This window comes from Kitasatospora sp. NPDC048296, from assembly GCF_043201815.1.
Lineage (GTDB): Bacteria > Actinomycetota > Actinomycetes > Streptomycetales > Streptomycetaceae > Kitasatospora.
Window position 1 is genome coordinate 1 of record NZ_JBICZB010000032.1, and the last position, 57,671, is coordinate 57,671.

Annotated in this window: 47 protein-coding genes (1 of these 47 running past the window's edge); 31 read left to right on the forward strand and 16 right to left on the reverse strand. The window is 72.2% G+C overall.

The window, feature by feature from the left end:
- The 13 genes from ACGF12_RS20130 to ACGF12_RS20190 form a co-directional block, all read left to right on the forward strand.
- On the forward strand, positions 1–8,192 hold an 8,192-nt coding region (locus ACGF12_RS20130), incomplete at its 5' end, for a type I polyketide synthase (RefSeq protein ID WP_393031532.1).
- Between the two features lie 70 nt (positions 8,193–8,262).
- Positions 8,263–9,300 carry a ketoacyl-ACP synthase III family protein gene (locus ACGF12_RS20135; RefSeq protein ID WP_393031535.1) on the forward strand — a complete coding sequence of 346 codons (1,038 nt, stop codon included), beginning with the start codon at positions 8,263–8,265 and terminating at the stop codon, positions 9,298–9,300.
- Between the two features lie 323 nt (positions 9,301–9,623).
- Positions 9,624–10,058 carry a hypothetical protein gene (locus ACGF12_RS20140; RefSeq protein WP_393031538.1) on the forward strand — a complete coding sequence of 145 codons (435 nt, stop codon included), beginning with the start codon at positions 9,624–9,626 and terminating at the stop codon, positions 10,056–10,058.
- Positions 10,059–10,358: 300 nt separating this feature from the next.
- Positions 10,359–11,174: a F0F1 ATP synthase subunit A gene (gene atpB, locus ACGF12_RS20145; protein ID WP_393031541.1), complete on the forward strand. Its 816-nt coding sequence runs from the start codon at positions 10,359–10,361 to the stop codon at positions 11,172–11,174.
- A 108-nt stretch (positions 11,175–11,282) separates the two neighbouring features.
- Positions 11,283–11,513, forward strand: coding sequence for an ATP synthase F0 subunit C (gene atpE / locus ACGF12_RS20150; RefSeq protein ID WP_393031543.1), 231 nt, complete (start codon positions 11,283–11,285; stop codon positions 11,511–11,513).
- Positions 11,514–11,548: 35 nt separating this feature from the next.
- Entirely contained in the window at positions 11,549–12,106 is a 558-nt protein-coding gene (locus ACGF12_RS20155; RefSeq protein WP_393031546.1) for a F0F1 ATP synthase subunit B, read from the forward strand.
- The gene (locus ACGF12_RS20160; RefSeq protein WP_393031549.1) at positions 12,103–12,918 is read left to right on the forward strand and encodes a F0F1 ATP synthase subunit delta; all 816 of its coding nucleotides are present in this window, start codon (positions 12,103–12,105) and stop codon (positions 12,916–12,918) included. Before ACGF12_RS20155 ends, ACGF12_RS20160 begins: the two co-directional genes overlap by 4 nt.
- A gap of 156 nt (positions 12,919–13,074) precedes the next feature.
- On the forward strand, positions 13,075–14,649 hold the full coding sequence (gene atpA, locus ACGF12_RS20165; protein WP_393031552.1) for a F0F1 ATP synthase subunit alpha: 1,575 nt from the start codon (positions 13,075–13,077) through the stop codon (positions 14,647–14,649).
- A 32-nt stretch (positions 14,650–14,681) separates the two neighbouring features.
- Entirely contained in the window at positions 14,682–15,596 is a 915-nt protein-coding gene (locus tag ACGF12_RS20170; RefSeq protein WP_393031555.1) for a F0F1 ATP synthase subunit gamma, read from the forward strand.
- Positions 15,597–15,598: 2 nt separating this feature from the next.
- Positions 15,599–17,044, forward strand: coding sequence for a F0F1 ATP synthase subunit beta (gene atpD / locus ACGF12_RS20175; protein WP_393031558.1), 1,446 nt, complete (start codon positions 15,599–15,601; stop codon positions 17,042–17,044).
- 184 nt (positions 17,045–17,228) lie between these two features.
- Positions 17,229–17,612, forward strand: coding sequence for a F0F1 ATP synthase subunit epsilon (locus ACGF12_RS20180; RefSeq protein ID WP_393031561.1), 384 nt, complete (start codon positions 17,229–17,231; stop codon positions 17,610–17,612).
- Positions 17,613–17,760: 148 nt separating this feature from the next.
- A complete protein-coding gene (locus tag ACGF12_RS20185) occupies positions 17,761–18,261 on the forward strand; it encodes a DUF2550 domain-containing protein (protein WP_030057523.1) in 501 nt (166 codons plus the stop codon).
- 22 nt (positions 18,262–18,283) lie between these two features.
- Positions 18,284–18,856, forward strand: coding sequence for a cob(I)yrinic acid a,c-diamide adenosyltransferase (locus ACGF12_RS20190; RefSeq protein WP_393031564.1), 573 nt, complete (start codon positions 18,284–18,286; stop codon positions 18,854–18,856).
- Positions 18,857–18,859: 3 nt separating this feature from the next.
- Here ACGF12_RS20190 and ACGF12_RS20195 read toward each other — a convergent pair whose 3' ends face one another.
- Entirely contained in the window at positions 18,860–19,453 is a 594-nt protein-coding gene (locus tag ACGF12_RS20195; protein WP_393031567.1) for a hypothetical protein, read from the reverse strand.
- A gap of 157 nt (positions 19,454–19,610) precedes the next feature.
- Here ACGF12_RS20195 and ACGF12_RS20200 point away from each other — a divergent pair, with 157 nt between their 5' ends.
- The 5 genes from ACGF12_RS20200 to ACGF12_RS20220 all read left to right on the forward strand — a co-directional run bounded on the left by ACGF12_RS20200 (position 19,611) and on the right by ACGF12_RS20220 (position 25,749).
- Positions 19,611–20,813 (forward strand): sensor histidine kinase, encoded by a 1,203-nt coding sequence (locus tag ACGF12_RS20200; RefSeq protein ID WP_393031570.1) that lies wholly within the window; start codon positions 19,611–19,613, stop codon positions 20,811–20,813.
- Complete coding sequence (locus ACGF12_RS20205; RefSeq protein ID WP_387617174.1) at positions 20,810–21,460, forward strand: response regulator; 651 nt, start codon at positions 20,810–20,812, stop codon at positions 21,458–21,460. The genes ACGF12_RS20200 and ACGF12_RS20205 overlap by 4 nt, the downstream gene beginning before the upstream one ends.
- Positions 21,461–21,677: 217 nt before the next feature.
- A complete protein-coding gene (locus ACGF12_RS20210) occupies positions 21,678–22,547 on the forward strand; it encodes a 3-hydroxyacyl-CoA dehydrogenase family protein (RefSeq protein WP_387617172.1) in 870 nt (289 codons plus the stop codon).
- A 381-nt stretch (positions 22,548–22,928) separates the two neighbouring features.
- Complete coding sequence (locus ACGF12_RS20215; RefSeq protein WP_380611563.1) at positions 22,929–23,246, forward strand: STAS domain-containing protein; 318 nt, start codon at positions 22,929–22,931, stop codon at positions 23,244–23,246.
- Positions 23,247–23,409: 163 nt separating this feature from the next.
- Positions 23,410–25,749, forward strand: a complete 2,340-nt coding sequence (locus ACGF12_RS20220) for an ATP-binding protein (protein ID WP_393031576.1) — start codon at positions 23,410–23,412, stop codon at positions 25,747–25,749.
- Between the two features lie 4 nt (positions 25,750–25,753).
- Here ACGF12_RS20220 and nucS read toward each other — a convergent pair whose 3' ends face one another.
- Positions 25,754–26,413: an endonuclease NucS gene (gene nucS, locus ACGF12_RS20225; protein ID WP_393031579.1), complete on the reverse strand. Its 660-nt coding sequence runs from the start codon at positions 26,411–26,413 to the stop codon at positions 25,754–25,756.
- A 480-nt stretch (positions 26,414–26,893) separates the two neighbouring features.
- Between nucS and ACGF12_RS20230 the strand changes: the two genes are divergently transcribed.
- Positions 26,894–27,286, forward strand: coding sequence for an SCO5389 family protein (locus ACGF12_RS20230; protein WP_045694845.1), 393 nt, complete (start codon positions 26,894–26,896; stop codon positions 27,284–27,286).
- Between the two features lie 64 nt (positions 27,287–27,350).
- Here ACGF12_RS20230 and ACGF12_RS20235 read toward each other — a convergent pair whose 3' ends face one another.
- The gene (locus ACGF12_RS20235) at positions 27,351–28,661 is read right to left on the reverse strand and encodes an LLM class flavin-dependent oxidoreductase (protein WP_393031586.1); all 1,311 of its coding nucleotides are present in this window, start codon (positions 28,659–28,661) and stop codon (positions 27,351–27,353) included.
- Positions 28,662–28,934: 273 nt separating this feature from the next.
- On the opposite strand from ACGF12_RS20235, the gene ACGF12_RS20240 reads away from it, so the two are divergent.
- On the forward strand, positions 28,935–29,255 hold the full coding sequence (locus ACGF12_RS20240) for an ATP/GTP-binding protein (protein WP_393031589.1): 321 nt from the start codon (positions 28,935–28,937) through the stop codon (positions 29,253–29,255).
- A gap of 24 nt (positions 29,256–29,279) precedes the next feature.
- Here ACGF12_RS20240 and ACGF12_RS20245 read toward each other — a convergent pair whose 3' ends face one another.
- Positions 29,280–30,047: an ABC transporter permease subunit gene (locus tag ACGF12_RS20245; RefSeq protein WP_393031592.1), complete on the reverse strand. Its 768-nt coding sequence runs from the start codon at positions 30,045–30,047 to the stop codon at positions 29,280–29,282.
- 1 nt (position 30,048) lies between these two features.
- On the reverse strand, positions 30,049–31,053 hold the full coding sequence (locus ACGF12_RS20250) for an ATP-binding cassette domain-containing protein (protein ID WP_393031595.1): 1,005 nt from the start codon (positions 31,051–31,053) through the stop codon (positions 30,049–30,051).
- A gap of 144 nt (positions 31,054–31,197) precedes the next feature.
- On the opposite strand from ACGF12_RS20250, the gene ACGF12_RS20255 reads away from it, so the two are divergent.
- Positions 31,198–31,995 (forward strand): alpha/beta fold hydrolase, encoded by a 798-nt coding sequence (locus tag ACGF12_RS20255; protein ID WP_393031598.1) that lies wholly within the window; start codon positions 31,198–31,200, stop codon positions 31,993–31,995.
- Complete coding sequence (locus tag ACGF12_RS20260; protein WP_387617157.1) at positions 31,992–32,303, forward strand: hypothetical protein; 312 nt, start codon at positions 31,992–31,994, stop codon at positions 32,301–32,303. The genes ACGF12_RS20255 and ACGF12_RS20260 overlap by 4 nt, the downstream gene beginning before the upstream one ends.
- Positions 32,304–32,513: 210 nt before the next feature.
- On the opposite strand, the gene ACGF12_RS20265 is transcribed toward ACGF12_RS20260, so the two are convergent.
- The 3 genes from ACGF12_RS20265 to mce form a co-directional block, all read right to left on the reverse strand.
- Positions 32,514–33,443, reverse strand: coding sequence for a cellulose-binding protein (locus ACGF12_RS20265; RefSeq protein WP_387617155.1), 930 nt, complete (start codon positions 33,441–33,443; stop codon positions 32,514–32,516).
- Between the two features lie 117 nt (positions 33,444–33,560).
- Complete coding sequence (locus ACGF12_RS20270) at positions 33,561–38,255, reverse strand: hypothetical protein (RefSeq protein WP_393031602.1); 4,695 nt, start codon at positions 38,253–38,255, stop codon at positions 33,561–33,563.
- Positions 38,256–38,795: 540 nt separating this feature from the next.
- Positions 38,796–39,239 carry a methylmalonyl-CoA epimerase gene (gene mce / locus ACGF12_RS20275; RefSeq protein ID WP_387617270.1) on the reverse strand — a complete coding sequence of 148 codons (444 nt, stop codon included), beginning with the start codon at positions 39,237–39,239 and terminating at the stop codon, positions 38,796–38,798.
- Positions 39,240–39,485: 246 nt separating this feature from the next.
- On the opposite strand from mce, the gene ACGF12_RS20280 reads away from it, so the two are divergent.
- A complete protein-coding gene (locus ACGF12_RS20280; protein ID WP_393031605.1) occupies positions 39,486–40,679 on the forward strand; it encodes an acetyl-CoA C-acetyltransferase in 1,194 nt (397 codons plus the stop codon).
- Between the two features lie 95 nt (positions 40,680–40,774).
- A complete protein-coding gene (gene meaB, locus ACGF12_RS20285; protein ID WP_393031608.1) occupies positions 40,775–41,731 on the forward strand; it encodes a methylmalonyl Co-A mutase-associated GTPase MeaB in 957 nt (318 codons plus the stop codon).
- 189 nt (positions 41,732–41,920) lie between these two features.
- Here meaB and ACGF12_RS20290 read toward each other — a convergent pair whose 3' ends face one another.
- The 5 genes from ACGF12_RS20290 to ACGF12_RS20310 form a co-directional block, all read right to left on the reverse strand.
- Complete coding sequence (locus ACGF12_RS20290; protein WP_393031612.1) at positions 41,921–42,436, reverse strand: MarR family winged helix-turn-helix transcriptional regulator; 516 nt, start codon at positions 42,434–42,436, stop codon at positions 41,921–41,923.
- Positions 42,437–42,476: 40 nt separating this feature from the next.
- A complete protein-coding gene (locus tag ACGF12_RS20295) occupies positions 42,477–43,277 on the reverse strand; it encodes an AIM24 family protein (RefSeq protein ID WP_393031684.1) in 801 nt (266 codons plus the stop codon).
- 212 nt (positions 43,278–43,489) lie between these two features.
- Complete coding sequence (locus tag ACGF12_RS20300) at positions 43,490–44,140, reverse strand: AIM24 family protein (protein WP_393031615.1); 651 nt, start codon at positions 44,138–44,140, stop codon at positions 43,490–43,492.
- Complete coding sequence (locus ACGF12_RS20305) at positions 44,140–44,778, reverse strand: AIM24 family protein (protein WP_393031618.1); 639 nt, start codon at positions 44,776–44,778, stop codon at positions 44,140–44,142. The genes ACGF12_RS20300 and ACGF12_RS20305 overlap by 1 nt, the downstream gene beginning before the upstream one ends.
- A 130-nt stretch (positions 44,779–44,908) precedes the next feature.
- Complete coding sequence (locus tag ACGF12_RS20310) at positions 44,909–45,706, reverse strand: DUF2127 domain-containing protein (protein WP_393031621.1); 798 nt, start codon at positions 45,704–45,706, stop codon at positions 44,909–44,911.
- Between the two features lie 246 nt (positions 45,707–45,952).
- Here ACGF12_RS20310 and ACGF12_RS20315 point away from each other — a divergent pair, with 246 nt between their 5' ends.
- Positions 45,953–46,270 carry a DUF3817 domain-containing protein gene (locus tag ACGF12_RS20315; RefSeq protein ID WP_393031624.1) on the forward strand — a complete coding sequence of 106 codons (318 nt, stop codon included), beginning with the start codon at positions 45,953–45,955 and terminating at the stop codon, positions 46,268–46,270.
- A 114-nt stretch (positions 46,271–46,384) separates the two neighbouring features.
- Here the strand turns inward: ACGF12_RS20315 and ACGF12_RS20320 are convergent, their stop codons facing one another.
- Complete coding sequence (locus ACGF12_RS20320) at positions 46,385–48,016, reverse strand: M4 family metallopeptidase (RefSeq protein WP_393031627.1); 1,632 nt, start codon at positions 48,014–48,016, stop codon at positions 46,385–46,387.
- Between the two features lie 480 nt (positions 48,017–48,496).
- On the reverse strand, positions 48,497–50,125 hold the full coding sequence (locus ACGF12_RS20325) for a M4 family metallopeptidase (protein WP_393031630.1): 1,629 nt from the start codon (positions 50,123–50,125) through the stop codon (positions 48,497–48,499).
- 498 nt (positions 50,126–50,623) lie between these two features.
- Between ACGF12_RS20325 and ACGF12_RS20330 the strand changes: the two genes are divergently transcribed.
- From ACGF12_RS20330 to ACGF12_RS20340, 3 genes are all read left to right on the forward strand, one after another.
- Positions 50,624–51,160, forward strand: a complete 537-nt coding sequence (locus ACGF12_RS20330) for a MarR family winged helix-turn-helix transcriptional regulator (protein ID WP_393031633.1) — start codon at positions 50,624–50,626, stop codon at positions 51,158–51,160.
- A 76-nt stretch (positions 51,161–51,236) separates the two neighbouring features.
- On the forward strand, positions 51,237–51,578 hold the full coding sequence (locus ACGF12_RS20335) for a DUF3817 domain-containing protein (RefSeq protein ID WP_393031636.1): 342 nt from the start codon (positions 51,237–51,239) through the stop codon (positions 51,576–51,578).
- 181 nt (positions 51,579–51,759) lie between these two features.
- The gene (locus ACGF12_RS20340) at positions 51,760–53,445 is read left to right on the forward strand and encodes a methylmalonyl-CoA mutase (RefSeq protein ID WP_393031639.1); all 1,686 of its coding nucleotides are present in this window, start codon (positions 51,760–51,762) and stop codon (positions 53,443–53,445) included.
- Between the two features lie 254 nt (positions 53,446–53,699).
- Here the strand turns inward: ACGF12_RS20340 and ACGF12_RS20345 are convergent, their stop codons facing one another.
- Positions 53,700–54,251: a TetR/AcrR family transcriptional regulator gene (locus ACGF12_RS20345; RefSeq protein ID WP_393031687.1), complete on the reverse strand. Its 552-nt coding sequence runs from the start codon at positions 54,249–54,251 to the stop codon at positions 53,700–53,702.
- 501 nt (positions 54,252–54,752) lie between these two features.
- Here ACGF12_RS20345 and ACGF12_RS20350 point away from each other — a divergent pair.
- From ACGF12_RS20350 to ACGF12_RS20360, 3 genes are all read left to right on the forward strand, one after another.
- The gene (locus tag ACGF12_RS20350) at positions 54,753–55,748 is read left to right on the forward strand and encodes a tetratricopeptide repeat protein (RefSeq protein WP_393031642.1); all 996 of its coding nucleotides are present in this window, start codon (positions 54,753–54,755) and stop codon (positions 55,746–55,748) included.
- 735 nt (positions 55,749–56,483) lie between these two features.
- Positions 56,484–57,155 (forward strand): DUF6230 family protein, encoded by a 672-nt coding sequence (locus ACGF12_RS20355; RefSeq protein ID WP_393031644.1) that lies wholly within the window; start codon positions 56,484–56,486, stop codon positions 57,153–57,155.
- 135 nt (positions 57,156–57,290) lie between these two features.
- Positions 57,291–57,671, forward strand: partial view of a DUF6114 domain-containing protein gene (locus tag ACGF12_RS20360; protein ID WP_393031647.1) — the 5' portion only. Its footprint extends 294 nt past the window's final position; only the first 381 of its 675 coding nucleotides appear in the window; the start codon lies at positions 57,291–57,293; the stop codon falls past the right edge of the window.

Here is a 57,671-nt window from a genome sequence, read left to right on the forward strand (position 1 = left end):
ACACCCACGACGACACCACGACCTCCGTCGCCGTCGCCCTCCAGCGCGCCAACCGCCCCCAGACCACCACCGCCCTCACCACCCTCACCACCCTCCACACCCACGGCACCCCCACCACCCTCCTCGCGGCTGGCCGCCAGGTCACCCTGCCCACCTACGCCTTCCAGCACCAGCACTACTGGCTCGACAACGCGCCGTCCGGCTCGGGTTCCGTCGCCGCCCTGGGCCTCGCTTCGGCCGACCACCCGCTGCTCGGTGCCGCCGTCGGTCTCGCCGACTCCGACAGCCTGCTGCTCACGGGCCGGCTCTCCCTCGCCACCCACCCGTGGCTGGCCGACCACGCCGTCAGCGGCACCGTCGTCCTCCCCGGCACCGCCTACGTCGAACTCGCCCTCCACGCGGGCGACCAGGTGGGCTGCGGCCGGCTCGACGAGCTGACGCTGGAGGCGCCGCTCGCCCTGCACCCCGAGGGCGGCGTGCACCTGCAGCTCGTGCTGGGCGCGGCCGACGAGGACGACCGCCGAACGGTCGCGCTGTACTCACGGCCCGAGGGCGCCGCCGAGCACGAGCCGTGGACCCGGCACGCCTCCGGTGCCGTTGCGCCGGTCCGGCCGACGGAGTCTTTCGACCTCTCCAGCTGGCCGCCCGCCGACGCGACGGCGGTCGGGGTGGAGGACCTGTACGAGCGGCTCGCCGACCGGCACTACGGGTACGGTCCCGTGTTCCAGGGCGTCCGCGCGTTGTGGCAGCGGGGCTCCGAGGTCTTCGCCGAGGTGGCGCTGCCGTCCGAGCAGGACGGCGGGCGCTTCGGTCTGCACCCGGCCCTGCTGGATTCGGCGCTGCACGCGCTGGCGCTCGGCCTGCTGGTCGAGGGAGGGCCGGAGGGTTCGGTCCTGCTGCCGTTCAGCTGGAGCGGGGTCACCCTCTACACCGTGGGCGCCCCGGTCCTGCGGGTGCGCCTGTCGCGGACGGGTGACGACCGGGTGTCGCTGGCGGCTGCGGACGGCAGCGGTCGTCCGGTCGCCCTCGCGGACTCGCTGGTGCTGCGCCCGATCTCAGCCGAGCAGCTGCGCGCCGCAGCGGCCGGCACGCACGGCCAGGAGTCGGTGTACCGGGTGAACTGGGTCCCGGCCCCGGCGGCCGACAGCCCGTCCGCCGTCGACGGCTGGGCGGTGCTGGGGGACGACGAGCTGGGCCTGGCGGGTGCCTTCGAGATGGCCGGGCACAAGGTGACGTGCTACCCGGACCTCACGGCACTCGGTGACGCCCTGGCCTGGGGGACCCCGGCCCCGGCGGTGGTGATCGCCGCGTTCCCGCCGAGCGGCGGGACCGGGACCGCGGTCGACGAGCTCACCCTCCTGCCGGCGGACGTCCGGGAGGCCACGCACCGCGCGCTGGAGCTGCTGCAGGAGTGGCTCGCCGACGACCGGCTGGCGTCCTCCCGGCTGGTCCTGCTGACTGACGGGGCCGTTCCGACCGAGCCCACCGGGGACGTCCGGGACCTCGCCGGGGCAGCGGTCTGGGGCCTGGTGCGCTCCGCGCAGTCCGAGAACCCCGGCCGCTTCGTCCTGGCCGACCTGGACGGCGACATCTCCTCGTACGGCGCGCTGCCCAAGGCGCTGGCCGGCGGGGAGCCGCAGCTGGCGGTCCACGCCGGTCGGACGCTGGTGCCGCGGCTGGCCGCGCACGCGGTGGTCCCGGCGGCCGTGCCGCGGCCGGTCGACCCGCAGGGAACCGTGCTGCTCACCGGTGCGACCGGCACGCTCGGTGCCCTGCTCGCCCGGCACCTGGTGGCCGAGTACGGCGTCCGGCACCTGGTGCTCACCAGCCGGCGCGGTGCCGACGCCCCCGGCGCGTCCGCACTCGTGGCGGAGCTGGAGGAGTCGGGGGCGAGCGTGACGCTCGCCGCCTGTGACACGGCGGACCGCAAGGCGCTCGCCGCCCTGCTCGCCGCGGTCCCAGCCGAGCACCCCCTCACCGCGGTGGTCCACGTCGCCGGCATCGTCGACGACGGTGTCATCTCCTCCCTGACCGACGACCGCGTCGACGCGGTGCTGCGCCCGAAGGTGGACGCGGCCGTCAACCTCCACGAACTCACCGAGGGCCTCGACCTGGCGGCCTTCGTCCTGTTCTCCTCCGTCTCCGCCACGCTCGGCGGTGCCGGACAGGGCGGCTACGCAGCGGCGAACTCCTTCCTGGACGCGCTCGCCCAGCGCCGCCGCTCGCGGGGCCTCCCGGCCGCCGCGCTGGCCTGGGGCCTGTGGGCCGAGCGCAGCGCGCTGAGCGGTCACCTGGCGGAGGCGGACCTGCAGCGCATGGCGCGGACCGGTCTCCTGCCGATGGAGTCGGAGGAGGGCCTGTCCCTGTTCGACGTCGCGCTGGGCTTGGACGAGCCGGCGTTGGTGCTGGCCCGGCTGAACACCGAAGGGCTCGGCGGGCAGGCCGGTTCCGACGCACTGCCCGCGGTGCTCCGCGGCCTGGTGCGCGCCCCGGAGCGGCGTGCCGCCAGGGGCGGCGGTGCGGGTGGGCAGCAGGCCCCGGGGGGCTCGCCGCTGCGGTCGCAGCTGGCCGGCCTGCCGGGTGCGGAGCGGGACAAGGTGGTGCTGGACCTGGTCCGTGCCCAGATCGCCGCCGTTCTCGGGCACGCCTCGGTGGACGAGGTGGAGCCGGGCCTGGCGTTCAAGGAGCTCGGTTTCGACTCGCTCACCGCGATCGAGCTGCGCAACCAGCTGAACTCGGCGACCGGGCTCCGCCTGCCGTCGACGCTGCTCTTCGACTACCCGTCGCCCTCCGCGCTGGTCCGTTTCCTGTGCGACGAGGTGATGGCCGACCAGGACGACGCGACCGTCACCGCCGCCGCCACGGGCGGGGTGACGCAGCACGCGGGTCCGGGCGTCGTCGTGCCGGTGGCGATCGCGGACGACGAGCCGATCGCCATCGTCGCGATGAGCTGCCGCTTCCCGGGCGACGTGCGAACCCCGGCCGACCTGTGGCGACTGGTCTCCGACGGCACCGACGCCATCTCCGGCTTCCCCACCGACCGGGGCTGGGACCTCGACAACCTGTACGACCCGGACCCGGACCAGCAGGGCAAGTCGTACGTCCGCGAGGGCGGCTTCTTCCACGACGCGGCCGACTTCGACGCGGAGTTCTTCGGGATCTCGCCGCGTGAGGCACTGGCGATGGACCCGCAGCAGCGCCTGCTGCTGGAGACCTCCTGGGAGGCGTTCGAGGGCGCCGGGATCGAGCCGGCGTCGCTGCGCGGCAGCCGCACCGGTGTGTTCGCCGGCCTGATGTACCACGACTACGCGTCCCGGATGACGACCATCCCGGACGGTTTCGAGGGCTACCTGGGCAACGGCAGCGCGGGCAGCATCGCCTCCGGCCGCCTCTCGTACACCTTCGGCCTCGAGGGCCCGGCGGTGACGGTGGACACGGCGTGCTCGTCCTCGCTGGTGGCCCTGCACCTGGCGGTGCAGGCGCTGCGCAGCGGCGAGTGCGACCTGGCGCTGGCCGGCGGTGTGGCCGTGATGTCCACGGCGCTGCCGTTCGTGGAGTTCAGCCGCCAGCGCGCGCTCTCGCCGGACGCCCGCTGCAAGTCCTTCGCCGCCGCGGCGGACGGCACGAGCTGGTCCGAGGGCGTCGGCATGCTGCTCGTCGAGCGGCTGTCGGACGCCGAGCGCAACGGGCACCGGGTGCTCGCGGTCGTGCGGGGGAGTGCGGTCAACCAGGACGGTGCCAGCAACGGCCTGACCGCGCCCAACGGTCCGTCCCAGCAACGCGTGATCCGCCAGGCCCTGGCCAGTGCGGGTCTGACGGCCGGCCAGGTAGACGCGGTCGAGGCGCACGGCACGGGCACCAAGCTGGGTGACCCGATCGAGGCGCAGGCCCTGATCGCCACCTACGGGCGGGAGCGCCCGGCCGACCGGCCGCTGCTGCTGGGCTCGCTGAAGTCGAACATCGGCCACACCCAGGCCGCAGCCGGCGTCGGTGGTGTGATCAAGATGGTCATGGCGATGCACAACGGCGTGCTGCCCAAGACGCTGCACGTGGACGAGCCCACCCCGCAGGTGGACTGGTCGGCGGGCGCGGTCGAGCTGCTGACCGAGGCCACCGCCTGGCCCGAGACGGGCGAGCCGCGCCGTGCGGCGGTGTCCTCCTTCGGGATCAGCGGCACCAACGCGCACGTCATCATCGAGCAGGCCCCCACCCCGACGAGCGTTCCCGCGGCGGAGGCTGACGAGCCCTCGGCGGTGCTGCCGTGGTTCCTCTCCGGCCGGACCCCGGAGGCCCTGCAGGGTCAGGCCCGGAGCCTGCTGGAGCACGTCGAGGCGGATGCCGAGCTGCGTCCGGTGGATGTGGCGTTCTCGCTGGCGACGACGCGTTCGGTGTTCGAGCACCGGGCCGGTGTGGTCGCCTCCGACCGGGACGGGTTCCTGGACGGACTGCGCGCACTCGCCGAAGGCGTGCCCGCCGCCGGTGTCGTCCGCGGGACCGTCGCGGGTGAGCCGGGCCGCACGGTGTTCGTGTTCCCGGGTCAGGGTTCGCAGTGGGTCGGGATGGCGGTCGAACTCCTGGACAGCGAGCCGGTGTTCGCGCAGCGGATCGCGGAGTGCGAGGAGGCGCTGGCGCCGTTCGTGGACTGGTCGCTGACCGGTGTCCTGCGCCAGGTCGAGGGTGCGCCGACGCTGGAGCGCGTCGACGTCGTCCAGCCCGTCCTGTTCGCCGTCATGGTGTCGCTGGCCGCACTGTGGCAGGCCCACGGCGTGCGGCCCGATGCCGTCATCGGCCACTCCCAGGGCGAGATCGCCGCCGCCGTCGTCGCGGGCGGACTCTCCCTGGAGGACGGCGCCCGCATCGCCGCCCTCCGCAGCAAGGCCATCACCGCCCTCGCCGGACGCGGCGGCATGCTCTCCGTCCCCCTGTCCCGGCAGGAGGTGGAGGCCGAGCTCGCCACCCGCCCCGACGGCGGACTCGCCATCGCGGCCGTCAACGGTCCCGCCTCCATCGTCGTCTCCGGCGAGACCGCCGCCCTGGACGCCCTCCAGGCGCACTACGAGGCCGCCGAGATCCGCGCCCGCCGCATCCCCGTCGACTACGCCTCCCACTCCTCCCAGGTCGAGGAGCTGGAGACCGAACTCGCCACCCTCCTCGCCCCCGTCCAGCCGGGTGAGGGTGACATCGCGTTCCACTCCACCGTCACCACGCTGGAGACCGACACCAGCGCCCTCGACGCCGCCTACTGGTACCGGAACCTGCGGGAGACGGTCCGCTTCGAGGAGACCGTGCAGTCGCTGATCGAGCTCGGCCACACCACCTTCGTCGAGGTCAGCCCCCACCCCGTCCTCACCTACGGCATCGAGCAGACCGCCGAGGCGGTCGGGGCCGCGGAGACCGTCCTGAGCACCGGCACCCTGCGCCGCGAGGAAGGCGGCCTCCTCCGCTTCCTCACCTCGCTGGCGACCCTCCGCACCCACGGCCACACCACCGACCTCACCGCCCTGCTCAGGGGCGGTGAGAGGGTCACGCTGCCCGGCTACGCCTTCCAGCGGGAGCGCTACTGGCTGGACCCGACCCCCGTGGCCGGCGTCGCTGCGGATGTGAGTTCGGCGGGTCTGACGAGCACCGTCCACCCGCTGCTCGGCGCGGTCATCGAGCTGCCGGGTACGGACAGCCTGCTGCTCACCGGCCGGCTGTCCCTCGCCACCCACCCGTGGCTGGCCGACCACGCCGTCAACGGCACCGTCATCCTCCCCGGCACCGCCTTCGTCGAACTGGCGCTCCAGGCGGGGGAGCAGGTCGGCTACGAGCTGGTCGAGGAGCTCACGCTCCACGCCCCCCTCGTCCTGCCCGCACACGGGGCCGTCCGCCTCCAGATCGCCGTGAACGGCCCGGACGAGACCGCCCGGCGGGCCCTGACCATCCATTCCCGGCCGGACACGGACGTCGACGGTCAGGCCTGGACCACGCACGCCACCGCAACCCTGGGCGCCGACGCCCCGCCCGCAGCGGCCGCGGCCTCGGCGGTCTGGCCGCCCAGCGGCGCCACCCCGGTGGAGGTCTCCGACCTCTACTCCGTGCTGGAACGGGCGGGCTACGGCTACGGCCCTGCCTTCCAGGGACTGCGGGCCGCCTGGCGCCAGGGGGAGGACGTCTACGCCGAGATCGCCCTGCCCGAGCCCCTGCACGACCAGGCCGCCGGGTTCGGTCTCCACCCCGCCCTCCTCGACGCGGCACTGCACACCGTCTTCGTCCGCACCCCCGAGGCCAGGCCGCTGCCCTTCGCCTGGCACTCCGTCACCCTCCACGCCGTGGGCGCCACGACGCTGCGCGCCCACCTGGCGCCCACGACCGAGCCCGGCACCTACACCCTCGTCCTCGCCGACCACGACAACGAGCCCGTGGCCACCGTCGAGGCGCTGACCGTCCGCGAGCTGCCCCCGGGGCACACCTTCGCGGCCCCGGACGGCGCGCGGCAGTCGCTGTTCCGGCTGGAGTGGACGGAGGCCGGGGACGGGGCCGGCGCCCCGGCGGGCGGGCTGCGGCTGGCGCTGCTGGGTGAGGACGTCCTGCAAGTCAGGGCGGCCCTGATGGCAGCGGGGACGTACATCGAGGCCTACCCGGACCTCGCATCGCTCGGCAAGGCGCTCGACAACGGCCGCCCGGTGCCGGACGTGGTCCTGGCCGGCACGGTGTCCGCCGCCCAGGCGGGCGGCGGACAGTCGGCGGCCGCGGCCGCGCGCGCGCTGACCGCGGAGGCGCTGTCGACGGCGCACTCGTGGCTCGCCGACGACCGCCTCGCCGGCTCCCGGCTGGTCTTCCTCACCCGGGACGCGGCGGCGGCCGCGGGCGACGGCACCGCTCCGGCCTCGCCGGACCTGGCCGCCGCGCCGGTCTGGGGCCTGATCCGCTCCGCCCAGTCGGAGAACCCGGGCCAGTTCGGCCTGGTCGACGTGGACGGCGACCGCGCCTCCTGGAAGGCCCTGCCCGGTGTCCTGGCCGGGGCCGAGGAGCAGGCGGCGTTGCGCCGGGGTGCCGTGTTGGTGCCGCGGCTGACCCGGGCCGAGGCGGCCACGGCGCCGGCCGGCGCTCCGCTGGACCGGGAGGGGACGGTGCTGATCACGGGCGGCACCGGGACCCTCGGCGCCCTGGTGGCGCGGCACCTGGTCACCGCGCACGGGGTGCGGTACCTGCTGCTGGTCAGCCGGCGTGGCGCCGAGGCGCCCGGTGCCGCTGACCTGCGGGCCGAGCTGACCGGGCTCGGTGCGACCGTCACGCTCGCCGCCTGCGACACCTCGGACCGTGCCGCGCTGGCCGCCGTGCTGGCCGGGATCCCGGCGGAGCACCCGCTGAGGGCCGTGGTGCACGCCGCGGGCGTGATGGACGACGCGGTGCTCTCCGCGCTGACGCCGGACCGGCTCGACGCGGTGATGGTCCCGAAGGCCGACGCGGCCTGGAACCTGCACGAGCTCACCGCCGGCCTCGACCTGTCGGCGTTCGTCCTGTTCTCCTCACTGTCGGGCACGCTCGGCACGGCGGGCCAGGGCGGCTACGCGGCCGCAAACGCGTTCCTGGAGGCCCTGGCCGAGCACCGGCGCGCCCAGGGCGGGGCCGCGGTGGCGGTTGCCTGGGGCCTGTGGGCCGAGCGCAGCGGGATGACCGGACACCTGGAAGCGGCCGACCTGGGTCGGCTGGCCCGGGTGGGCGTGGCGCCGCTGGCGTCCGACGAGGGCGTGCACCTGTTCGATGCGGCGCTGCGGGACGGGGCGCCCACCGTGGTGGCGGCCCGGCTGGACTTCGCGGCGTTGCGGGCGGCGGCCCGGTCGCGGGAGCTGGCACCGCTGTTCCGAGGCCTGGTGCGGGTGACCACCCGCAGGGTCGTCGACGGTGCGGCGCCGGCCCCGGACACGGTGCGGCGGCGGCTGGCCGGCATGGCGCGGACCGAGCAGGAGGCCTTCCTGCTGGACCTGGTCCGGACGACGGTGGCGGCGGTGCTGGGCCACGCGTCGACCGACACGGTCCAGCCGGACCGGGGACTGAAGGAACTCGGCTTCGACTCCCTGTCGGCGGTGGAGGTGCGCAACCGTCTGAACGTCGCCACGAGCCTGCGGCTGCGGGCCACGGTGGTGTTCGACCACGCTTCGCCGGTCGCGCTGGCGCAGTTCCTGAGGGACGAGATTCTCGGGGGCTGACCCGTTCGTACCTGCCACGGCAGCGGTTGCCGGCGGCGATCAGCAGTTCGTATCAGAAATGAGGGAAGAAATGCGCGTTTCAGGCGTCTACATCGAGTCGGTCGGTGTTCACCTGCCGGAGTGGGTCAGTGCCGAGCAGGCCGTGGCCGACGGCGTTTACAACGCTGAGATCCAGGCGGGGAACGGCCTGACCGGGACGCACGCCGCGGGCGACGTGCCGGCCCTGGAAATGGCTGTGAGCGCCGCCAGGAGCGCGGTGGAGCGGTCGAAGTACGACACTGGCTCGATCGAGTCGCACATCCACAGTGGCGTGTTCTTCCAGGGCCCCGAGGGCTCCTACCCGCCCGGCTACCTGCTGCGCGAGCTGGGTGTGAGCGGCATCCCCAGCCTGGACCTGCGCCAGGGCTGCAACGGCATGCTGGCCGGTCTGGAGGTCGCGGTCGGCCAGGTCACCGGTGCCGCCGGGGCGAAGAGCGTGCTGCTCACCACGGGCGAGAACTGGACCACGCCGCTGCTGGACCGCTGGACGGGCTTCGGCCCGGCGTACATCCTCGCCGACGGCGCCTCCTCGATGGTCGTCAGCGGCGAGTACGGGTTCGCCGAGGTGCGCTCGGTGAATTCCGGAACGCTTTCCGAGCTCGAGCAGTGGCACCGCGGTGAGGATTCGCTGCTGGCCCCGCAGAACACCGACGGAAACCCGTACGACGTGAGCAGCCGCGCGACGTCCTTCAACGAGAAGACGATGACGCTGGCGGAGGTGCTGGAAAAGCTCACCGTCTTCGACCTGAACCTGATCTTCCGTTGTCTGGTGGATGCCGACCTGAACGCGTCGGACATCAAGAAGGTCATTTCGATCAACCTCGACGGCCGCATGATCGAGCAGGCGATGATGCAGCCGCTGGGACTGACGATGGACCACTCGGCCTGGGACTTCGGCAAGGCCATGGGGCACATGGGCGCCTCCGACGTGGTGGTGACCCTGGAGCACCTGGTGCGCACCGGGGAACTCGTCCCGGGTGACAACGTCCTGCTCACCTCCTCGGGCCCGGGCTGGACCTGTTCCGTGGCTGTTCTGACCATCACCGAGAGGCCGACCTGGGCGGTCTGAGGGCTTTCACCGTCGGGGCCGGGCGCGATCACGCGCCCGGCCCCGATCCATGTGGCGCAAGCGCTTCGCTCGTACGGGTGACACTGTTGGGCCACCGGTGTGGCGAGAAGCACACCGGCAGGGTAAAGACCACATCAAATAGCTTGTGATATCGTTCACGAGGAGCCCCGGGGCATGCTCGAGTAACCTCTCGAGCAACGAGGACTTGCCGTGTAGGTCGGCCTCCCGGTCCTTGATGTGAGTGCTTGTCAGGTATTCACCTTGTTCCACGCCCTTGAGCTGTTCCACGCCCTTTGACCCGACATGCCGCCGGAGTTGACGACATGCCGTCCCATGACGCCCGGATCATCCGCGGCGCCGCAATCCCTACTGCGTGCGCCGGAATCGCCGCTATGGCGATCTCGACTGCGGTCGTAGGAGTCAAGGGGTTGTACGGCGCGCTGTTCGCAGTCCTGCTGGTGATCGCCTTCTTCAGTGTCGGCCAAGCCGCCGTTGATCGCCTGAGCAGGGGAAATCCCCAGCTGCTGATGCCGGTGGCCATGTCGGTCTACATGGGGCAGATCCTGCTGGTGGGGATCGTGCTGGCGGTCTTCAAGGGGACGACCGCCTTCGACACCAAGGTCTTCGGACTCACCGTGCTGGGATGCACGCTGGTCTGGACGGTCGCGGTGGTTCGCATCGGGATGAAGGCCAAGATCTTCTACGTGGAGACCGACTCCTCCTCCGGCAAGGGGAAATCCGCGGAGCGTCAACCGTGACGCTGCTGCCTCCCCCCTCCGGGGAGGGGGCGGTGTCCGGTGCCCTGGCGGCGGACTGCTATCGTCCGGGGCAGCCACGGGGTGTGGCATGCGACTGGATCGTTCCGCTGATCGGACGGATGGCGCTCCAGACCCCACCCGTCTCCACACCGCCGGCCGCGCGGAGGCCGCGCTTCGGCGCCGGCCCCGCCCCCACCGGCTCGCGAGACAAGAATCCAGTCAAAGTGCCGCACCGTGGCCGAGGGCCGCGCCGACACACCGAGGTTGCCGTAACTATGTGTCACGACGAAGGAGTCCGTGGTGAGTGCTGACAGGCTCACGCAGCTTGCCTCTGAGGCCAACTGCCACCTGTTCTCCGGCTGCGGCTTCCCGGCGCCCGGCCTGAACGAGTTCCAGTTCAAGCCGATCTTCACGATCGGCAGCGTCGAGTTCAACAAGCCGATGCTGCTGTCGATGATCGTCGCACTGCTGGTGATCGGTTTCTTCTGGGCTGCTTTCGCCAAGCCGAAGCTCGTGCCGGGCAAGCTGCAGCTGGTCGCCGAGATCGGCTACGAGTTCGTCAAGCGCAGCATCGTGCTCGACTCCATCGGCAAGCGGGGACAGAAGTACGTCCCGATGATGGTGTCACTGTTCTTCTTCATCTGGGTTCTGAACGTGATGTCGATCATCCCGTTCGCCCAGTTCCCGGCTGCCGCCGCCATCGGATTCCCGGCCGCACTGACCGCCGTCATCTGGGTCACCTACATGGGCCTGACCTTCAAGACCCACGGCTTCGTCGGTGGTCTGAAGAACCTGTGCTGGCCGTCGGGTGTGCCCGGCTGGGTCATGTTCATCCTGGTGCCGATCGAGTTCGTCTCGAACATCTTCCTGCGGCCCTTCACTCTCGCGGTGCGACTCTTCGCGAACATGTTCGCCGGTCACCTGCTGATCGTGATGTTCTCGGTCGCCTCCTGGTACCTGCTCACTCCGAGCATCGGCGCGCTGTACGCCGGCGCCTCGTTCACCGTGACGCTGGCCCTGACCGCCTTCGAGCTGCTGATCCAGTTCCTTCAGGCGTACATCTTCGTTCTTCTCGCCAGCACGTACATCGGCGGAGCGCTCGAAGAAGCGCACTGACGTCGAACCGGCGCCGCACCGTCAGCGCCGGCCCGCGCGGGCAACTCCCGACCAAGACTCCCGGTGGCCAACCACCACCGGTCCCACCACGCATAAGGACAGATTGAGATGCAGAACCTCGCTGAGGTCTCCGGTTCCATCGCCTCCCTCGGTTACGGTCTTGCGGCCATCGGCCCCGGCATCGGCCTGGGCATCATCTTCGGTAACAGCGTCCAGGCCATGGCCCGTCAGCCCGAGGCCGCCGGTCTGGTCCGCACCAACATGTTCATCGGTCTGGCCGTGACCGAGGCGCTCGCGCTCGTCGGCATCGTTATGCCGTTCGTCTTCGGCACCAAGTGACCCTGCGCTAGTCGCTTCCGACGAAAGGTCCAGATATGTCGCTCGCGTTCATCGCGGCAGAGGGGGAGGAGATGAACCCCCTCATCCCCGCGTGGCCCGAGGTCATCATCGGCCTGCTCTGCTTCTTCATCGTCTTCGGCTTCCTCGGCATGAAGCTCCTCCCCACCATCGAGAAGGTGCTGGCGGAGCGTCGGGACGCGATCGAGGGCGGCATGGAGCGCGCCGAGACCGCTCAGGCGGAGGCCCAGGCCGTGCTTGAGCAGTACCGCGCCGAGCTGGCCGAGGCCCGTCACGAGGCTGCTCGCATCGTCGAGCAGGCTCGCGAGCAGGGCGCTGCCCAGCTCGCCGAGATGCGCGAGGAGGGCCAGCGTCAGCGCGAGGCCATCGTCGCCGCCGGTCACGCCCAGATCGAGGCCGACAAGAAGCAGGCGACTGCCGCCCTGCGCCAGGACGTGGGTTCGCTGGCCACCCAGCTGGCTTCCCGCATCGTCGGCGAGTCCCTTGAGGACAACGCCCGGCAGAGCGGCGTGATCGACCGCTTCCTGGACGAGCTGGAGGCCAAGGCCGCCGTTGCTCAGGGTGCGGCCAAGTGATCGGCGCCAGCCGCGAGGCTCTTGCCGCCGGTCGGCAGAACCTGGAGAGCCTGACCGACTCCACCTCGGTGGACGCGGCCAAGCTCGCCGAGGAGCTCACCGCCGTCACGGCCGTACTGGACCGCGAGGTCTCGCTGCGCCGCGTCCTGACCGACCCGTCCCGGTCGGGCCAGGACAAGGCTCAGCTGGTCACCTCGCTGCTGACCGGTCAGGTCTCCGGCGAGGCCGTCGACCTGGTCTCCGGTCTGGTCCGCTCCCGCTGGTCGGGCTCGCGTGACCTGGTGGACGCGACCGAGGAGCTCGCCGCGTACGCCGAGGTCATCGCCGCGGACAAGGTCGGCGTCCTGGACGACGTCGAGGACGAGCTGTTCCGCTTCGGCCGGGTGGTGAGCGGCTCGCACGAGCTGCGCGCCGCGCTGACCGAGCCGAAGGCCGGCGCCGTCGCCAAGGCCGAGCTGATCAAGAAGCTGCTCGGCGGCCGCGCCAACGCCAGCACCGTCCGGCTGGTCACCGCCCTCGTCAACATGCCGCGTGGCCGTAGCCTGGAGCAGGGCCTCGAGTCCTACTCGAAGGTCGCTGCCGCGCGCCGCGGCCGCGTGGTGGCCCTGGTCACCAGCGCGGTGCCGATGTCGGACACCCAGAAGGAGCGCCTGTCCGGTGCTCTGGGCCGGATGTACGGCCGTCAGATCCACCTGAACATCGACATCGACCCCGAGATCGTCGGCGGTGTCCGGGTGCAGATCGGCGACGAGATCGTCGACGGCACCGTGTCGAGCCGCCTCGAAGGCGCTCGCCAGTCGCTCGAAGGCTGAGCACCCAAGCAGCACATCCGACCCTCGGTCGGGAAACCGGTTCCCCAAGGAGCCGGCAAATCGTACGGCCGGTTCATACGACCCGGCCGAGAGTCGAGTACTTGCGGCCCTCAATGGCGGGCCGAGGATCGCAAACTAGGAGAGCAGGGAAGCCTGATGGCGGAGCTTACGATCCGTCCGGAGGAGATCCGGGACGCGCTGGCCGACTTTGTCCAGTCGTACCAGCCGGACGCCGCCTCTGTGGAAGAGGTCGGCACGGTCACTGATGCGGCGGACGGCATCGCGCATGTCGAGGGCCTGCCCTCGGTCATGGCGAACGAGCTGCTGAAGTTCGAAGACGGCACGCTCGGCCTCGCGCTGAACCTCGACACCCGCGAGATCGGTGTCGTCGTCCTGGGTGAGTTCGGCGGCATCGAAGAGGGCCAGACCGTGCGCCGCACGGGCGAGGTCCTCTCGGTCCCTGTCGGCGACGGCTACCTCGGCCGCGTCGTGGACCCGCTGGGCAACCCGATCGACGGCCTGGGCGAGATCGCGGCCAGCGGCCGCCGCGCCCTGGAGCTGCAGGCCCCCGGCGTCATGGCCCGCAAGTCGGTCAAGCAGCCGCTGCAGACCGGCATCAAGGCCATCGACGCGATGACCCCGATCGGCCGCGGCCAGCGCCAGCTGATCATCGGTGACCGCCAGACCGGCAAGACCGCGGTGGCCGTCGACACGATCATCAACCAGCGCGACAACTGGCGCTCGGGCGACCCGGAGAAGCAGGTCCGCTGCATCTACGTCGCCGTGGGCCAGAAGGGCTCAACCATCGCGTCCGTCCGCGGCGCCCTGGAGGAGGCCGGCGCGCTGGAGTACACCACCATCGTGGCCGCTCCCGCCTCCGACCCGGCCGGCTTCAAGTACCTCGCCCCGTACACCGGTTCGGCCATCGGCCAGGAGTGGATGTACGACGGCAAGCACGTCCTGATCATCTTCGACGACCTGTCGAAGCAGGCCGAGGCCTACCGCTCCGTCTCCCTGCTGCTGCGCCGCCCGCCGGGCCGCGAGGCCTACCCGGGTGACGTCTTCTACCTGCACTCCCGCCTGCTGGAGCGCTGCGCCAAGCTGAACGACGCCCTGGGCGGCGGCTCGATGACCGGTCTGCCGATCATCGAGACCAAGGCCAACGACGTCTCGGCGTACATCCCGACCAACGTCATCTCCATCACCGACGGCCAGTGCTTCCTGGAGTCCGACCTGTTCAACGCCGGCATCCGCCCGGCCGTGAACGTCGGTATCTCGGTCTCCCGCGTCGGTGGCTCCGCCCAGATCAAGGCCATGCGCTCGGTCGCCGGCCGTCTGCGTCTGGACCTCGCCCAGTACCGCGAGCTGGAGGCCTTCGCCGCCTTCGGTTCCGACCTGGACGCGGCCTCCAAGGCCCAGCTGGAGCGCGGTGCGCGCATGGTCGAGCTGCTGAAGCAGGGTCAGTACCAGCCGTTCCCGGTCGAGGAGCAGGTCGTCTCCATCTGGGCCGGCACCACCGGCAAGCTGGACGACGTCCCGGTCGCCGAGATCCGCCGCTTCGAGCGCGAGTTCCTGGACCACGTGCGCCTGCAGCACAAGGACCTGCTCGCCGGCATCGTCGAGACCGGCCTGCTCGCCGACGGTACCGTCGACGCGCTGACCACCGCGATCGAGGCCTTCAAGCAGGGTTACCAGACCGCTGACGGCAAGCTGCTCTCCGAGCAGGCCTGAGTCCGGTAACGAGGGAAAGGACGTAACGACCCATGGGAGCACAGCTTCGGGTCTACAAGCGCCGGATCCGCTCTGTCACCGCGACGAAGAAGATCACCAAGGCGATGGAGATGATCTCCGCGTCGCGCATCGTCAAGGCGCAGCGCGCGGTGGCCGCCTCCACTCCGTACGCCGATGAGCTCACCCGGGCGGTGACGGCGGTGGCCACCCGGTCCAACGCCAAGCACCCGCTCACCACCGAGAACCCGGACGCCAAGCGCGCCGCCGTCCTGCTGATCACGGCGGACCGCGGCCTGGCGGGCGGTTACTCGACCAACGCCATCAAGGCGGCGCAGGTGCTCACCGAGCGCCTGCGCGGCGAGGGCAAGGACGTGGTGACGTACATCATCGGCCGTAAGGGTGTCTCGTACTACACGTTCCGCGGTCAGACCATCGCGGACTCGTGGACGGGATTCTCGGACAAGCCGACCTACGGTGACGCGAAGACCGTGGCGGCCGACCTGATCGAGGCCTTCAAGGCCGAGACCGGCGGTGTGGACGAGCTCCACCTGATCTCGACCGAGTTCGTGTCCATGCTGACGCAGAACGCGGTGGAGGCGCGGCTGCTGCCGCTGAAGCTGGACGAGGCCCAGCTCAGCGACCAGTCGCCGGCCAAGTCGGAGATCTTCCCGCTGTACGACTTCGAGCCGTCGGCGGAGGGCGTCCTGGACGCGCTCCTGCCGCGGTACGTCGAGAGCCGGATCTACAACGCGCTGCTGCAGTCGGCCGCTTCCGAGCACGCCGCCCGCCGCCGCGCGATGAAGAGCGCGACGGACAACGCCGGCGAGCTCATCAAGTCGCTCACGCGGCTTGCCAACTCGGCCCGCCAGGCCGAGATCACCCAGGAAATCAGCGAGATCGTCGGTGGCGCCAACGCGCTCGCTGACGCGAGCCGCGGGAGCGAATGAGTATGACCACCACTGTTGAGCCGACCACGGCGACGGGCCGCGTCGCGCGGGTCATCGGCCCGGTCGTCGACGTGGAGTTCCCCGTCGACGCGATTCCGGACATGTACAACGCCCTGCACGTCGAGGTGGACAACCCCGACGGCACCGGCAAGAAGACCCTGACCCTCGAGGTCGCCCAGCACCTCGGCGACGGCATGGTCCGCGGCATCTCGATGCAGCCGACCGACGGCCTGGTCCGCGGCGCGCAGGTCACCGACACCGGCTCGGCCATCTCGGTGCCGGTCGGCCAGATCACCAAGGGCAAGGTCTTCAACGCCCTCGGTGACGTGCTGAACGTCGACCAGGCGGAGTTCGACTCCCAGGTCGAGGTTCGCTGGCCGATCCACCGCAAGGCCCCCGAGTTCAAGGACCTCGAGTCCAAGACCGAGATGTTCGAGACCGGCATCAAGGTCATCGACCTGCTCACCCCGTACGTCACGGGTGGCAAGATCGGTCTGTTCGGTGGCGCCGGTGTCGGCAAGACCGTTCTGATCCAGGAGATGATCTACCGCGTCGCCGAGAACTTCGGTGGTGTGTCGGTGTTCGCCGGTGTCGGCGAGCGCACCCGTGAGGGCAACGACCTCATCGACGAGATGGTCGACTCGGGCGTTCTGGACAAGACCGCGCTGGTCTTCGGCCAGATGGACGAGCCGCCGGGCACCCGTCTGCGCGTCGCGCTGTCCGCGCTGACCATGGCGGAGTACTTCCGTGACGTCGAGAAGCAGGACGTGCTCCTCTTCATCGACAACATCTTCCGGTTCACCCAGGCCGGTTCCGAGGTGTCGACCCTGCTCGGCCGCATGCCCTCCGCGGTGGGCTACCAGCCGAACCTGGCCGACGAGATGGGCCTCCTGCAGGAGCGCATCACCTCGACCCGCGGTCACTCGATCACCTCGATGCAGGCGATCTACGTCCCCGCGGACGACCTGACCGACCCGGCCCCGGCCACCACCTTCGCCCACCTGGACGCGACCACCGTTCTGTCGCGCCCGATCTCGGAGAAGGGCATCTACCCGGCCGTCGACCCGCTGGACTCCACGTCCCGCATCCTCGACCCGCGGTACATCGCGCAGAACCACTACGACACGGCTCTGCGTACCAAGGGGATCCTGCAGAAGTACAAGGACCTCCAGGACATCATCGCGATCCTCGGCATCGACGAGCTGTCCGAAGAGGACAAGATCACGGTGCACCGTGCGCGTCGCATCGAGCGCTTCCTCTCGCAGAACACCTACGTGGCGAAGCAGTTCACCGGTGTCGAGGGCTCGACCGTGCCGCTGTCGGAGACCATCGAGGCCTTCAACGCGATCGCGGACGGCAAGTACGACTCCGTCCCGGAGCAGGCCTTCTTCATGTGCGGTGGCATCGAGGACCTCGAGAAGAACGCCGCCGAGCTGGCGAAGAAGTAATCGCGGCCGGTAGCAGCTGAGTGACCGTGAGGGGTGGCCCCCGAGCCTGGGGTCCACCCCTCACGTCGCATCGGCTGTGATTCCGGTCAAATCCGTGCCGCCGGTTTCATGCCGGGGGCGCGGGGCCGTTATTCTTACCGAAACTCCCGAGTAATCGGGCGTTGCATGAGCCTAGGAGCCCACGTTGGCTGAGCTGCACGTCGAGCTGGTCGCAGCCGACCGCAAGGTGTGGTCCGGTGCGGCCACCATCGTCGTCGCCCGTACGGCCTCCGGTGACACCGGCATCATGCCGGGCCACACCCCGGTGCTGAGCGTGCTGGAGACCGGCCCGGTCACCATCCGCACGGTGGACGGCGGGACCGTGATCGCCGCTGTGCACGGCGGCTTCATCTCCTTCGCCGACAACAAGCTGTCTCTGCTCGCGGAGATCGCTGAGCTGGCGGACGAGATCGACGTCGCGCGTGCCGAGCGCGCACTGGAGAAGGCCAAGTCGGACCTGGACGAGCACGCCGAGCGGCGCGCCGAGGTCCGTCTGTTCGCGGCGCGCGGCCTCACGGTCCACGCCTGAGTGTGCCGGACCCCGGCTTAGCGGGGTCGACCGACGGTCCCGGGGACGCGCGAGCGTGACCCCGGGACTGTCGTCGTAGTTGGTAGGTCAGCGCGGTCGCTTCATACGACCGTAACGGGGAACGCGGGTAGCGAGGAGGTAGGTGAGCATGGTCCTCGCGCTTGTGGTGTGTGCGGCGGTCGTGGCGCTGGGAGTGATCGGCCTGATGGCCTTCGCCGTGCGCCGCCGCCTGATCCAGCGGGTCGGCGGCACGTTCGACTGCAGCTACCGGCTCAAAATGCCCGCCGACGCCTCGACGCAGCCCGACCTCGACGAGAACGGCAAACCCACCTCAGCCCCGGTCCCCCCGACCGACGGCAAGGGGTGGGTTTTTGGTATCGGCCGGTACAGCGGCGATTCGATCGAATGGTTCCGGGTCTTCTCGTACGCGCCGCGCCCGCGCAAGGTGCTGCCGCGCCGGGAGATCGAGGTGCTCGGCCGGCGCTACCCGGAGGGCCAGGAGGAGCTGGCGCTGCTCTCCGGCTCGGTGGTACTGCGCTGCCTGCACAACGGGGCGCCGCTGGAGCTGGCGATGAGCGAGGACGCGCTCACCGGCTTCCTGGCCTGGCTGGAGGCCGCCCCGCCCGGCCAGAGGGTTAACGTCGCCTAACCTGTCGGGCTAGGGTGGCCGCATGGTCAATCTGACGCGCATCTACACCCGTACCGGGGACGACGGCACCACCGCGCTCGGCGACATGAGCCGGACCACCAAGACCGACCCGCGGCTGATGGCGTACGCCGACGCCAACGAGGCGAACGCGGCGATCGGGGTGGCGGTGGCGGCCGGTTCGCTGGCCGAGGACGTGGTGGCCGTGCTCACCCGGGTCCAGAACGACCTGTTCGACGTCGGCGCCGACCTGTCCACCCCCGTGGTCGAGGACCCGAAGTACCCGCCGCTGCGGGTGCTGCAGTCCTACATCGACCGGCTGGAGGGGGACTGCGACCACTACCTGGCCCAGGTGGAGAAGCTGCGCAGCTTCATCCTGCCCGGCGGCACGCCCGGCGCGGCCTACCTGCATCTGGCCTGCACGGTGGTGCGGCGGGCCGAGCGCTCCACCTGGGCGGCGATCGCGGAGTACGGGGACTCGGTCAACCCGCTGACCGCGAAGTACCTCAACCGGCTCTCCGACCTGCTGTTCATCCTGGCCCGGGTGGCCAACAAGGAGCGCGGCGACGTGCTCTGGGTGCCGGGGGAGAACCGCTAGGCCCTAGACCCGCTCGGCCGGGGCCTGCTCCACCACGACCCGGCCGTTCTCGACCCGCACGCCGGCCGGCGGCTCCTTGGGCCAGATCGAGAAGCAGCCGGCCACGATCACGTTCACGACTGCCGCGATGCCCAGCTTCCAGTACCACTGGCCGAAGGTGCCGAAGTGGGCGGAGCCCGCGGAGAGCGGGACGAGCAGGGTGATCAGACCCAGGGTGATCACGGCGGACACGACGGTGCGGCCGGCCAGCTGCCACTCGTACCTGGTCCGTTCCGGGCCGTACTTCGGCGAGGGCAGCGGCTTGGGGCCGCCGGCGAAGCGGTGCAGGAAGTGCCGGTCGGCCCAGCGGACCAGCGAGGGGCCGTAGCCGACCGAGAAGCCGGCGTAGCTCGCGGCGAGGGCGTGCATCCAGCTCGCCTCGGCGCCGCCGCGCAGGTTGAGCACGGTGAGCGCGTACAGGGCGAGGTCCACCACCGGCAGGCCGATCAGCAGCGCGGTGCTGGTGCGGTGCCGGCGCAGCAGGTAGCGGGCGGAGAGCGCGAGGCCGAGCACGATCCACCAGGAGATCTCGGCCGCGACGATGAGGGTGACGATCACGTTCTGCTCCCGGTCGTGTCGGCGGTGTCTCCAGCCTCGTGCGCGGGCGCGGTGGTGTCGTCGTCGCGCGGTGCCGTCCGGGGCTGCATCTTTCGATGTAGCGGCCTCCTCCGTGGACGGGAGCCGGTGCGGGGGCCGGGGATGGTGAGATGGGGGTGTGCTCGTACCGTCCGTCCCCCCGCGCCGGCTGGACCGGCTGATCGCCCTGGCCGGACTGCTCGGCGGCGTGCTGCTGATCGTCTTCAGGGTGTACGACCGGCCGGAGCGCAATCCGCTCTGGTCGGTGCTGCTGACGTTGGTGGTGATGGCCGGGCTGGAGCTGGTCCGACGGACCCGGCCGGTGCTCGCGGTGACGGTGGGTGGGCTGGCCTGCGCGTTGTGCCTGCTCACCGGCAGTCTGCTGGCGACGCTGATCATGTACACCGATCTGTTGTACGCGGCGGTGGTCTACGGCACCCGGCGGATGTCGAAGGTGCTGCACCTGACCAACGGGTCCACCGTGCTGGTGCTCTCCGGTCTCGCGCTGTACTACGGGGGTACCTCGGCCGGGCTGCTGATCGTGGTGGTCAGCTCGCTGCTCTTCCTGGCGCCGGTGTGGACCGGCGACGTGGTGCGCAAGCACCGGCGGGAGGCGGAGACCGAGCGGCTGCGGGCCGAACAGACCGCGCTGCTCTCGGAGATGGACCGGCGCGAGGCGGTTGGCGCCGAACGGGCGAGGATGGCACGGGAGTTGCACGACGTGGTGGCCAACCACCTGTCGGCGATCGCGATCCACGCCACTGGCGCGCAGTCGGTGGCCAGGCGGCGACAACTGGCCGAGGACGACCCGCTGGTGGAGGTGCTGGCCGTGATCCGGGAGAACAGCGTCCAAGGATTGGCCGAAATGCGTCGCATGATCGGACTGCTCCGGGACAGTGGCGGGGGAGAGGCCGACGAGTCCTACGCGGCGCCCGACCTGGCCGCGGTGGACGCCCTGCTGGCGAAGGCCCGGGCGGCCGGGCAGGACGTGGGGCTGGAGTTCGAGCTGACCGAGGACGGCGAGCGCGGCGAGGTCCCGGTGCCGGTCGGGCTGGCCGCGTACCGGATCGTCCAGGAGTCGCTGACCAATGTGCTCAAGCACGCCGGGCCCGGGCTGGTCACCCTGCGGCTGGAGTTCGGGCCCGAGGAGCTGCGGATCGCCGTCGACAGCCCGTACCGGGGCGGGCCGGGCCGCGAACTGCCCGGCGCCCGGGCGGGACTGGTGGGCATGGCGGAGCGGGCCGGGCTGCTCGGCGGCAGCTTCGAGGCCGGGCCGAGGGACGGTGGGTGGAGCGTGCGCGCGGTGCTGCCGCGCGGCCGGGAGAGCGAGGGACGGGCATGACGATCCGGGTGCTGGTGGCCGAGGACCAGGCGGCGGTACGGGCCGCGCTGGTGATGATCCTGCGGGCCGAGCCCGGGTTCGAGGTGGTCGGGCAGGCCGCCGACGGCGAGGAGGCCGTCCGGCTGGCGCTGGAGCTGCGGCCGGACGTGGTGCTGATGGACGTGCAGATGCCCCGGCTGGACGGCGTCTCGGCGACCCGGCAGGTGGTCGCCGCCGGGGCCGCCCAGGTGCTCGTGCTGACCACCTTCGACCTGGACGAGTACGTCTACGGCGCGCTGCGGGCCGGCGCGGCCGGGTTCCTGCTCAAGGACCTGGAGGCGGACACCCTGATCGAGGGCATTCGCACGGTGGCCCGCGGGGACGGCATGCTGGCGCCCTCGGTGACCAGGCGGCTGATCGGCGTCTTCGCCCGCCCGGAGCGGCAGGTCGGGCCCGAGGCGAGGGCGGCGGTGGCCGGGCTGACCGCACGTGAGCGGGAGGTGCTGGCCTGCATCGGGTCGGGGCTGTCCAACGGGGAGATCGCGAGCCGGCTGGAGATGGCGGAGGCGACCACCAAGACCCACGTCAGCCGGATCCTGGCGAAGCTGCGGCTGCGCAGCCGGGTGCAGGCGGCGATCCTGGCCCAGGATCTCGGTCTGACCATCTGAACCGTCTGAACCGTCTGAACCGTCTGAACCGTCCGACCGACGTCCTGAGCGACTGACCAGGTCGGTTGCAGATCACACTCCCGATTGCTACTGCGCGGACGGTTCGGGCACTAGAGTCCCGGAATTGAGCGATGCGGCTCTCTCGGGCGGCGACCCCTGCCCTGAGCCGCCTTCAGGGCCCGCCCGCGGGGCGGCGACGGCATCGGGAGACCCAGCCATGAGCAATGCGTCCAGCAAGCAGATCGCCGTGATCGGTGCCGGCCTGATGGGCGCCGGCATCGCCCAGGTGTCCGCGCAGGCCGGCCACCCGGTGGTGCTGCGGGACGTCACCGAGGAGGCGCTGCAGCGCGGTCTCGCCGGCATCCGTGCCTCGTACGAGAAGTTCGTCGCCAAGGGCAAGCTGAGCGCCGAGGACGCCGAGGCCGCGCTGGGCCGGATCACCACCACCACCGACCTGGGCGCCGTCGCCGAGGCCGACATCGTGGTCGAGGCCGTGTTCGAGCAGCTGGACGTCAAGGAGGCCGTCTTCCGCGAGCTGGACAAGCTCGCCAAGGACGGCGCCGTTCTGGCCTCCAACACCTCCGCCATCCCGATCACCCGGATCGCCGCCGCCACCGAGCGCCCGGAGTCGGTCGTCGGGGTGCACTTCTTCTCGCCGGTCCCGATGATGAAGCTGGTCGAGCTGGTCCGCGGCTACAAGACCAGCGACGAGACGCTGGCCGTCGCCCGTGCCTACGCCGAGGGCGTCGGCAAGGAGGTCGTGGTGGTCAACCGCGACGTGGCCGGCTTCATCACCACCCGCCTGATCACCGCGCTGGTCGTCGAGGCCGCCAAGCTGTACGAGTCGGGCGTGGCCACCGCCGAGGACATCGACACCGCCTGCCGGCTCGGCTTCGGCCACGCGATGGGCCCGCTGCAGACCGCCGACCTGACCGGCGTGGACATCCTGCTGCACGCCGCCCGCAACATCTACACCGAGACCCAGGACGAGAAGTTCGCCGCCCCGGAGATCATGGCCCGCATGGTCACCGCCGGCGACCTCGGCCGCAAGAGCGGCCGCGGCTTCTACCCGTACGAAGGCAAGTGAGCCGACAAGGCTGAACGACCTGGCGGGCCGTGCGATCGGAGCATCGTACGGCCCGCTGTGCCGGGGGGTGAGTTTCCTCACGCCCGGTGCTGCAGACGGGTGATTTGGGCGGTAATCGAGCGTAGGTGTGGAGAGTTCCTGCGTATATTCCCTCGGACGAGTGAAGTTGCTTCAGATCAGAGCGGAAACCAGCAACCTGCGGCGTTGCTCCACCGTCAGATGAGGGAACCCGGCATTCCGACCGGGGCCGGGTGCGAGTCGAGCCGTCACCGGCGTTCCGCCCGGGAAGTCCCACCCCGATTCAGCGGCCATCTCGCTGCCGAGCCCGTCGCGGCCGGGGCGGGCCAACCCGACCAGGCCACCCAGGCGAAGGAGGAGAGCATGCGCATCACCGGCGACCACACGGCGCTGGCCATCGAAGGCCGCCTCGACGTGCGCACCGCCGCCGACGCGCGGGCCCGGCTGCACCAGGCCGTGGACGGCGGCCTCGGCGACCTCGTGCTCGACCTCGGCCGACTGGAGTTCTGGGACGCCACCGGCCTCGGCGTGATCATGGGCACCCACCGGCGGGCCGGCCGGATCGGCCGCCGGCTCGTGCTGCGCTCCGTCCCCGCACAGCTCCAGCGGCTCCTGGTGGCGACCAAGCTGCACCGCATCCTGGCCGTCGACGGCGGCGTCGCCGAGGCGCACGTCCTCTAGCCGTCACATCCGCCCCGCACCCGCCCGCACTGCGCGGGCGGGCCCGGATGTGCGAGAGTCTGCCCGTCAGAAGACGGCCGCCCGGGGCCAGCCCGCGGCCGCGACCGAAACGTGTGCCGCCCGGCGCGGGGCGCCGGCGGCCGAGCACGATGCGGAGCAGAACGTGGCACAGCCAACCGGGGAGTTCCGGCAGGAGGCCGTCCGCACCCGCGGCGGAGAGCTGGTCTCCGGCGGCCTGCTGGTCGGCGTCGGAGCCCCGGACGGCTCCGAGGCCAGGCCCTGCCCGGAGGAGTGGCGCCCCCGCCCGCGCCGGATCGAACGCAGCGAGCCCGCCCGCGGCCCGGTCGGCGGCGTCGGCCGCGCCGTCGGCCCGCTCGCCCTCGGCGCCGGGCCCACCGACCTGCCGCTGCTCGACCGCGAGGCCGACATCGCCGAACTGCTCGGCCTGCTCGCCGAGGGCCGCTCGATACGCCTGGTCGGCCAGGCCGGCTCGGGCCGCAGCACCCTGCTGTCGGCCGTCGCCGAGGCCGCGGCCGACCTCGCTCCCGGCGGCGTCGTCCAGCTGTGCGGACACCGCCGCACCGCCGCCGACCTGCTCCAGGACCTCTTCGCGGCCACCCATCACGCCCCCGGCCACCGGCCCGACCCCGGCCAACTGGCCGCCCACCTCGCCGGGATCCGCGCCGTCGTCGTGATCGACGAGGCCGAGCCGACCGGCGCCGAGCTGGAGGAGCTGCTCGCCGCCGCCCCCGGCTGCGCCTTCCTGATCTCGGTCGCCCCCGACAGCCCGCTGCTGCCGGGCGACTCCCGCATGCGGGACCACGCCGTCGCCGGGCTCTCCCGCTCCGCCTGCCTCGCCCTCGCCGCCCGGCTCGCCGGACGGCCCCTGGACGTGGCCGAGAAGGCCTGGGCGGTCGACCTCTGGTTCGAGTCCGAGGGCCTGCCGCTGCGCTTCGTGCAGGCCGCCGCGCTGCTGCGCCAGCGGGACGTCTCGGTGGACGCGCTGGTCGCCGCCGAGGACGACCGGCTGGACGTCTTCGGCGCGGTCGACGAGCCCGTCCACGACCCCGACCCGGCGGTGCGCGAGAACGCGCTGCGCCGCACCGTCCCGCTGCCCTCGGTCGCCGAGACCGCCTCGCCCGCCGTCCGGCTCGCCGAGGGCCTGAGCGAGCCCGCGCAGGCCGTGCTGCGGCTCGCCGTGGCGCTCGGTGGCGAGTGCCCCACCGCGCCGCACCTGCCCGCGCTGATCGACGTCGGCCAGGGCGAGAGCGCGCTGGCCGAACTCGCCGACGCCGGGCTGGCGGTGTCCATCGGCGGGCACCACCGGCTCACCGCCGGGGCGCTGGACCTGCTCGCCCCGCACTGGCCGGCCCGCGGCTGCGTGGACGGCGCCGCCCAGCACTTCGCCTGGTGGGTCGGGCACAGCTCGGTCTCGCTGGAGCAGATCGCCGCCGAGGCCGAGGTGGTCATCGGCGTGCTGCTGGCCGACCGGAACTCCGGCCGGCACGAGGCGGTGGTCCGGCTGGCCCGGGCGGCGGCGCCCGCGCTGGCGCTGGCGCTGCGCTGGGGCGCCTGGGAGCGGGTGCTGCAGCTGGGCCTGGAGGCGGCCCGGGGCACCGGTGCGACGGTTGACCAGGCCTGGTTCCACCACGAGCTGGGCGTGTACGCGATCTGCGTCCAGCAGCCGTCCCGGGCGATCGCCGAGCTGGAGACCGCGCTCACCCTGCGGGCCTCCGCCGGGGAGCAGCGCGGGGTCGCCGCGGCGCGCCGGATGCTCGACCTGCTGCGTGCCGACGGCCGGCAGCTGCCCGCCGCCGCGGTCGCGGCGGCACCGGGCCGCGGGCCGGTGATCCGCAAGATCGCCGCCCGGGTGCCGGCCGGCCTGAAGGCCCGGGCCGGGAAGCGGCGCCGGGTGGTGGTGGCCTCCGCGGCCGTGCTCACCTTCGGGGTGCTCGGCACGGCGGTGGCGATGAGCATCACCGGGCCCGACGAGCACAAGGGGAACGACCCGCACGGGCGCCTGGACGACGTCGGCGACACCGGTAACGCGCCGATGCCGCTGCCGTCCGCCAGCAGCGGCCCGGGGACGGCCGGTACGGGCGCCGCCGAGCCGGGCAGCCCGGCGGCGACGGCCACCAGCCCGGAGCCCTCGGCCAGCGGCAGCGCGTCGCACTCGCCGAGCGCCTCGCCGACCAGGAAGCCGAGCTCCTCACCGGGGGCCACCGGGTCGGGTGCCCCGCAGCAGCCGCAGCCGCAGCAGCCCGCACCGGGGCAGCCGCAGCCGCCGGTGCAGCAGCCGGGGCAGCCGCCGGGCGGTTCGGCCGGCGGCGGCACCGGTGGGGGGACCGGCGGTGGCGGTACTCAGCCCGGTGGCGGCACCAACACCTCGCCGCCACCGAAGCCGACGGTGACCCCGTCCTCGTCGGCCCCTGGTCAGACCCCGTCCGGGTCGGCCACCGGGACCAGTACCTCCAGCCCGTCGTCGTCGACCTCGACGGGCTGAGCGATCAGAACAGCTTGAGCTTGTCGTCGTCGATGCCGCGCAGCTCGTCGTAGTCCAGCACCACGCAGCCGATGCCCCGGTCAGTGGCCAGGACGCGGGCCTGGGGCTTGATCTCCTGCGCGGCGAAGACGCCCTTGACCGGGGCCAACAGCGGGTCCCGGTTGAGGAGTTCGAGGTAGCGGGTGAGCTGTTCGACGCCGTCGATCTCGCCGCGGCGCTTGATCTCGACGGCCACCGTGGCGCCGTCGGCGTCGCGGCAGAGGATGTCGACCGGGCCGATCGCGGTCGGGTACTCGCGGCGGATCAGCGACCAGCCGGTGCCGAGCACCTCCATCCGGTCCGCGAGCAGCTCCTGGAGGTGCGCCTCGACGCCGTCCTTGATCAGGCCCGGGTCCACCCCGAGCTCGTGGGAGGAGTCGTGCAGCACCTCCTCCAGCGTGATGATGAGCTTCTCGCCGGCCTTGTTCACCACCGTCCAGACCCCGTCGGCCTCCTTGAGGGCGCACGGCGGGGACATCCAGTTGAGCGGCTTGTAGGCGCGGTCGTCGGCGTGGATGCTGACGCTGCCGTCGGCCTTGACCAGGATGAGCCTGGTGGCGGAGGGCAGATGGGCGGAGAGCCGACCGGCATAGTCGACTGAGCAGCGGGCAATTACGAGACGCACGGTCGACCACGCTAGCCCACCGGGGCCAGTTGATGCGATTCCGCGACGACCGGGTGAAGAAACCGCGAACCCCGCGAACATGGAGGTTCGGCGGTCCCGCCACCGTCCGTCGCGCTCTGGCGCCCACGCCATCAGGCCGCTACGGTGTGTGACGGCACGGCTGCGGGCTTGTGTCAACGGGGATGGAGACTTCAGATGAACGATCCGACAGGATCTGGCCATTCTGGTGCACCACCGCGTATTTGTGGAGCAATCCCCAGGAACGACCAGCCTGCTCCGCCGTTGACTGCCACGCTGTTCTGACGCGGTCGGTGTCCGGGACGTCACGTCCCGTGGCGCCTCCGCCTTCGCAAACGGTGCCGGAAACGCCCGTCCCACGGTGTTCCGGACATCACCTGCGATTTCGCCCACCCTCACTGTGAGCTTGGACTACGCATGACCACCCGGGCGCCGCGCGGGTGGACCGTGAGAGGAGAATCCATGTCGCTCGACGTCTCACCGGCCCTGCTGGAGAAGGCTGAGCGGGGCGAGGTCGACGAGCGGGAATTCGTCGACTGCGTCCGCGTCTCGCTGCCGTACGCCTGGGACCTGATCAGCTCGCTGGTCGCCCAGGCGAAGGTCGACGGCACCGACTTCGCCGACAACCAGGTACCGCCGCCCAGCGAGCAGGCCCGCGGCCAGCTGCTGCGCGCCCTGGCCAGCGATGCCATCCGGGGCGCCCTGCAGCGCCACTTCGGGGTGCGGCTGGCGTTCCAGAACTGTCACCGGGTGGCGGTGTTCCTGCCGTCGGAGGCCAACGAGGCGCGCTACGACCGCTTCACCTCCGTCCGGGAGCAGCTGCTCAACCAGTCCGAGGAGCTGCGGGACTGCTGAGCCCGGCGGTGCCGGCCGCCCCCGTCCCCCGGTGCGGGGGGAGGGGCGGCGGCCAGGCCCGGTCTCAGGCGAGCTGCGGCAGCACCTCGGAGCCGAGCCGGGCGATGTTGTGCAGGGTCGCCTCGCGGTCGCCGCTGCCCTCCGCGAGCAGGGCGAACCGCCGGACGCCGGTGCGCTCGGCGGTGGCCAGCAGCCGGTCGGCGCACTGCTTCGGGGTGCCCACCGCGTGCAGGTCGCAGAGGAGTTCGGTGTACTGGTGCGGGTCGCGCATCTTCCGCTCGCGGCCGTCCACGGTGCGGTGCGCGCCCAGCCCGTACTCGAACCAGCCCGGCATCGCGTTCAGCAGGGTGGCCCGGGCCTGCGAGGCGCGGTCGTCCACCTGGGCCACCCCGGCCGCGACGTGCTGGCGGCTGATCCGGCGCAGCTGCTCCTCGCCGCGCCCGGCGGCCAGCCAGGCGGCGCGGTAGAGCTCCAGCATCCGCAGCTTGTCGTCGTCGCCGGAGTGCATGCCGAGCAGCATCGGCAGGCCGCGCTCGGCGGCCAGCCGGACGCCGTTGGGCGAGGTGCAGGCGACCACCACGGGCGGGCCGGCCACCGGCCGTCCGGCGGTGGTGAGTTCCTCGCCGGGCCCGTCGATGTCCTGGCGCTGGCGCGGGAAGCGCACCGGGCGGGAGGGCTCGTCCAGACCGAGCCAGCTGCCCAGGCCGGGGCGCCGCAGCGACTCGGTGGCCTGCGGCACCACCGGCACCTCGGGGAAGGAGAACTGCGGGCCGTCCGCGCCCACCCGGGAGCCGCGCAGCCAGCGCAGCAGCAGGTCCAGCCGCTCCGGGAAGCCGTTCTCGTAGGCGTCCACGCCGCTGCCGAAGACGTCCAGGTCGATCCACGGCCCGCCGCGGCCGACCCCGAGCGTGAAGCGTCCGCCGGAGGTGAGGTGGAGCAGCGCGGCCTGCTCGCCGAGCGCCACCGGGTGGCTGGTGGAGAGCACGCTGACGGCGGTGCCGACGCCGATCCGGCGGGTGCGGCCGAGCAGCAGCGCGGCCAGTGTCGCGGCGTTCGGGCAGACCCCGTACGGGACGAAGTGGTGCTCGGCCAGCCAGACGCTGTCCAGGCCCGCGTGTTCGGCCTCGACGGCGGCCCGGACGGTGCGCTCCAGCGCCTCGCCGTGGGTCTGCCCGGGGAACTGCGCGGACAGCAGGAACGCGCCGACCCGGACCGGGGCGGTGTCCGGCGGCAGCGCGCCGGTGAGCTGCGCGGCGGTCAGCGGTTCGCCCGCGACGGCGGTCGGTGGCGGCACGGTGGTCAGCACCGGGCCCGGGGCGGGCGGCCGGACGCCGACGGGCCGACGGGTCTCGGCGCGGGGGCTGGTCTTGGTCATCGGGGGCCTCCTCGGGTGCACGCAGGGTCTGCGAGCCCCGCCTGTTCCCTTCGTGGGTATCCGATGTCATGTGCCAATGGCACGCGGAACCCTGAATTTCGCCGGTGGTCGGGTGGATCTCGGCAAAAACGCCGGACCGCCGGCCGAACCCGTGATAGAGGCCGTTCAAAGGGGTCGGGCACCACCGGACCCGTTTCTCGGGCCCCTGCCGGGTCCACGGGGCAGGCCATAGGCTGGAACGACTTCGAGCCCCCGGAAGAGAGGCAGTCCGCCGTGCCCCGCCGCAACCGGATCAAGATCGCCGCCCCCCGCGAGAGCGCCGAACCGACCGCCCCGCGCGGCGGATCGCTGCGCCGTACCGAGGACTACCAGGGCGAGGACTGGGTGGTCCAGACGGTCGCCGGCACCGCGGGCCGGCACTACCGCTGCCCGGGCTGCGACCAGGAGATCCCGTCCGGGGTGGGCCACGTGGTGGCCTGGCCGGTGCACGGCGCCGGGGTGGACGACCGGCGGCACTGGCACCGGGCGTGCTGGGGGGCGCGTGAGCGCCGGGCCGCCAACGTCCTGCGAGGCCGCGGCGCTCCGCGCTACTGACCGCCCCCGGGGGGCCGAACTCCCTCACGCGTCGCGGTTCTTGAGCACCAGCGCGCCGCCGACCAGGGCCGCGGCGGTCCAGGCCAGGCAGATCACGAAGCCCGCCCACGGCCCGTACGGCTGGCCGTTCTGCTCGTACACCAGCAGCATCCGCGAGCCCGCGTAGTCCGGGAAGTAGTGGGCCAGGGTCTTGACCTTCGGTACCGCCGAGAGGATCGGCGAGAGCAGGAAGAAGAACGGCACCAGCACGCCGAGGGCGAGCGTCTGGTTGTGCAGCATGGCGGTGATGCCGGCCGAGAACAGGCAGAGCATCGTCAGGTACAGCGCGGCGCCGAACACCGCGCGCAGCACGTGCGGCTCGCCGAGAGTGGTGGAGTGCGTGCCGAGCAGCGACTGGCCGACGAAGAAGGTGACGAAGGCGGTCACCAGCGAGACCGTCAGGGCCAGCGCGCCGAGCACCGTCGCCTTGCCGGTGAGCAGGGTGCCGCGCTGCGGGACGGCGGCCAGGGTGGCCCGGATCATGCCGCTGCTGTACTCGTTGCCGATCGCCAGTACGCCGAAGACGATGATGGCCAGCTCGCCGAGCATGATGCCGGAGAAGGCCGTCCCGGTGGCGTCGAAGGTGGCCTGCTCGTGGCGCCGGAACTCGGTGAAGTTGCTGTTGGTGAGCAGGGAGAGCAGCGCGCCGATGCCCACGGTGACCACGAAGGTCAGCGCGAGGGTCCAGACGGTGGAGCGGACGCTGCGGATCTTCGTCCACTCGGAGCGCAGGATCGCCGGGAAGGACGTCATCTCAGTTCTCCTCCTGCCGCACCGCGGCGGCCGGCCGCTTGCCGTCCGCCTTCCACCCGGCGCCCCAGGGGCCGGGCGCGCCGGCCGCGTCCCGGCCCGGGCCGTCGCCCGCGTGGTACTCCACCGCGTCCGCCGTCATCTGCATGAACGCCTCCTCCAGCGAGGCCTGCTGCGGGCTGAGCTCGTGCAGCACCACGCCGTGCGCCGCGACCAGTTCGCCGAGGTTCGCGATGTCGCCGTCGATCACCTCGTAGGAGCCGTCCGGGCCCGGCTCGTGCCGCAGGCCGGCCGCGGCGAGCACGTCGAGCAGGCGCTCGGGCTGCGGGCTGCGCATCCGGACGGCGGAGCGGGAGTTGCGCCGGATGAACTCCGGCATCGGCAGGTCGGCGAGCAGCCGGCCCTTGCCGATGACCACCAGGTGGTCGGCGGTGACGGCCATCTCGCTCATCAGGTGGGAGGAGACGAAGACCGTGCGGCCCTCGCCGGCCAGGCGCTTCATCAGGTTGCGGATCCAGAGGATGCCCTCCGGGTCCAGGCCGTTGACCGGCTCGTCGAACATGACGATCTCCGGGTCGCCGAGCAGGGCGGAGGCGATGCCCAGGCGCTGGCCCATGCCGAGCGAGAAGCCGCGGGCCCGCTTGCGGGCGACCGGGGTGAGGCCGACCAGGGCGAGCACCTCGTCCACCCGGCGCGCGGGGATCCGGTTGCTCTGGGCGAGCCAGAGCAGGTGGTCGCGGGCGGTGCGGCCGGGGTGGACGGCCTTGGCCTCCAGCAGCGCGCCGATGTACTTGAGCGGCTCGCTGAGCTGCCCGTAGTGCCTGCCGTCGATGGTGACCCGGCCGCCGGTCGGGCGGTCGAGGTCGAGGATCATGCGCATGGTGGTGGACTTGCCGGCGCCGTTGGGGCCGAGGAAGCCGGTGACCACCCCCTGGGGGACCTGGAAGCTGAGCCGGTCCACCGCGAGCGTCTTGCCGTAATGCTTCGTCAGGTCGTGCAACTCGATCATTCGCGCTCCCTTACTCCTTGTCAGGCTAGGACAAAGCGGATGCTGTGGCCCGTTGAGTGGGGCGCGCAGAGTGGGCCCGCAGGGCGCACCGGAATACGGTGGGCGCATGAGCCAGCGAAGCGAGCGAATCAACGAGGTGGGCGCGTGAGTCAGCTCCCCTCCGCAGTGTCGGTCCGTGAGAGCGGAACCGGAACCCCTCTCGTGCTGCTGCACGCCTTTCCGTTGAACGCCTCGATGTGGTCCACCCAGCTGGACGCGCTGCCCGGCCTGACCGGGGACGAGGTCCGGGTGCTCGCCCCCGACCAGCGGGGTTTCGGCGGCACCGAACTGGGCTCCGACGAACCCTCGCTGGACCCGGTCGCCGACGACCTCGCGCTGCTGCTGGACGCGGCCGGGATCGACCGCGCGGTGGTCGGCGGGCTCTCCATGGGCGGCTACGTGGCGCTGGCCTTCGCCCGCCGACACCCGGACCGGCTGGCCGGGCTGCTGCTGGCCAACACCCGTGCCACCGCCGACACCGACGCCGCCCGGGCCAACCGGGAGCGGATCGCCGCCGCCGTCACCGCCCGGAACAGCGTCCAGCTGCTGCTGGAGGAGAACGTGGCGGCCGGGCAGCTCGGGCCCGACTCGCAGCACCTGGTGGAGCGGGTCCAGGCGATGGTCGCCGCCGCGCCGCCGGCCTCCGTCGCCTGGGCCCAGCGGGCCATGGCGGCCCGCCCGGACTCCCTGGAGGTCCTGGCAGGGCTGCGGGTGCCGCTCTCGGTCGTCGCGGGCGCCCAGGACGCCTTGGTGGCCCCGGACGAGGCCGAACAGATGCTGCAGGCCCGCCCGGACGCGGAGCTGACCGTCGTCCCCGGGGTGGGTCATCTGAGCGCCCTGGAGGCCCCCGGGGCGTTCGACGCCGCCGTCCGCCGGCTGCTCGCCCGGGTGGCCGCCGGATGACCCCTGACGCGGCGGGCTGGGACTTCTCCGCACTGGAGGTGACCGGCCGGATGCCGGTGACCAACCGCGGCGAGGGGCTGGTCGAACTCACCCTGGAGCCGCTCGGCGAGGACTACTGGCTGCGCCCGGGGGAGACCTTCATCGTCACCTCGTACGGCGACTACGGGCCCGGGCACCCGTTCGAGGTGCAGTACTGGCCCGACTCGGTGTCGGTCTGGTGCACCTCCTGGTTCGGCACCGTCTCGGACGACGAGGGCAACCAGCTCAGCAGCGGGCACCAGCGGCCCGACGGGGCCTACCCGAGGTAGTGACGGCGGGAAAGCCGGCAGGCCCTCACCCGCACGGGTGAGGGCCTGCCGGCTGTGCTGGGCTGTGCTAGTCCGTGCTAGTCCGTGCTCGCCGCCGGGCGCTCGTACCCGATGCCGACGTTCCTCGCTCCGGCGCTCGCTTCGCTCGCTAGTCGCTCGTCGCTTTCGGCATCGGCGCGCCCTTTGGCTCGCACGGGGTGTCGCCGGTCGTCAGCGCGACTGCTGGGCGGGCACGCCCATGGTGTCGTCGTTCGGCAGCGAGGCGGCGGCCACGGCCGCGCCGGTCAGCGTCGCCAGCATCTCGCGGACGTTGGTCAGCTGGGCGTTGATGCTGTCGCGACGGTTGGTCAGCGCCGCCAGCTCGCGCTCGGACTCGCTGCGGATGCGGTCCGCCTTGGCGTTGGCGTCCGCCACGATGTCCTCGGACTGGCGCTGGGCCGTCTCGACGGTCTGACGGGCCCGGCGCTCGGCGTCGGTGCGCAGCTTCTCGGCCTCCAGGCGCAGCTGCTCGGCCCGGTGCTCGATCTCGGCCAGGCGCTTCTCGGCCTTGGCCTGACGGGCGGCCAGGTCGCGCTCGGACTGCTCACGGCGCTTGGCGAGGTTGGTCTCGAACTCCAGCGCGGCCTGAGCGGCCTTGGTGCGGGTCTCCTCGAAGAGGGCGTCCGCCTCCTCGCGCTTGTTCTGGGCGTCCTTGTTGGCCTCGGCGCGCAGCTGGGCGGAGTCGCTCTTGGCCTTGTCGACGATCCGCAGACCCTCGTCCTCCGCCTTGGCCTTGCGGTCCTTGGCGTAGTTCTCGGCCTCGGTGCGGACCTGCTGGGCGGCGGCCTCGGCCAGCTCGCGGTGCTGCTCGGAGGCGCGGTGCGCCTCGTCGCGCAGGTCCTTGGCCTCCTCCTCGGCGAGCCGCAGGATCTTCTCGACCCGGGCGCCGAGGCCGGCGTAGGACGGCTCCGCATCGGCGACCGCCGCCTGGGCGGTCTGGGTCTCCAGGTGGAGCTCCTCGATGCGCTTCTCCAGCGCGCTGATCCGGGTCAAGGCACTGTCACGGTCGGCCACCAGCTTGGTGATCCGCTCGTCGACCTGGGCGCGCTCGTACCCACGGCGCACCAGGTCGAAGCCGTGAGGGGAGTGACTGTCGCTCATGGGACTCTGGGCTTCCTGTCGTCAAACCGCTGAGGTGGTTGAGGGAATCCTGACACGGTACCGGAGTGTCGACGGCGAAATGCCGTTCTCTCACGGACAATGACCGCCAATGTCCGCTCAATCGGGTGGTGCGTTCTTGGAGCGATTGCCACCCGACCGGGGGGAGCCAACTCCGGCACCGGCCTTGGCACCCCCGTCCTTCTTGTTGTTGCTTCCCCCGTTGGCCTGGGCGACCGGTGACGGTGCCTCGAAGGCCTCCAGCGCGGACAGGACGTCCTGGACCCTGGAGATCTCGGTGTTGATGTCCTTGCGGCGGCGCACCAACTCGTCCAGCTCGCGCCGGCCCTCGTCGGTGACCCGCTTGGCCTCCGCCTTCGCCTCGGCGACCAGCCGCTCGGCCTCCGTCTTCGCCAGCTCGATCTGCTCGTCGGCGGTGCGGTCGGCGTCCCGCAGTCGCTTCTCCGCCTCGGCGGCGGCGCCCTCCAGCTGCTCCTCGGCCTCGGTCTCGGCCGACTGCAGCTTGGCCTCGGCCTTCTCGATCAGCGCCTCGGCGCGGTCGGTGGAGTTGGCGAGCTTGGTCTCCGCCTCCTTGAGCAGGCCCTCGGCCTTGCGGACGGCGGAGAGCCGGACCTTGCTGGCCTCCGCGGAGGCCTCCGAGGTCAGCTCGCCGGCCCGCTCCTCGGCGGCCGCGACCAGGGCGGCGGCGCGCTCCTCGGCCTCGGCGACGGTGGCCACCGCCTGCTCCTCGGCCTCGGTCAGCTGTTCCTGGGCGGCCGTCACCAGGGCGTCCACCCGCTCGCCGGCCGACTTCATGGCCGCCGCGTTCTCCTTGCGGGCACGCTCGTGCAGCGCCTCGACCTCGGCGTCGGTGCGCTCGCGCAGTTCCTCCGCGCGCTCGCGGATGGCGGTGGCGTCCCGGCGGGCCTCGGCGAGCAGCGCGTCGGCGTCGGAGCGGCCCTTCTCGACCTCGGCCTGACGGGCCGCCTCGCCGGCCGCGACCAGGCGGTCCGCCTCCTTGCGGGCGGCGGCGACCATCGCGTCCGCCTGCTCCTCGGCGGCGGCGGTGGTGGCCAGCGCGGTGGTCTGGGCGTCCTCGCCGAGCGCCTCGGCGTCCGCGAAGGCCTTCTCCAGGACGGACTTGGCGTGGTCGCGAGTGGCCTTGTCGAACTGCTCGGCGGCCTCCCGGGTCTCCGCGTCGTAGGCGTCGGCGCGGGCGTGGGCGGCGCTGTCGTACTCGTCGGCCAGGGCGCGGGTGGCGAGGGCGTACTCCTCGGCCTCCGCGCGCAGCCCGGCGGCCAGCTCCTCGGCGTCGGCGACCGTACGGGCGCCCTGGGCCTCGGCGTCGGCCACCGTCCGGGCGGCCTGCGCGTCGGCGTCCGCGCGCAGCTGTTCGGCGGTCTCCTGGGCGGCGCGCAGCTCGGCCTCGGCGTCGGCGCGCAGCTGCTCGTCGTAGGCCTGGGCCTCGGCGCGGCGGCGGCCCAGGTCGGCCTCGGCGGCCTCGCGCTCGGCGGCGAGCTCCAGCTCGGTCTGCTCGCGCAGGGCGGTGGTCTCGGCCTCGGTGCGGGCGCGCAGGTCGGCGGTCTCCCGGTCGGCCAGCTCGCGCTGCTCGGCGGTCTCGCGCTCGGCCAGGTCGCGCTGGTCGGCGGTCTCCCGGTCGGCGAGCGCGCGGACCTCGGCGGCGTACCCGTCGGCCGCCTCGTGCTGCTCGGTCGCGTACTCCTCGGCGGCCGTGCGCTGCTCGGTGGTCTCCCGGTCGGCGAGGGCGCGGGTCTCGGCCGCGTCCTGCTCGGCCCGGTCGCGGGTCTCGGCGGCCTCCTGCTCGGCGGTGGCGCGCAGCGCGGCGATCTGCTCGGCGGCGGCCTCGTGCAGGCCGGCCACCGACTGGCGGACCTCGGCGGCCTCGTCCTCGGCGGCGGCGACCAGCTCGGCGCCCTCGGCCCGGGCGGCGGCGACCACGTCCTCGCCGTCGGCCGCGGCCTGCTCCAGGACGGCGGTGGCCTCGGCGCGGATGCCGTCGGCGGTGGCGCGGGCCTCGGACAGCTCGCGGCCCGCCTCGGCCCGGACCGTCTCGGCCTGTTCGTTGGCCAGCGCCAGTTCGGCGGCGGCCTTCTCGCGGGTGGCCTTGGCGTCCTGGGCCGCCTCGGCCCGGCGCTGCTCGGCCTCGGCGCGCTGGGCGGCCGCGTACTGGTCGGCGCCCTCGCGCTGCTCGGCGGCGTACCGGTCGGCGGCCTCGCGCTGCCCGGTCGTCTCGGCGGCGGTGCGCTCGGCGAGCTCGCCGGCGTGCTGCTCGGCCTCGGTGCGGACGCGGTCGGCGTAGGCCTCGGCGCTCTCACGCTGCTCGGTGGTCTGCTGTCGCGTCAGGGAGCGCAGCTCGGCCGTCTCGCGGTCGGCGCTCTCGCGCTGCTGGGCCGCGTACTGGTCGGCGGCCCCGCGGATCTCGGCGACGTGCTGCTCGGCCGCGGCGCGGACCTCGGCGGTCTCCTGGGCGGTGCGCTCGGTCAGCTCGGCGGCGGCCTGCTCGGCCTGCTCGCGGACGGAGCGGGCGGCGGACAGCTGCTCGGCGGTCTCGTCGCGCTCGCGCCGCAGCCCGGTGGAGGCGGCCTCGTGCTCGCGCAGGCTCTCCTCGCGCAGCGCTTCGGCGGCGGCCTCGGCCTCGGCCCGGGCACGGGCGGCCTCGGTGTCGGCCTCGCTGCGCACCCGCTCGGCGTCGGCGACCGCGGCGCCCCGGACGGCGTTCGCCTCGGCCTGGGCGTCGGCGGTCAGTGCCTCCGCGGCGGCGCTCGCCTCGGTGCGCACCCGCTGGTCGAACTCGGCGGCGTCGCGCCGGAGTTCGGCGGTCTCGCGCTCGGCGGCGACCCGGTTCTCGGCGGCCGCGGCCTTGGCGGCGGCCAGGGCGTCCTGGCCCTGCTGCTCGGCGGCCGCGGTGATCTTCTCGGCCTCGGCACGGGCCCGGGTCAAGGTCTGCTCGGCCCGCCCCTGGGTCTCGGCGGCCTGCTCCTGGGCCTGCTCGCGCAGCCGCTCGATCTCCCCGGCGGCGCCGGCGCGCAGCTCGTCCGCGTCGGCCTTGGCCCTGGTGAGCAGCTCCTCGGCGCTCTTCGCCGACTCCTCGATCTGCAGCACCGCCTGGCGGCGGGCCTCGCTGCGGGCGCGGTCGGCCTCGGCGGCGGCCTGGGCGCGCAGCTCCTCGGCCTCGGCCCGCAGCCGGGCCGCCTCGTCCTGCATCTGCTCGATCCGCTCACGGATCGCGGCGGCGTCGTCCAGGGCGGCGTTCTGGGCCTGCTCGACGGCGGCCTGGGCCTGCTCGCGCAGCCGCTGCACCTCGGCACGGGCCTCGGCACGGATCCGCTCGGCCTCGGCGGCGGCCTCGCCGCGGGTGACCTCGGCGTCCTGGTTGGCCTGGCCGAGCACCTCCTCGGCGGTCTTGGCGGCCTTGGCGAGGTGGACGGTGGCGTCCTTGGCACCGGCCGCCCGGCCCGCCTCCTCGGCCTCGCCGCGCAGCCGCTGGGCGTCGGCCTCGGCCTGCGCCCGCAGTTCGGCGACGTCCCGTTCGGCCCGGGCGCGCAGCTCGGCGATCGCGGCCTCGGCCTCGGCCTTCAGCTGGGCGGCGACCGACTCGGCGGTGGCCCGCAGCCGCTCGCCCTCCTCGGCGGCGGCGGCCTTGGCGGCGTCCGCCTCGGCCTGCTTGGTGGCGGCCTCGGACCGGACGGCCTCGGCCTCGGCCCGGATCGTGGAGGCCTCGGTGGTGGCCTGGGCGACCATCCGGGCCACCTCGGCCCGGGCGGTCTGCGAGCGCTGCTCGTTGGCGGCCTCGCCGTCGGCGACCTTGCGCTCGGCGGCGGCCTCGGCGTCGGCCTGGAGCTGCTCGGCGGCCTGCTCGGCCTGGGCGCGCAGCTCGGCGGCCTCCCGGCGGGTGCGCTCGGCCTCGGCGATCGCCTCGGCGCGCAGCCGCTCTATCTCGGCCTTCGCGGCGGCGAGCTGCTGCTCGGCGCGGGCCTGCTCGGCGGTGGCCTGCTCCTTGAGCCGGCCGATCTCGGCGTGGGCGACGGCCAGCTGCTGCTCGGCGGCAACATGGGCGGCGGCCAGCTCCTGCTGGGCCTGGCCGCGGGCGGCGTCCACGTCGGCGGCGGCCTGGGCACCGGCCTGCTGGGCCTGCTCGGAGGCGGCGCGCAGCAGGCGCTCGGCGTCGCTCTGGGCCCGCTGCAGGGCGGCCTCGGCGGCGGCCTGGGCCTCGCCGCGGGCGGCGTCCACATCGGCGGCGGTCTGGGCGCGGGCCTGGTCGGAGAGCGCGGCTGCCTCGGCACGGGCGGCGGCGACCATCCGCTCGGACTCGGCGCGGGCCTCCTGGAGCAGGCGCTGGGCCTCCTGCTCGGAGCCGGTCCGGGTCTGCTCGGCCCAGCCGTTCAGGTGCTGCTCGGCGGAGCGGCGCAGCTCGGCGAGCTCGTCCTCCAGCTGGCGGCGGCGGGCGGTGAGCTCGGCCTCCAGTCGGGCGGTGCGCTCGGCGGCCTCGGCCATGATCCGCTGGGTCGCGGCCTGGGAGTCGCGCAGCTGGCGCTCGGCGTCGGCGCGCAGCTGCTGGGCCTGCATCTCGGCGGTGCGGAGCATCTGCTCGGCCTGGCCGGAGACGGCGTCGAAGGCGCGCGGCTGGGCGAGCATGCGACGGGATTCGTGCAGCTTGGCCCGGAGCACCTCCACCTGGTAGGCGAGGTCCTCGGCATGCTCGACTGCTTTGTCCCGCTCCTTCCGAGTCCGACCCATCTCGGCCTCGAACTGGGAGAGGTGATCGTCAACCTCGTAGCGGTCGTTGCCCCGCACTCCGCGGTCCCATCCATCTCCTGGTCGCGTCCTCGACCCGCCCGGTTCCGGGCTCCCGTGTCCGGGGCGCCGGTCCGACTGGTCCTTGCATCCGCGGTCACCGGACGAACCCCCGCCAAGCCGGGGTCGTCCGCCGCGATCGTCGGAATCCTCGGTGCGGGAGCGCGGGTGTACCGCGTTCCCCCGTCCGGGTGGACTCCTGGGCGAACTCTTGCCTGTGGAGAATGGTGACAGATCCGTCTTGCGACTGTTCAGCCGTGCCCGCGTACTGGACTCCCCTGCGACGGGCCGACCACCGGAGGGCGGACAGGCCTGTCATCGGCCGTGCCCGTCGCCTCCGTGCCCCGGAGTCTTCGCGCACCTGGGCATTGTAGTGGGAGCGCGCTGCGGGGGAATGGCCGCGTGGGGGTTTTCCGGCTGTCGGACCAGGTTACTGACGGGTCGCTAGGGTCCGGCGCCGTGCTGCCGCCCCGCGCGGGCGGCGCCGCCGGGGGTTTGAGGCGGCGCCACCAGGGGTTCCGGGCGGCGCCGCCGGGGGTCTCAGTGCCCTTCCTGGGCACCCGGCTCGGCCGAGGTGACCAGCTCGGTCAGCACGCCGCCGCAGTCCTTGGGGTGCAGGAAGGTGATTCGCGAGCCCATCGAGCCGATCCGCGGCTGGTCGTACAGGACCCGGACGCCCTTGCCCCGGATGGCCTCGGCGTCGCCGTCCACGTCGGCGGTGCCGAAGGCGATGTGGTGCACGCCCTCGCCGTTCTTCTCCAGCCACTTGGCCACGGTGGAGTCCGGCCGGGTGGGCTCCAGCAGCTGGAGGTACGAGGCGCCGCCGTCGTCCGTCCCGTTGATCCGGAGCATGGCCTCGCGGACGCCCTGCTCCTCGTTGACCTCGCTGTGGAACACCTCGAAGCCGTAGGTGGCGCGGTAGAACTCGACCGTCTTGTCGAGGTCGCGGCAGGCGATGCCGATGTGGTCGATACGGGTCAGCACGGCGACCTCCGGGGCCGGTAGGGAAGAAGGTGGCACCCAGTGCAGCGTACGGCCCTTCAGGGGCGCCAGTGCCGGACGTGCGAGCCTGCTCACACGGCGCAGGGTTCACCCGGAGTGCGTTGACACGGTGTTGACTGGATGGTGCCAGTGCGCTCGATCACACCGTCGCTCCGGTGACGGGCGGAAAACAGGTCAGTACATTGAGCGCATCCTCACCTGGCCACGACGTGCGAAGGGGCCCGTCCCATGACCAACACCACCTCTGTGATCGTTGCCGGTGCGCGGACCCCGATGGGGCGCCTGCTCGGTTCCCTCAAGGGCTTCTCCGGCGCCGAGCTCGGCGGCTTCGCGATCAAGGGCGCGCTGGAGCGGGCCGGGATCACGGGTGAGCAGGTCCAGTACGTGATCATGGGCCAGGTGCTGCAGGCAGGCGCCGGCCAGATTCCCGCCCGCCAGGCCGCCGTCAAGGCCGGCATCCCGATGAACGTCCCGGCGCTGGCCATCAACAAGGTCTGCCTCTCCGGCCTGGACGCCATCGCGCTGGCCGACCAGCTGATCCGCGCCGGCGAGTTCGACGTCATCGTGGCCGGCGGCCAGGAGTCGATGACCAACGCCCCGCACCTGCTGCCGAAGTCCCGCGAGGGCTTCAAGTACGGCGCGATCGAGATGCTCGACGCGATGGCCTACGACGGCCTGACCGACGCCTACGAGAACATCCCGATGGGCGAGTCCACCGAGAAGCACAACACCCGCCTGGGCATCGCCCGCGAGGTGCAGGACGAGATCGCCGCCGCCTCCCACCAGCGGGCCGCCAAGGCGCAGGCCGACGGCGTCTTCGACGCCGAGATCGTCCCGGTCGCCATCCCGCAGCGCAAGGGCGAGCCGGTGCTGTTCAGCCAGGACGAGGGCATCCGCGCCGACACCACCGTCGAGGGCCTGGCCAAGCTGCGCCCGGCCTTCGCCAAGGACGGCACGATCACCGCCGGCACCTCCTCGCAGATCTCCGACGGCGCCGCCGCCGTGGTCGTGATGAGCAAGGCCAAGGCCGAGGAGCTGGGCCTGACCTGGATCGCCGAGATCGGCGCCCACGGCAACGTGGCCGGCCCGGACAACTCGCTGCAGTCGCAGCCGTCCAACGCGATCCAGCACGCGCTGTCCAAGGAGGGTCTGGAGGTCTCCGACCTCGACCTGATCGAGATCAACGAGGCCTTCGCGGCCGTCGCCCACCAGTCGATGAAGGACCTGGGCGTCTCCTCCGACATCGTCAACGTCAACGGCGGCGCGATCGCGCTCGGCCACCCGATCGGCATGTCCGGCGCCCGCGTGGTGCTGACCCTGGCGCTGGAGCTGCAGCGCCGCGGCGGCGGCGTCGGCGCGGCCGCGCTGTGCGGCGGCGGCGGCCAGGGCGACGCGCTGATCGTGCGCGTGCCGAAGGCCTGATCACTGACCTGACTTCCGGGGCTGCGGACCGCCACAAGTGGTCCGCAGCCCCTTCGGCATCCGCCGTCTGTCGGCATCTGTGCAAGGAGATCCCCATGATCGATGTCGCCACGCTGGTCGAGCAGGCCCGGGAGGGCCGGCCGCGGGCGGTCGCCCGGCTGATCACGCTGGTCGAGAACGCCGCCCCGCAGCTGCGGGAGGCGATGGCCGCGCTCGCGCCGTACACCGGGCAGGCCTACACGGTGGGCCTGACCGGCTCGCCCGGGGTCGGCAAGTCCACCACCACCTCGGCGCTGGTCTCCGCCTACCGGCGGCTCGGCAAGCGGGTCGGGGTGCTGGCCGTCGACCCGTCCTCGCCGTTCTCCGGCGGGGCGCTGCTGGGTGACCGGGTCCGGATGCAGGACCACGCGAACGACCCCGAGGTGTTCATCCGCTCGATGGCCACCCGCGGCCACCTGGGTGGGCTCTCCTGGGCGGCGCCGCAGGCGCTGCGGGTGCTGGACGCGGCCGGCTGCGAGGTGATCCTGGTCGAGACCGTGGGCGTCGGCCAGTCCGAGGTGGAGATCGCCGCCCAGGCCGACACCGCCGTGGTGCTGCTGGCCCCCGGGATGGGCGACGGCATCCAGGCCGCCAAGGCGGGCATCCTGGAGATCGGCGACCTCTTCGTGGTCAACAAGGCCGACCGGGACGGCGCCGACGCCACCGCCCGTGAGCTCAACCACATGCTGGGCCTCGGCGAGGCCCGCGGGGCGGGGGACTGGCGCCCGCCGATCGTCAAGACCGTCGCGGCCCGCGGCGAGGGCGTGGACGAGGTGGTCGAGGCGCTGGAGAAGCACCGCGCCTGGCTGGAGGAGCACGGCGAACTGGCGGCGCGTCGGCGCCGCCGGGCGGCGCAGGAGATCGAGGCGATCGCACTCGCCGAGCTGCGCGCCCGGATCGGCGACCTCTCCGGCGACCGCCACCTGGCCGGCCTGGCCGAGCGCGTCGTCGCCGGCGAGCTGGACCCGTACGGCGCGGCCGACGAACTGGTCGCGGGCCTGACGCAGAGCTGACTCCGCGAAGGCCGGCGGCACGGTCCGGCCTCTCCGCGCGGCCGATCGCTGTTCCGTTCGCCGCCCTGCCGCGAGCACGGTCGCGGCGGGGCGGCGAAAGAACTGAGATCGGACCGCAGGCTTCCCGTCCTCTGCGTAGGAAGTCGGTTCGGCCGACTTCCTACGCAGAACGGGGGCTCTCCCGGTGGCCTAGGAGCGGCCGCGGAGGCCGCGGAGGTGTTCGGCGACGGGGGCGAGGGCCTCGTACATGGCGTCGAGCTGCTCGGGGGTGAAGCGGTCGATGAAGTGGGCCCGGACGCTGCGTACGTGGTCCGGGGCGACTCGCTGCATGGTTTCCCAGCCCTGCTCGGTGAGGTGGGCGTAGAGGCCGCGGCGGTCGCCGGGGCACTCCTGGCGCAGGACCAGGCCGGCGTTCTCCATCCGGGTGATCTGGTGGGAGAGCCGGCTCTTCGACTGGAGGGTGGCGGTCGCGAGGTCGGTCATCCGCATCCGGTGGTCGGGGGCCTCGGAGAGGACGACCAGGATCTCGTAGTCGTTGATGGCCAGGTTGTGGGGCTGGAGTTCGCGGCTGAGCTGGTAGTCCAGCAGCTTGGCGACCTCCAGATGGGCGCGCCACATCCGCTGCTCCCTGGCGGTCAGCCAGGGAGTCTCCTCCCCGGGCTGAGACGGAGGGGTGTCCGCAGTGTCGATCGTGTGCGTATCCATGCGGTCCAGCATAGCCGATTTAGTTCAATCTTGTACAAGTTTACAGGCCGAAACGCCGTCCGAGTTCGCCCAGGTTACCGAGGCCGGGCACGTTGGGGTTGCCGCCGGCGTGGGCCTGCTGGGGCGGCACCCCACCGCCCGGCACGCCCGCCTCGGCGTCCACCACGCCCACCGGCCGCTCGGCCAGCAGCTTCTCGCTGGACTGGATCAGCACCTGCCCGGCGCCGATGAACTCGAACTGGTGCTCCTCGCCGGAGACGCCGCCGATGCCGGTCAGCCGTCGCAGGCCGCCGACCACCCCGTGCAGGTACTCGTGGTCGTAGTGGTGACACGGCGCCGGGCAGTCCGCCCAGCCGACCAGCGCCTGCGGGTCCACCCGGATCGGCGGCTCGACGAAGTGCACTGGCCCGTTGGAGGCGGCGACGAAGCGGCCGGTGCCGATCAGGGTCAGGAAGCCCGGGATGATCGACTGCTTGAGCCGCAGCGTCGGGTCGAAGGCGAGCAGGTTGCCGGAGCGCACGGTCAGGTTGCCGTCGTCCAGGTCGTAGGAGTTGAGGTCGAAGGCGCGGTCGGCCAGCAGCAGCTTGCCGGTGCCCTGGGCGACCACCCAGTCCGCCGCGTGCAGCGGGGAGTTGAAGTGCTGCCCGAGCACCCGGTCGACCATCCCGGCGCCGACGCCGCGGAAGGTGATGTCGCCGTAGTAGGCGATCATCTTGCCCTTCTGCAGGAAGTAGGAGCCGTTCAGGTCGACCGCGAAGGCGTACGGGTTGACGTTGTCGTTGGCCGGCAGGGTGTACGCGTCGTACACCACCGGGCCCTCACCGCCGTGGGCGGTCGGCAGCGGGGCCTGCGGGCCGCCGAACTGCTCCTGGGCGTAGGCCTGTTGGGGCTGCTGGGGCGGCTGTTGCGGGTAGCCGGGCGGCGGGGGCGGCGGGTAGCCCTGCGGCGGGCCGTAGTTCGGCGCGACCGGCGGCACCGCGAAGCCCGGCTGGGTCGGCTGGTCGTGCGGCGACTGCCCGTACGGCGGCTGCGGCGGCTGCGGCGGGTAGGACATCAGAGCTTCTCCTCGCTCGCCTGGACGTACACCGCGCCCTGCCCGGACAGCTCCAGCTGGAACGCCTCGCCCGAGCCCCGGCCGATCATCTCGCGCCAGCCGATCGCCGTGGACAGCTTGTTGCGCACCTCGCCGCGGTGCGCCACGTACGCCTGCGGGTCGACGTGCACCGGCCGGCCCGGGGTGATCGGCAGCTCGAAGACCCCGCCGTGGGCCATCACCGCGACCGAGCCGTGGCCCTCCAGCCGGGTGGTGAACAGGCCCTGCCCGCTGACCTGGCCCCGGACCATGCCCATCACCCCGCCCTGCGAGCCGAGGAACACGGTGGACTGCCGCAGCGTGCCCTCGAAGGCGAGCAGCCGGTCCGCCTCGACGAACAGGGTGTCGCCGACCAGGTCGATCACCTGGACGTGGTGGCCGCCGTGGCCGAACATCACCCGGCCCTGGCCCTCGACGGTCATCAGCGGGGTGTCCTCGTTGGCAACCCGGCGGCCGATCATCGACATCACCCCGCCCTGGCCGCCGGTGATGTTCGGGGTGAACCGGACGTCGCCGGTGTACGCGATCATCGCGCCGCGCTGGCTGAACAGTGGCCGACCGGGCACCACCTGGGCCTCGACCAGCTTGCCGTTGATCCGGGTGAAGCCCATCAGACGTCACCCCCGAGGGTGACCTTCTCCGAGGGCTGGACGTACACCAGGCCCTCGCCGGTGAACTCGACCTGGACGGCCTCGCCGCCGCCCTCGCCGATCACCGTGGTCCAGCCCGCGCCCGACTTGAGGCTGCGGTGCAGGCTGCCGGTGTGCGCGAGGTACGCGCCCGGGTCGACCCGCAGCGGCATGTCCTTGCCGACGCGCAGGATGACGGCGGGCCCGTTGGAGGTGACGGCGGCCCAGCCGTGCCCCTCCACCTTGGTGGTGAAGAGGCCGTTGCCGGAGGAGACGCCGTTCAGCCCGGTGAAGGTGGTGCCGGTGTGCAGACCGGCCTCGGTGCACAGCAGGTTGTCCGACTCGACGTGGAGCGTCTCGCCGAACAGCTGGACGAGGTTGATCTCGGTGGCCTTGTCGGCGAAGTAGCAGGTGCCCTGCCCCTTCACCTCCATGACGGTCATCCGCTCGCCGGTGAGTCTGCGGGCGACCATGCCGCGCAGTCCGTCCCCGCCGCCGGTCAGCTTCTTGAAGGTCATCTGGCCGGTGTAGGCGACCATCGAGCCGTGCCGGGCCTTGACGGCGTCGCCGGCCAACTCGACGGCGAGCACCCGCGAGCCCTGGAGTCTGAACTGTGCCACGGCCGCAATCTAGCTTTTGCGGCCGTGGTCGGGCGAGAGGGCGGGGACGAACAGGTCCGGACCCGGGACAACGGTTCAAGGTCGGACCCGGGACAACGGTTCAAGGTCGGGCCTGGGACAAAGGTGCGAGTCAGGACCGCGCGTGCGCCCCGTGGCCGGGGTGCGGGACGGTGCCGGCCGCCTCCTCGACCTCCAGCAGCGAGGCCGAGTGGCGCTCCGCCTCGAAGGCGACCGCGCCGCCGCGCAGGCCGAACAGGCGCTTGGAGAGCATGATCCACAGCACCGCGGCGATGTTCAGCAGCAGGGTGCAGATCTTCAGTGGGCTGACGTGGTGGCTCAGCTCGTAGCCCTCCAGCGGCAGGAAGGCCGCGGTGGCGACCACCGTCAGGTACTCGGCCCAGCGCCTGCCCAGCCAGAGGCCGACCGCCTCGACGATCTCGATCAGCGCGTAGGCCAGCAGCGCGCCCGCGACGATCAGCAGGGTCTTCTTCTCGTAGCCGAAGGTCTTGCGGATCGTCTCGACGACCGGGGCGTGGTCCAGGTCCCAGTTGAAGTGGTCGGCGATCGGCTTGAAGACCGTCAGGTCCTGGTCGAAGACCCGCTGCACCGCGTCCTGGTGGTTGGAGAACTTCCAGACGCCCCACGCGATCAGGATGATCACGATGCCGCGCAGCACCCGCTCGATGGCGAGGAAGCGCAGGATGAAGATGTCCCGCAGCGCCTTGCCGCGCGGTACCAGCGGGGCGTTCGCGGCCGGGCCGGAGCCGTGCGGGGCGCCGAGCGCGAAGTCGCCGCAGCGCAGGCAGCGCCAGGCGTCGCCCACGGCGGTGGCGGCGTGCAGCCGGGAGGCCAGCTCGGGTTCGGTCGGTGCGTAGGTGACGTGCCCGCGCTTGGCGCAGGTCCTGCGGTCCCAGTCCCGCTTGAACATGGTGTGGATACCCCCGTGTGCGATGCCGTGAGCGCCCGGATCGGTGGGCGCGCGGGCAAGAGGATAGGGGGTACGGACGACGCCCTGCTGCGTTCGGCCTGGTTCTGGCGCGCGGCTGTGACATCGGGCACGGTGGCCACCCCCGGCCCTGGGCTCGGACATGTGCTCGGTGATAATGGCCGGAAGGCTTGTGAGTCGCTTCACAAGCGTGCCCACGCCTCCGACCCCCGTATTGAGGTATCCAACGTGAACAGCAGCGCCGTCCACCGCCTGCGCCTGGTCTCCGCCCCCGAGGGGATCTCCTTCGTCCTGCTGCTGATCTGCACGGCGCTGAAGTACACCACCAGCTTCAACGCCGTCCCGGTGCTCGGCCCTGTCCACGGGACCCTCTTCATCCTGTACGTGGTGTTCTGGATCCAGGCCTGGCAGACGCAGAAGTGGGACCGCAAGCGCGGCATCCTGCTGTTCGTGCTCTCGGTGCTGCCGTTCGGCGGCGTCTACGCCGAGCGGACCCTTGCCCAGGAGGAGCGCGGCGAGCTGCAGCCCGCCGCCGCCACCGCCTGACGCGAACGTGTGGACGGTCGACAGGCTGCCACGGCCTCCTCTCCCAAAGGGCCGCGGCAGCCTGTCGCCGTTTCTTGCCGGGAGTGGTCCAGGGCGGGGCCCGGTTGACGGGGCCTAGTTGACGTTGACCCCGCTCCAGGCCGCCGCCACCGCCTTGTACTCGGCGCCGGCCGCGCCGCCGTACAGGTCGGCCGCGGCCTTCAGGGTCGCCGTGCGGGCGGCCTTGTAGTTGGTGGTGGAGGTGAAGTAGACGGTCAGCGCGCGGTACCAGATCGCGGCCGCCTTGTCCCGCCCGATGCCGGTCACCTTCGAGCCGTTCGAGGTCGGGCTGTTGTAGTTGTAGCCGTTGATGCTCTTGGCGCCGCTGCCCTCGGCGAGCAGGTAGAAGAAGTGGTTGGCGACGCCGGACGAGTAGTGCACGTCCAGGTTGCCGACGCCGGAGTACCAGGAGTCCGCGGACTGGCCGTCCAGGGAGGGCTTGTCCATGTAGCGCAGCGGCTTGCCGTTGCCGAAGAGGTTGAGCTTCTCGCCGATCCAGTAGTTCGGCGGGTTGGCCGGCAGGTTGGCGTACCACTCGACCATGGTGCCGAAGATGTCCGAGGTGGCCTCGTTGAGGCCGCCGGACTCGCCGGAGTAGTTGAGTCCGGCGGTGGCGGAGGTGACGCCGTGGGTCATCTCGTGGCCGGAGACGTCGATGGCGGTCAGCGGGTGGGTGTTGCCGGAGCCGTCGCCGTACGTCATGCAGAAGCAGGAGTCGTTCCAGAACGCGTTGACGTAGTTGGAGCCGTAGTGCACCCGGCTGGTCGCGCCGACTCCGTTGTTCTTGATGCCGTTGCGGTTGAACGTCTTCTTGTAGTAGTCCCAGGTGGTCGCCGCGCCGAACTGGGCGTCCACGGCCGCGGACTGGCGGTTGGAGGCCAGGCCGTTGCCCCAGCTGTTGCTGGTGCTGGTGAAGAGCGAACCGCTGCCCGAGGTGGCGCCCTTGAGGTCGGTGGTGGACTGGTTGCCGCGGGTGGCGTCCTTGAGCGAGTAGGTCGAGCCGCTCTGGGTGGTGGTCAGCGGTACGGTGCCGACGTTGACGCCCTTGCCGGTGCCGGTTGCGGTCTGGAACTCCTCGTGGGTGGAGAGCAGTTCGCCGGTCGCCGCGTCGGTGACCACCTGCTGGCTGCTCGGGGTGCCGTCGGTCCGCTCGCCGCGCACCACCGTGCGGTGGGCCAGCCGCGGGTTGCCGTCGGCCGCCCAGACCACCAGCTCGGCCGCGCCGGCGCCGTCCACCCGGCTGAGCGCCGCCTCGTCCTCGTCGGCGGCCAGGCCCACGGTCGCCCGCACCGCGTCGGTGGCCTGTTCGGCGGCCTGGCCGGCGGCCAGGGCCGGGGTGGTGGTGGGCAGTGCCAGTCGGCCGGCGAAGGCGCGGTCCACCGAGCTCACCGAGCCGTCGGGGCGCTGGTGGACGACCAGGTCGCCGCCGAGCACCGGCAGGCCGGCGTAGGTCCGCTCGTAGCGCAGGTGCCGGGTGCCGTCGGCGTCCATCAGGGCGTCCTTGGCGACCAGCTGCTCCTGGCCGCCGAGGTCCAACTGCCGTGCGAGCGGCGAGGCTTGGGCGGCGGCGAGGGCGAGCGGCGCGGCCGACACCCGGTCGGGCGCGGGGGCGGCGGCCTGGGCGGCGGGGAGGGTGGCGATCTGGACGACGCCGGCCAGCAGGGCGGTGGCGGAGAGTACGGCCGGGAGGGTCAGCTTTCGCTTCACGTAGGGGGGTTCCTTCCACGAGGCCCGCGCTTTCCTGCGGGCGCGCCGCGTACCGGGGCGCCGGGGTTGGCGCCGTTGGGGCGGTAGGGCGCGGACGTGCTGCTGCCGTGCGGCTTCTGACGGACCGCCTGCTGGGTGGGGGAGGCGGTCGTCGGACGGGAGCTTGGTCAGAAGCATGACAATTCGTGGCGGGGAAGGACAGGGCGCCGCCGGGGATTGGCCAGGAGTCGCCAGCGCCGGGACGGATGGTTCGGCTGCCGTCCATTGCCCGGAATCCACGGTTCGTCCCGCTGGCGGGACCCCGCCAGCCGGTCGGCCTTGACAGCCTCCGGGGCCGGCGGAGCCCCGGGCTCGGAGTGCCGGGCTTGGGGTCCCGGGCTCGGGGTGCGCGGCGTTCGGGCGCGGGCATGGGCGGACGCCCGGGGCCTGCCCTCCGACGGGGCCCCGGGCGTCCGCCCGCCGTGCGCCGTGCGCCGTACGTCAGTTGACGTTGACAGCGCTCCAGGTCGCGGCGACGGCGTTGTACTCGGCGCTGGAGGCGCCGTACAGGTCCGAAGCGGCCTTGAGGGTCGCCGTGCGGGCGCCCGCGTAGTTGGTGGTGGAGGTGAAGTAGGTGGTCAGCGCCTTGTACCAGATCTGCGCGGCCTTGTCCCGGCCGATGCCGGCGAGGGTCGAGCCGTTGTACGTCGGGCTGTTGTAGCTGACGCCGTTGATCGTCTTGGCGCCGCTGCCCTCGGCGAGCAGGTAGAAGAAGTGGTTGGCCACGCCCGAGGAGTAGTGGACGTCCAGGCTGCCGACCGAGGAGGACCAGTAGTCGGCGGACTTGCCGTCCTTGGACGGCTGGTCCATGTAGCGCAGCGGCTTGCCGTCACCGTTGATGTTGATCTGCTCGCCGATCAGGTAGTCCGGCTTGTCGGCGGCCAGGTTGGCGTACCACTCGACCATGGTGCCGAAGATGTCCGAGGTGCCCTCGTTGAGGCCGCCGGACTCGCCGGAGTAGTTGAGGCCCGCGGTGGCGGAGGTGACGCCGTGGGTCATCTCGTGGCCGGCCACGTCCAGCGCGGTCAGCGGGTGGGTGTTGCTCGCGCCGTCGCCGTACGTCATGCAGAAGCAGCTGTCGCTCCAGAACGCGTTGACGTAGTTGGAGCCGTAGTGCACCCGGCTGGTGGCGCCGACGCCGTCGTTCTTGATGCCGTTGCGGCCGAAGGTGTTCTTGTAGAAGTCCCAGGTGGCCGCGGCGCCGTACTGGGCGTCCACGGCGGCGGACTCCGGGTTGGAGACCAGGCCGTTGCCGAAGGAGTCGGTCGAGTTGGCGACCAGGGTGCCGGAGCCGGAGGTCTTGTTCTTCAGGGTGAAGGTGGACTGGCCGCCGCGGGTGGCGTCCTTCAGCTGGTACGAGGTGCCGCTCTGGGTGGTGGTCAGCGGGACGCTGCCGACGAAGACGCCCTTGCCGGTGCCGGAGGCGGTCTGCACCTGCTCGTGGGTGGAGAGCACCTGGCCGGTGGCGGCGTCGGTGACCAGCAGCTGGCTGCTCGGGGTGCCGTCGGCGCGCAGGCCCTCGACGGTGGTGCGGTAGGCCAGGCGCGGGTTGCCGTCGGTGGCCCAGACGACCAGCTCGGCCTTGCCGGCCTGGTGCACCTCGGTCAGCGGGGACTCGTCCTCGTCGACGGTGATGCCGACGGTGGACTGCACGGCGCCGGTCGCCTGGGCGGCGGCCTTGTCCGCCGGGATCTGCGGGGTGAGGCTCGGCAGGGCGAGCTGCGCGCCGACGGCCTTGTCCACGGCGGCGGGCGAGCCGTCCGCCTTCTGGTGCACCACCAGGTCTCCGCCCAGGACCGGGAGCCCGGCGAAGGTGCGCTCGTAGCGGAAGTGGCGGGAGCCGTCGGCGTCCACCACGACGTCCTTGGCCACCAGCTGCTCCTGGCCGCCCAGGGCCAGGGCGTGCGCCACCTTGCCCGCCTGGCCGTTGGCCAGCGCGATCAGGTCGGCGCGCTGCTGCGCGGTCCGGGCGTGCGGGGTGGGGTCCGCCTGGGCGGCGCTGACCTGGACGACGCCGGTGAGCAGGGCGGTGGCGGAGAGTACGGCGACTGCGGCGAGCTTTCGCTTCACGGACGAGTCCTTCCGGGAAACCGCGTGTTGGGCGCGGTCGCGCCTCGTCCCGGGGGCCGGGGCCGGCACCTGAGGGGCGGAACGGGCGCTGACGTGCGAGGACCCCGAGCGGTCGTGCGGCTGCCACCGGTTGGGTGGGGGTGGTGGCTGTCGAACGGGGTTGGCGGAAAGCATGACAATCGAGCAAATCAAATGACAGGTCTTGTTCATGAATTGGCCAAGTCCCGCCAAGGGAGGGGATTGTGAACGGAAGGACAAAGGGGATTTTTTACCCGGTCTTTCAGCGGGTTCCGGTCCGAACCGAGGCCTGATAGCGCGGCGTTGGGCGCTTCAGCGGTCAACCTCCGTACGCCGGGCGGCTGTTGCCGGGCGTTCACGCCGGCGCAATGTCCAGGTATGGACCTGGCCGTCCGATTGGCGGGATCCCGCCACGCGTCGCACTTGTCCACCATCAGGACAGCTGGTAGCACACGTCCCGTCCGCCGGTACGGTAAGGAGGTGGCCAAGCCCCTCGCACTCGACTTCGACCCGATCGCCCGCGCCGACGAACTGTGGGCCCGCCGCTGGGGCGCCGTGCCCTCGATGGCGGCGATCACCTCGATCATGCGCGCCCACCAGATCCTGCTCTCCAGGGTCGACGCGGTGCTCAAGCCGTACGGGCTGACCTTCGCCCGGTACGAGGCGCTGGTGCTGCTGACCTTCAGTCGGACCGGCGAACTCTCGCTGTCCAAGATCGGCGAGCGACTGATGGTCCACCCGACCAGCGTCACCAACACCGTCGACCGGCTGGAACGGGCCGGCCTGGTCGCCCGCCGCCCCAACCCGCTGGACGGCCGCGGCGTGCTCGCCTCGATCACCCGGCGCGGCCGCGAGGTGGTCGAGGAGGCCACCCGGGAGCTCATGGCGATGGAGTTCGGGCTGGAGGAGTACGGCCCCGAGCAGTGCCGCCAGGTGTTCGAGCTGCTCAAGCCGCTGCGGATCGCGGCCGGGGACTTCGCCGAGCCGGACGAGGGGGCTGCGAAGGAGCGGCCGTGAGGGCGGCTACCCTCGTGGGAGCGGTGCGCGGATCCGGGCGTACCGGCCGAAACTGCCGAGCGAGGCGAGGAAGAGTATGAAGGCGACCCCCCTGCTGGGCTGGTACCGCGGCCTGGCCATTGCGACCGGTGTGGCTCTACTGGTGTTCTGCGGCTTCATGGTGGCGAAGTACGGCTTCAGCACCGCCGAGGACGTGACCACCTACGTCGCGATGCTGCACGGCTACCTGTACATCGGGTACTTCATCGTGACCTTCCTGCTCGGGCAGAAGCTGAAGTGGCCGATGGGCCGGCTGGTGCTGACCCTGGCGGCGGGCTGCATCCCCTTCCTCTCCTTCGTCTTCGAGCGCAAGGTGGCCCGCGAGGCCGCCGAGAAGCTCCAGGCGGGCGACGGCGCCCGCCAGCCGGCCGGCGTCTGAGCCGGGCCGACCGCGCGAAACGGCGCCCCTTCCCCGAGCAGGGGAGGGGCGCCGTCGTTTTCCGGTTCGCGTCGAGCGGGTGTCCATCGACAACTACTAGGACGTCCGAGTAAATTAGTAGGACGTCCTAACAGCTGTGCCGCCCGGTGCCGTGGCGGCCGTACGGAGCGGAGTTCGGCCCATGGACGCCGAGGAGATCGAGCGCGGACGGCAGCGCTGGCAGCAGCGGTACGACAAGGCCCGCAAGCGGGACGCGGACTTCACCACCCTCTCCGGCGACGAGGTCGAGCCGGTGTACGGCCCGGCCCCCGGGCAGGCCGTCGAGGGCTTCGAGCGGATCGGCTGGCCGGGCGAGTACCCGTTCACCCGCGGGCTGCACCCCACCGGCTACCGGGGCCGCACCTGGACCATCCGCCAGTTCGCCGGCTTCGGCAACGCGCAGCAGACCAACGAGCGCTACCGGATGATCCTGGACGCGGGCGGCGGCGGCCTGTCGGTCGCCTTCGACATGCCCACCCTGATGGGCTACGACTCGGACGACCCGAAGTCGCTCGGCGAGGTCGGCCACTGCGGCGTGGCCATCGACTCGGCCGCCGACATGGAGGTGCTGTTCAACGGCATCCCGCTCGGCGAGGTCACCACCTCGATGACGATCAGCGGCCCGGCCGTCCCGATCTTCTGCATGTACCTGGTCGCCGCCGAGCGCCAGGGCGTGGACCCGGCGGTGCTCAACGGCACCCTGCAGACGGACATCTTCAAGGAGTACATCGCCCAGAAGGAGTGGCTCTTCGCCCCCGAGCCGCACCTGCGCCTGATCGGCGACCTGATGGAGCACTGCGCCAAGGGCATCCCCGCGTACAAGCCGCTGTCCGTCTCCGGCTACCACATCCGCGAGGCCGGGGCGACGGCCGCGCAGGAGCTGGCGTACACCCTCGCGGACGGCTTCGCCTACGTCGAGCTGGGCCTGTCCCGCGGCCTGGACGTGGACGTCTTCGCACCCGGCCTGTCCTTCTTCTTCGACGCGCACCTGGACTTCTTCGAGGAGATCGCCAAGTTCCGCGCCGCGCGCCGGATCTGGGCCCGCTGGATGCGCGACCGCTTCGGCGCCAAGACCGACAAGGCGCAGTGGCTGCGCTTCCACACCCAGACCGCCGGCGTCTCGCTCACCGCGCAGCAGCCGTACAACAACGTGGTGCGCACCGCCGTCGAGGCGCTCTCCGCGGTGCTGGGCGGCACCAACTCGCTGCACACCAACGCGCTGGACGAGACCCTGGCGCTGCCCTCCGAGCAGGCCGCCGAGATCGCGCTGCGCACCCAGCAGGTGCTGATGGAGGAGACCGGCGTCACCAACGTGGCCGACCCGCTGGGCGGTTCCTGGTACGTCGAGGCGCTGACCGACCGGATCGAGCAGCAGGCCGAGGCGATCTTCCAGCGGATCCTCGACAAGGGGCACGAGGACCACGAGATCGGCCCGATCACCTCCGGCATCCTGCGCGGGATCGAGGAGGGCTGGTTCACCGGCGAGATCGCCGAGGCGGCCTTCCAGTACCAGCAGGGTGTGGAGAAGGGCGAGAAGCGCGTGGTCGGCGTCAACTGCCACCCGCGCAGCGTCACCCCCGACCTGGAGATCCTGCGGGTCAGCCACGAGGTCGAGCGCGAGCAGGTGCGGGTGCTGGGCGAGCGCAAGGCGGCCCGGGACGAGGCGGCGGTGCGGGCCGGGCTGGACGCCATGCTGGCGGCGGCGCGCTCGGGCGAGTCGATGATCCCGCCGATGCTGGACGCGGTGCGCGCCGAGGCGACGCTCGGCGAGATCTGCAACGCGCTGCGGCAGGAGTGGGGGACGTACCAGGAGAACGCGGCGTTCTGATCGCCTGAACACCCGAGCCGCCCCCGAGCCGAAAGCCGCCCCGAGCCGAAAGCCGCCCCGAGCCGAAGGGGCGCGCCGGTGCCGAAAGGGAGAAGCGACAAGCGAGGCACGAGCGCCGGAGCGCCGACCGTCGGCACCGGGTCCGAGCGCCCCGGAGGCGAGCGGGCGAGTATCAGAGCGCCCCGGAGGCGAGCGGGCGAGTGGCCGAGCAGTAGCCGCCGTACGGGGTTCCGTACGGCGGCTTCGGCATGCCCTCAGCCGGTGGTGAGCGGTCCGAGCAGCAGGTCGGTGAAGCGGCGGGTCCACTCGGGGGTGATCGGCTCGCCGCTGACCAGGACGCGGTGCTCGACGGTGCCCGCGATGGTGTCGAAGATGATGTCGACCTCCTCGCGGGCCGACTCGGCGTCGGTGTCCGGTCCGAGTTCGCCGCGCGCCTGGGCGGCCGCCCGGCCCTGCCGGACCAGGTGCTTCTGCGGGTCCACGATCGCCTCGCGGATCCGGCGGTGCAGCAGCGGGTCGCGGGTGCCCTCGGCGAACAGCGCGAGCAGCGCGGCCTGGGTCTCCGGGCGGGCCAGCAGGTCGGCGAACTGGGTCACCACGGCCTCGATGTCGGCCCGCAGGTTGCCGAGGTCGGGCATCACCAGTTCGTCGAAGAGGCTGGCGACGGCGTCCACCACGAGCTCGTTCTTGGACGGCCAGCGGCGGTAGAGGGTGGTCTTGGCGACCTTGGCGCGGGTGGCCACGTGGCCCATGGTCAGTCCGCCCCAGCCGAGTTCGGCCAGGGCTTCGCGGGTGGCGTCGAGGATCGCGAGGTCGGCGGCGGCGCTGCGCGGGCGGCCCTTGGCCCGGGACGCGTTCGTCCCCTCCTGGACTGTGCTGCCCCGGACTGTGCTGTCCGGGACCGTGCTGTCCGGGCTCGCGGAGGGCTGGGCGGCCGGCACCGGGTCTCCTTGCGCTTTACTGGTAAGTAACTTGGGTGGGGCTGGTAACGGTAGCGACTGTTCGTCGATTCGGGCAGCCGGGCGGGTCGGGAAAGTGGGGCAGGTCACGTCCCCGAAGCGCAGGTTGGGCTTGCGGCCGGGGCACCGGCTCCAGTTACGCTACGACCTGTAGCGAAAGCAGTGACAACCAGGCGCCGCATCCCGTGGGACGGGGGCGGCGCGGGTGCGGGTGGGGATCCGCGCCGAACGGTTCAGACTACCGGGGGAGGGGCGCACCGCCCGGAAACCCGTCGCCGCGCAGCCCGCGCGGGGCGACTTTCCGGAGGTTGGTGCCCGCGGGCAGCGCGGACGGGGGAGGATGGTGCCATGCAGCCACGGAATTCGCGTCTCAACAGCTCCGCCCTGCGCGGCGCGGTCGACCTCGCCGCAGTGAAGGCGGCCGGCGAGGCCGCCCAGAAGGCCGAGCAGGCCCGGGTCGAGCGGGCCCGTCAGGCGGCCGCCGCCGAAGCGGCCGGAGTCGCCCCCGACCAGTCCGCCGCCTACCAGCTCGTCATCGACGTCACCGAGGACACCTTCGAGGCCGAGGTCGTCCAGCGCTCCGCCGAGGTGCCGGTCGTCATCGACTTCTGGGCCGAGTGGTGCGGCCCCTGCAAGCAGCTCAGCCCGATCCTGGAGGGCCTGGCCGAGGAGTACGCCGGCCGCTTCGTGCTCGCCAAGATCGACGTGGACGCCAACCAGCTGATCGCCCAGCAGTTCGGCATCCAGGGCATCCCGGCCGTGATGGCCGTGGTGGCCGGCCAGCTGGTGCCGCTGTTCCAGGGCGCGGAGAGTGCCGCCAACATCCGCAAGGTGCTGGACCAGCTGATCCTGGTCGCCGAGCAGCGCTTCGGTATCTCCGGCGGCGCGGTCGCCCCGGGCGAGGCCCCGGTCGCCGCCCCGCAGCGGCCCGAGGACCCGGCGCTGGCCGCCGCGCACGACGCGCTGGACGCCGGCGACCTGGGCGGTGCCATCCAGGCGTACAAGAACGTGCTGACCGACCAGCCGGGCAACACCGAGGCCAAGCTGGGCCTGGCCCAGGCGGAGCTGCTGCAGCGGGTCGAGGGCCTGGACCTGCAGAAGGTGCGGGCGGCGGCCGCCGCCGACCCGAAGGACGTCGAGGCCCAGCTGCGGGCGGCCGACCTGGACCTGGTGGGCGGTCACGTCGAGGACGCCTTCGGCCGCTTGGTGGACACCGTCGGCCGGACCTTCGGCGAGGACCGGGACACCGCCCGGCTGCGCCTGCTGGAGCTGTTCGAGGTGATCGGCGCCGAGGACCCGCGGGTCGTCGCGGCCCGGACGGCGCTGGCCCGCGTGCTGTTCTGAGTCCGATGCCGGCCGGGTTCGGGCGGGTCCTGCCGGGCTGCCTGGCACCGGGTGCCTGGCACGGCGGATGACCTGCGGTGTCGCTGGAGATTTGGCGACAATCCGGTCAACCGGACAGACGTTTACCAAATCTTGATTTCACCCGCGGGTGGTCACGTTCAGTGACCACCCGCGGGTGTTTCGCTGGTGTTTCCGGCGGATTTCGTCGCCACGATTTCTTCAAGGCGTCACGCAGGGTGCAATTTTGGACGTTTTCATGATCAACGCCACCCGCTGTTGCATTACCCGTCAGTAAGGCACCCCTTGTGCTTCGCCCGGGATTCAAGCACGATCGGCCACGCCCGGTCCCAGACTCCACACCCACCGACAGCCGGTCGGTCAACGCGGAGTGCGGGATCCCCACCGGGTGATCCGTCGGCCCCGGTCGGCGGTAGGGAGGGCAGGGGGGTATCCGCGGTCCCACGGCGGTTCCTGTCCTCGACCGGCCGCGCGGCCCTGCGCGGTCGCTGGTTGTCGCTCGGGGGTGATCGCCGATGTCGTCGGTCCGACCCGTCGTCCCGCAAGGACGGCCGGTATCGGGACGGGAGTGCCGCGTTGTGCCGGCCGCTCCCGCGTCCGACGACGCCCAAGGCGCTCTCCGCTACCGAGGACGTAGCTCTCTCCCATCCCAGGCCCCCACCGGCGCGGGACGCGCCGCCGGGAGCCGGAGATGTACGTCCTAGAAGGAGGACTCGCATGTCCAAGACCTACGGCAAGACCCGCTGGAAGCGCTTCGCCCTGGTGATGGTGCCGAGCGTCGCGGCCACCGCGATGGTCGGCGTCTCGATCGCCAACAGCGCGCTCGCCGCCTCGTTCAGCATTTCCGGCCAGCAGTTCAAGGTCAGCACCGACCAGCTGCACGGCACCAACTTCGCCCAGTTCGGCTCCGTCGACATCGAGGCGAACGGCAAGCCGCACCCGGTCGCGGTCTCGGCCTTCGACCACGCCGACATCACCAACCTGTGCCAGTCGGTGGTGACCGACCTGTCCGCGTTCGGCCTGGGCAAGATCACCCTGCAGCTGCACGCCGGCACCGAGGCGGGCAAGCCGGTTCAGGCCGACAACCTGCTGATCGACCTGGAGCAGCTGAAGGCGGACGCGACCTTCAAGGACATGAACATCGGCCAGGACGCCTCCACCCTCTCCGGCTCGGCGACCCAGGGCTGGGCCCCGCACCCGGGCGTCACCAAGGCGGGCGGCGGCGCGGGTCTGCCGAGCGGTCCGACCGGCTTCGCCCAGTCCGCCAAGGAGGCCGACCTGAGCGGCGTTCAGCAGACCGCGCGGGCCACCTCGGCCGGCACGTTCAAGCTGAACGGCCTGAGCCTCGCGCTGAAGAGCGGCGACGGCGCGGGCAACGAGTGCTTCTGAGCCTCGTCTGACGGCACGCCGCCCGGCGTGCCGGGGTGACGGGTCAACCTGCGGCCGGGGGGCGGCGGATCACCGCCGCTCCTCGGCCACCCCCCTTTTTGTTCCAACCTCGTAGCGACGTCGAGGAGTTGCACCATGTCCAGCGCAACGGTCGAGACGCGGCCCCGCCAGCAGAACCCCATCGGGTGGCTGTGGCGGCACTTCCGCGAATTCCGCCGCACCAGGCCCTTCTGGGGCGGCCTGCTGGCCATGATCGCCGGCGTCCCGATCCTCTACTTCCCGTACGCGCACCTGTCCTTCGGCGGACTGACCATCGCGATGTCCACCACGGCGGGCGCCGGGTCGCTGATCATCGGCGTGCTGATGATCATCCTCGGACTGACCTCCTGGTTCCAGCCGGCCGTACGGGTCTTCGCAGGCATCGCGACCATCCTGCTGACGCTGGTCTCGATCCCGGTCTCCAACCTGGCGGGCTTCGGACTCTCGCTGCTGCCGGGCCTGATCGGCGGCGGACTG

Bases quoted from the DNA above. Each gene is read 5' to 3' on its own strand.
- ACGF12_RS20135 (WP_393031535.1), top strand. From the start codon at position 8,263: ATGCGCGTTTCAGGCGTCTACATCGAGTCGGTCGGTGTTCACCTGCCG.
- ACGF12_RS20140 (WP_393031538.1), top strand. From the start codon at position 9,624: ATGCCGTCCCATGACGCCCGGATCATCCGCGGCGCCGCAATCCCTACT.
- atpE (WP_393031543.1), top strand. From the start codon at position 11,283: ATGCAGAACCTCGCTGAGGTCTCCGGTTCCATCGCCTCCCTCGGTTAC.
- ACGF12_RS20155 (WP_393031546.1), top strand. From the start codon at position 11,549: ATGTCGCTCGCGTTCATCGCGGCAGAGGGGGAGGAGATGAACCCCCTC.
- atpA (WP_393031552.1), top strand. From the start codon at position 13,075: ATGGCGGAGCTTACGATCCGTCCGGAGGAGATCCGGGACGCGCTGGCC.
- ACGF12_RS20170 (WP_393031555.1), top strand. From the start codon at position 14,682: ATGGGAGCACAGCTTCGGGTCTACAAGCGCCGGATCCGCTCTGTCACC.
- atpD (WP_393031558.1), top strand. From the start codon at position 15,599: ATGACCACCACTGTTGAGCCGACCACGGCGACGGGCCGCGTCGCGCGG.
- ACGF12_RS20185 (WP_030057523.1), top strand. From the start codon at position 17,761: ATGGTCCTCGCGCTTGTGGTGTGTGCGGCGGTCGTGGCGCTGGGAGTG.
- ACGF12_RS20190 (WP_393031564.1), top strand. From the start codon at position 18,284: ATGGTCAATCTGACGCGCATCTACACCCGTACCGGGGACGACGGCACC.
- ACGF12_RS20205 (WP_387617174.1), top strand. From the start codon at position 20,810: ATGACGATCCGGGTGCTGGTGGCCGAGGACCAGGCGGCGGTACGGGCC.
- ACGF12_RS20210 (WP_387617172.1), top strand. From the start codon at position 21,678: ATGAGCAATGCGTCCAGCAAGCAGATCGCCGTGATCGGTGCCGGCCTG.
- ACGF12_RS20215 (WP_380611563.1), top strand. From the start codon at position 22,929: ATGCGCATCACCGGCGACCACACGGCGCTGGCCATCGAAGGCCGCCTC.
- ACGF12_RS20230 (WP_045694845.1), top strand. From the start codon at position 26,894: ATGTCGCTCGACGTCTCACCGGCCCTGCTGGAGAAGGCTGAGCGGGGC.
- ACGF12_RS20235 (WP_393031586.1), bottom strand. From the start codon at position 28,661: ATGACCAAGACCAGCCCCCGCGCCGAGACCCGTCGGCCCGTCGGCGTC.
- ACGF12_RS20245 (WP_393031592.1), bottom strand. From the start codon at position 30,047: ATGACGTCCTTCCCGGCGATCCTGCGCTCCGAGTGGACGAAGATCCGC.
- ACGF12_RS20250 (WP_393031595.1), bottom strand. From the start codon at position 31,053: ATGATCGAGTTGCACGACCTGACGAAGCATTACGGCAAGACGCTCGCG.
- ACGF12_RS20260 (WP_387617157.1), top strand. From the start codon at position 31,992: ATGACCCCTGACGCGGCGGGCTGGGACTTCTCCGCACTGGAGGTGACC.
- ACGF12_RS20265 (WP_387617155.1), bottom strand. From the start codon at position 33,443: ATGAGCGACAGTCACTCCCCTCACGGCTTCGACCTGGTGCGCCGTGGG.
- ACGF12_RS20280 (WP_393031605.1), top strand. From the start codon at position 39,486: ATGACCAACACCACCTCTGTGATCGTTGCCGGTGCGCGGACCCCGATG.
- meaB (WP_393031608.1), top strand. From the start codon at position 40,775: ATGATCGATGTCGCCACGCTGGTCGAGCAGGCCCGGGAGGGCCGGCCG.
- ACGF12_RS20290 (WP_393031612.1), bottom strand. From the start codon at position 42,436: ATGGATACGCACACGATCGACACTGCGGACACCCCTCCGTCTCAGCCC.
- ACGF12_RS20300 (WP_393031615.1), bottom strand. From the start codon at position 44,140: ATGGGCTTCACCCGGATCAACGGCAAGCTGGTCGAGGCCCAGGTGGTG.
- ACGF12_RS20310 (WP_393031621.1), bottom strand. From the start codon at position 45,706: ATGTTCAAGCGGGACTGGGACCGCAGGACCTGCGCCAAGCGCGGGCAC.
- ACGF12_RS20335 (WP_393031636.1), top strand. From the start codon at position 51,237: ATGAAGGCGACCCCCCTGCTGGGCTGGTACCGCGGCCTGGCCATTGCG.
- ACGF12_RS20340 (WP_393031639.1), top strand. From the start codon at position 51,760: ATGGACGCCGAGGAGATCGAGCGCGGACGGCAGCGCTGGCAGCAGCGG.
- ACGF12_RS20350 (WP_393031642.1), top strand. From the start codon at position 54,753: ATGCAGCCACGGAATTCGCGTCTCAACAGCTCCGCCCTGCGCGGCGCG.
- ACGF12_RS20355 (WP_393031644.1), top strand. From the start codon at position 56,484: ATGTCCAAGACCTACGGCAAGACCCGCTGGAAGCGCTTCGCCCTGGTG.